Here is a 57,671-nt window from a genome sequence, read left to right on the forward strand (position 1 = left end):
GGTATTTTTGAGGTACAGCATGGGAGGAACATCCTTGGGTCACGCCGTAATCGAGGGCGGACAAAAAAGCGGTCAGAACATAGTCTCGGGTGGCGCGGAACGCGTAACTCGTTGCTTCGTATAATATTGACTATGCAAGTAAATTTCAAGATACTGTGCGCAATATCTGGATGGGCTGTTGTATTTCGGCGGCTCCATCACAACGATCTACGAGAATCGGCATTTGATCTTCCTGCTTAGGCAGCTAAACTTCGCTTGCCAGCGGTGTACCGGATACAAGATGACAGACGGCCCCTACAAAGCGGATGAAATCCGGCTCGAGTCCAGTCTCGGCTACTACCTGTCGAAGGCTCGCAACGTACTGGTGGAGCGCACCGACCGCGCGGTCAAGCCGCTGGGGCTCACGGCCCAGCAGATCGGCGTGATTCTGATGCTGGCCGCGGGCCGGGCGAACACGCCGTTCGAGTTGTCGCGCGTTATGTCGTACGACAGCGGCTCGATGACGCGTCTTCTGGATCGCCTTGAAAAGAAAGGCTTTGTGTCACGCATGCGCAGTGATGCCGACCGACGCATGATCAAGCTGGAGCTGACGCCGCAGGGTCAGGACGCGGCGCGGCAGTTGCCGGACATCGGCGCCGCCGTGCTGAACGAACAGTTGCGCGGTTTCACGGCCGCGGACCTCGCCACGCTGATCGATCTGCTTGGCCGTTTCATTGCCAACGGCATCGATCCGGATTCGAGCGCCGGTTGCGGTCTGTGCTCGCCGGGCGACCTGCCCGACGAGACGCTTCAGGATTCATCGCCGGAAGACGGCAAGCAGTAACCGGAGCGCGCCTTTTCGGGCGATGCTGTCGGCGAATCTCTGTCTGGGCAGAGTGTGATCGTGCATGTATGCAAGCGGTCCGGGATGACGCGATAAACGTGGCACAACAATCTTTTCCGCGTTGAGGAGAGAAAAACATATGGACGCTACGGCTTCCAACGCTGCCCCACCGGCCGCCCAACCCGCCACTCCACCCGCAGCCGAACCGGCGCCGCTCAAGGGCGGCGCGCTCGCGCTGCTGACGGTGGGACTCGCGCTCGGCACCTTCATGGAGGTGCTGGACACGTCGATTGCCAACGTGGCCGTGCCAACGATATCCGGCAGCCTCGGCGTGGCGACGAGCCAGGGCACGTGGGTGATCTCGTCCTATTCGGTGGCCTCGGCGATTGCCGTGCCGCTGACCGGATGGCTGGCGCGGCGCGTCGGCGAAGTGCGGCTCTTCACGCTGTCCGTTCTGCTCTTTACGATCGCCTCGGCGCTGTGCGGTTTTGCGCAGAACTTCGAGTCGCTGATCATGTTTCGCCTCGTTCAAGGACTCGTGTCCGGGCCGATGGTGCCGCTTTCGCAGACCATTCTGATGCGCTCGTATCCGCCGGACAAACGCGGGCTCGCGCTTGGCCTTTGGGCGATGACTGTGATCTGCGCGCCGATCTTCGGGCCGGTGATGGGCGGCTATATCACCGACAACTACACGTGGCCGTGGATCTTCTACATCAACGTGCCGATCGGCCTTTTCTCCGCGGGCTGCGCGTTCGTGCTGCTGCGCGGCCGCGAAACGAAAACGACCCAACAGCGTATAGACGCGGTCGGTCTCACGTTGCTCGTGATCGGCGTGGCGTGCCTGCAGATGGTGCTCGACCTCGGCAAGGATCGCGACTGGTTCAACTCGACATTTATCGTGACGCTTGCAGTGATCGCGGTGGTGTCGATTGCGTTCATGCTGGTGTGGGAGATGACCGAGAAAGAACCCGTCGTCGATCTTTCGCTGTTCAAGGACCGTAACTTCGCGCTTGGCGTGCTGATCATCTCCTTTGGCTTCATGGCGTTCTTCGGCTCGGTGGTGATTTTTCCGCTATGGCTGCAAACCGTGATGGGTTACACCGCCGGCCTCGCCGGTCTCGCCACCGCGCCGGTCGGCTTACTCGCTCTCTTTCTCTCGCCGATGATCGGCAAGAACATGCATCGGTTGAATTTGCGCGTGGTGGCGAGTTTCGCGTTTATCGTGTTTGCGTTCGTGTCGTTCTGGAACTCCACGTTCACGCTCGACGTGCCGTTTAACCACGTTATCTGGCCGCGTATCGTGCAGGGCATTGGTGTGGCCTGCTTCTTTGTGCCGATGACAACGATCACGCTATCGAGCGTGTCCGACGAGCGGCTCGCGAGCGCATCCGGTCTATCGAACTTTTTCCGGACCTTGTCGGGCGCGATCGGCACTGCGATCAGTACGACGTATTGGGAAAACGATACGATTCGCCATCACGCAATGCTGGTCGACAACGTGAACGTCTATACCCCGAATACGAATGCATACACCGATGCGCTCGCGGGCGTCGGCTTTTCCGGCGGCAGCATCACTGCGCAGCTCGAGCAGGTGGTGACTGCGCAGGCTTATATGCTCGCCACTAACGACTTCTTTCGCATATCGTGCGCGGCATTCCTCGTACTTGCCGTGCTCGTGTGGGTCACGAAACCGCGCAAAGGCGTTGGTCCTTCGATGGGACATTGAGCGGCGCGCAACGCTTCGGTCATTGACTGACCGCTTCGCCAGTTGTTGGCGTCACCGATTGCCCTTGCAACGCGTCGGGATGCATGGCGGTGGGTGCAGGCTGCGGCGGCTTCACAGCGGGTTTCTGTGCGCCCGCCGCGGTGCCTCGCACGTATTGCTTGAAGTCGGCGCCCGCTTCCCATGGGTTGGGCGTGCAACCAAGCGACCCATCGCAATGTGCGGCGAAGCCGATTGTCGCGGTGCCGTCCGGATTTGCGGTGCGGGTGATCTGATACGCAAGCGCGCGTTTGCCGCCGTCGGGGCCGGCCGTCTGAATCAGCGTGTCGGTCGCGGATTCGACTTTGTATTTCGAGTTGTTCGTGACCCACGTTTGCGCGCGCTGCCACCAGAGGTCGCACTCGGCTTTGTTCGAACATGTGAGGGGCGTGGTTGCGATCTGCATGACATCGGGATCGACTTGTCCTTGCGTTGAACATGCCATCGCGGCGACCGCCGCCGCCATAGCAATGCTTAGTGCGGCCAACAGACTTTGCTTCATCACGTTGATCCTCCCTCTCGCTAGCGTGTCGTACCAGTTTGGACCGTAACGTGCGGAGGGCGTTTCGTTTACATCAGGGAAACGCGGAAGCCGTGAAGGATTTGCCGATGCGCCCGATGCTGTGCGCGTCGATTACGTAGCCGTTACCGTACGTGCTTCGCGCAATGAGAAAAAGCGACTACTCGAGCCGCTTTCGCACATTGCTGCGCGCACGTGAGCCGGTGTGCTCAGACGCTGAAACGATTCAACGTATACGCCCGGTAAGCGGCGACGAATGCATCGAACGAGCCTACTTCCTCGCGTTCGAGCTTCGCCTGCTCCTCGAGCGATTGCTTGGCCAGTTCTGCAAATTCGTTGGCCTCGCCCGGCTCCAGCGGACGCGCGCGGAAATACGCCGCATGCGCTTCGCTGAGTTCCAGACCGAATTCGAGGAAGCTCTGCTGCTTGTCGCGCATCGTCTGCAACACCCGCGCCGATGGCGTGAGCGACGGATCGGCAAGCTTCGCCCGCTGAACGGCAACCGAGCGCGCGTGCGCGTCGCCGCCCTGCAGTGCGTCGAGCCTGGCGGCCGCCGCCTCGATCTTGACGAATAGCTCTTCGGCCCAATCGATCATCGCGAGCGGATGGCCGTCGCGGATCAGTTCGAGGCCGGGCTTGCGCCCTTCGGTCGTTACGCGCGCGAAGTTCTGGTTGGCTTCCGCGTACGGCTGCGGCGGCAATGGCGCGCTGTCGTCGAGCGCGCACACAAGCAGATAGGCGTCGAGAAAGCGTGACGTCTCCAGCGAAATACCAACCGGCTCGAATGGATCGATGTCCATGCAGCGCACTTCGACGTATTGCACGCCGCGCGCGGCCAGCGCATGCAAAGGACGCTCGCCGGGATACGTGACGCGCTTCGGACGGATCGTCGAATAAAACTCGTTTTCGATCTGCAGGACGTTCGTGTTGATCTGCACCCACTCGCCGTCGCGCTGCGTACCAATTGCCTCATATGCAGGATAGGGTTGGCTGACGGCCTTTGCGAGTGCGTCGAGATAACCGGGCAGCGTGTCGTAGTCGGCATGCAGCGCCGCTTGCGCGGTGGTATTCGAGTAGCCGAGATCGCTCATGCGCAAGCTGGTTGCATACGGACGGTACAACGTGTCGGCGTCGAATGTTTCGAGCGTATGTTGGCGCCCGCGCAAGAAGCGGCGATCGAGCGCCGGCGACGCGCCGAACAGATACATCAGCAGCCAGTTGGTGCGGCGGAAATTGCGGATCAGCGCGAGATAACGATCCGACTGGAAATCGACTGCGCTCGCGGTGGATTGCTGATCCGCATGCAACAGCCGCCACACTTCTTCGTTCAGCGAATAGTTGTAGTGGATGCCGGCAATGCACTGCATCGTGCGACCGTAACGCAGCGCAAGGCCGATGCGATACACGTACTTCAGCTTGCCGATATTAGACGTGCCGTAATTCGCGATTGGAATGCCCTCGTCGGTCTCGGGCAAGAGGCCGGGCATCGAGTTGTTCCACAGAATCTCGTCGCCGAGTTCTGCGTAGACAAAGCGATGCAGCTTGTCGAGCTTATCGAGTGTCAGCGCGACGTCCTGCTCGGCCGGCGTGATTAATTCGAGCAGCGCTTCGGAATAGTCGGTGGTCAGCGACGGATGCGTGAGCGCCGAACCGAGTGCGCGCGGATGCGGCGTCAACGCAAGCTCGCCATTGTGCGTCACGCGCAGGCTTTCCCTTTCTATGCCGCGCAGGCCGTGCAGCAGCGCGTCGCGTTGCGGGCCAGAAGTCAGCACGGACAGGCGGTGCGAGAACGCGTCGGTCGTGCGGGATTGTGTGGTGTTTGGCATTGATGCGAGTCGGGCGTCGTCGGCCGCCATGTGCCGCTTCGCTGCTCGCTGGCAGCATGGTGCGGTCGACAACGTTCGGCGGAATTTTCAGTAGCGGGCACTTTAACATCTCGCCACGGCGCCTGCTTGAGGCCGCATCGGCGGGCTGTTCCGGCTGGCCGGCCCGACTGTTTTCACGCCGGATTCGCGAATTTAGCCACGGGAAGTTGGGGGTTATTCAGGGTATTGCGGCGGTAGGGTTTTTGCCGGCGGCGGTGCGTCGGCACGCGCGGCAGATGCGGCAGATGCGGCGCTACCGGTACAACGGCACAACCGGCACAACCGGTACAACGGCACAACCGGCACAACCGGCACAACCGGCACAACCGGCACAACCGGCACAACCGGCACAACCGGCACAACCGGCACAACCGGCACAACCGGCACAACCCGCGCGTGTCGCCAACCCGCGCTAGCCAACACCCAAAGCTAGCCCCCCCGCGCGGCACCAGCGCGGTCAGCTACTTCGTTCCACAGATGCATCGCCGCGTAAGCGCGCCACGGTCTCCATGCGTCGGTGCGGGCACGTTGCTGCGTCGCCCGCACGAGCGACGGATCGCGCGCGGAGATCGACTGCATCAACACGAGGTCTAACGCAGGCCACGCGTCGGCATCGCGCCAGGCGCGCATTGCGACATACTCGACCGTCCACGGGCCGATGCCCGGCAATGCAAGTAACGCCGTGCGCAGGCTGTGCGCGTCGGCGGTCGCGCTGTCGAGCGGCACGTCGCCGCTTGCGACGGCGCGCGCGAAACCCTGCAGCGCCGCGACGCGTTTGCCCGGCATGCCGATTTGCGCCAGATCGACTGTGGCCAGCGCGTCCGGTGTCGGAAAACGCCACGCGGTGTTCTCGTGCGGATGCCCTTCGATTCGCTCGCCCGCTCGCTGTACCAATCGTCCGATGATCGTCGTCGCGGCCTTCACGCTGATCTGCTGGCCGACGATCGCGCGCACCACGAGTTCGAAACCGGACCACGCGCCCGGCACGCGCAAACCCGGCGCCGCTTCGATCAGCGGCGCGAGCCACGGGTCGGCGGCCAAGGCGGCACCGATCTTCTTCGGCTCCGCGTGCAGATCGAAGATCCTCGCGATGGGCGCCGCAAGCGCGTCGGCGTGACGGCTCACCGGTCCTTCGATGCTCGCGACGAGGCAGCGCTTGCGTGGATGCTGTCGTACGCTGAGCGTGCCGCTGTCGCCGGCCCATTCGATTGCGCGGCGATAGGCGCCGTCTTCGACTGTCTCGACGCCGGGCGTCGCGCGTCCGCCGAAAAAGCGCAGCAGGCGCGGCCAGTCGAAAGGCGATTTGTACGGCAGTTCCAGGGTTGCGACTTCGTCAAGCGTGCTCACGCGGCGTGGTCCAGTTTAGTAGCGAGGGTTTCAGTAGGAGCAGTTTGCGAAGGGTTGGTTTCGTCGGCGGAAACGTTGCGCGCATTCTGCGCCTCGTTGTCGAGCAGGGCCGCCTTGCGCGGCAAGCCCCAACGATAGCCCGCCAGCGCCCCGCCCTTTTGCACGACGCGATGACACGGAATGGCGAGCGCAACGGGGTTCGTCGCGCAGGCGCTCGCCACCGCGCGCACGGCACGCGGCGCGCCGACAGCTTCGGCGATCTCCGTGTAGCTGCGCGTCTGGCCATACGGAATGCGCCGCAGCGCGTCCCAGACACGCTGCCGGAAGGCGGTCGCAGCAATATCGAGCGGCAGGTCGAAGTCTTGACGCGTGCCGCGCAGGTACGCGTCGATTTGAGCGATGAATGGTGCCAACCGCTCGGGATCGTCAAGCAGGTCCGCGTTGGCAAATTCGCCGCGCAGTTCGTCGACGAGGAAAGCGGCATCGTCGCCGAAACCGAGTTTGCAGATCCCTTTGTCGGTCGCGGCCACCAGCACGAAGCCAAGCGACGTCGGCGCGCTCGCATAGCGGACCGTCAGTCCCGCGCCCTTGCGGCGATATTCCGACGGCGCCATGCCCAATTCCGCCGATGCGCTGTCGTACATCCGCGAAGGCGAGTTGAAGCCGGCGTCGAGCGTCGCGCGCGTGACGTCCGCGCCGCTCTTGAGCGCGTCGCGCAACGCGGCGCCGCGCTGCGCGGCCTGGTACTGACGCGGCGACACGCCAACCACACGCTTGAACAGCCGCTGAAGATGGAACGGGCTCACGTGCACAGCGTCGCTCAATTGGGCGAGCGTGAGACGTTGCTGCGGATCGACGTCGAGCGCGGCGCACGCCCGGTTCACGATTTCCAGTTCGCGCGGCAATCCGCCCGGCTGGCAGCGCTTGCAATCGCGAAAGCCCGCGGCGCGGGCGGCGCCGGGGTCTGCGAAGAAGGCGACGTTCTCACGACGCGGCTGGCGCGAAGCGCAGGACGGACGGCAGAACACACCCGTCGTCTTTACGCCGTAGAAGAAAGCCCCGTCGGCAAGCGGATCGCGGCGAGTGACAGCTTCCCAGCGCTCGTCATCGGAATTCCAGCTGGCGGTGTCGGCGGTAGGGCCAATGTTAGCGGGCTCGGCAGTGCGGTTCATGATGATCCCGGATAGGTGCTTTCGATGCTCACCAATGTAGGCCGCATGCCGACACACTACGCTCCGGTTCTTGCGGTGTCATTGCGGTTCCTCGTGGGCGGGCGGCCATTGAAACCCCGACAGGCGCCCATTTCGCCTCAAAGTGCGGCAAATTGCCACGATATCGGGTTTTCCCTTAAAAAGTTATTGCGTCGCACCAACCCCGTGTGTATATTAGTACCTGTCTCCTCCATGTCTCCTCCTGATATGGATTCAGCCCGCTCCACATAGAGCGGGCTTTTTTTTCGTCTGCACGTTCTGCGTCTGGCCCTCTGAACGCTACTCGTTCACAGCCGACGCTTTCTCATAAACTGGTGGTTCATCCGTTCCGTAAGCCGACCAGAGGAGACGTCCATATGAAAATTCATATTCGCGAGATCGACCACGTCGTGATTCGGGCGTCGAACGTCGAAGCCATGGCGCGCTTCTATTGCGAGGTGCTCGGTTGCAGCCTAGAGAAGGAGCAACGCGAGCTCGGCCTCACGCAGCTGCGCGCGGGCCGGTCCCTGATCGACCTGCTGCAGGTGGGCGCGAAGCTCGATCGCCCGGAAAACGGCGCGGCCGGCGCGGGGCGGAACATGGATCACGTGTGCTTGCGCGTGGAACCGTTCGACGTCGACGCGCTCAAGGCGCATCTGAGCGAACACGGCGCGCGACTTGGCGAGCAGGCGCTGCGCTACGGCGCAGACGGCTATGGGCCGTCGCTGTATCTGTTCGACCCGGAGGGCAACATGGTCGAACTGAAAGGGCCGCCGGAAGCGGCGCGGGTGACGTCGCTCTAAAGGCGAACCCCCGGCGTCAGCCGCGAGCCGCCGACGTCTCAGCCGTTGGCGGGCGCCTTCAACACCGTCCACTCGATTTTGACCGCGTCGGCTTCCGCGCTGCCGAGCCACGCTTCGCCGTCCTGTACGGTGCATTGAAGCCGCATCGTGCGCTCGGCAAGCGCGCCCAACTCTGCCGCGACGTTCTCGCCGAGCGACCAGACGGTCACATTGCGCATGCGCTCAACCTTGTTGCGCACGCCCTGCCACCAGATATCCGAAGTGCGGCCGCCGTACGCAATCACGATCACGTCGTTCGAGCGGCCGCTCGCCTTCGCGATGCGCCGCTCGTCAGGCTGGCCGACTTCGATCCACGTTTCGATCGCGCCGGTCAGATCCTTCTGCCACAGATCGGGCTCGTCGACATCCGACAATCCCTTGCAGAACTCGAGCCGTTCCTGCGCAAAGAGCGCGAACGCAGCGACGCGGACCATCATCCGTTCGTCGGTTTCCGACGGATGACGCGCGATGGTGAGTGAATGGTCGGCGTAATAGTGCCGGTCCATATTGGCGATCTGCAACTCCGCCTTGTAAATCGTCGATTTGAGAGCCATGCCGTTGCTAAACCAGACGCTCGCTCCAGCGGAGCGAACCGAAAATGAGTCGTCGACGGCGCGCTGCCGTCTTCCGTGCTTGTTGTACATTTTGTGTCCCTCCCGCGCCGTTCGCCGCCCACCTTATAGACGGGAAGAAGCATTTACCGAGCCATGGCCTGCTCAACGGGAGCGCCATAAACCTCGCCGGCCGCCTCGCGCAGCGAGTCGAGCACCACTGAGGCCGCGGGAGAAAGCAGGTGCGACTGGCGCGTGATGATACCGAATGCATCCATCCTGCACGGTAAATCGATCGGCAGCCGCTTCAACACTCCGTACTGTTGGTGCTGACGCGCCACTTCGTCCGGCAAAACCGCCAACATGTCGCTCTGAAGCAGCAGACTGGAAATCGCGAGGAAGTTGTTGGTGTTCACTACGTTCTGCGGCGGATTCAGGCCGATCTGCGAAAACATCAGATCAAAACGATGCCGCAGAACACTGCCCGGCGGATGCAACACCCAGCTCGCGTTGACAATGCCGCGCAGCGTCAGGCCGGCTTCGTTTTCCAGAGGGTGGCCGGGCCGCGCCACCACGCACAGCGGCTCGTCGGCGAGCGGTTCGTAGCGGACTTCGGTCTTGAACTGGTTCTGCCGCTCGAGCACGCGGCCGATCATGATGTCGAGTTCACCTTCGGCAAGCCGCGGCAGCATCACGTCTGACGTCTCGACTTCAGCCCAGATTTGCAACTGCGGATAACGCTCCTTCACGCTCGCGATGGCTCGCGGCACCATGGTTGCAGCTGCCGCCGCGATCACGCCGATACGCACCTGACCGGCGAGTCCCGCGCGCAACGCCGAGATTTCGTCGTGCGCGTGGCTGAGATTGGACAGCACCATGCGCGCGTGACGGATCATCACCTCGCCGTATAGCGTCGCATGCATGCCGTGCGGCGTGCGGTCGAAGAGGCTCACGCCCAGCATGTCTTCGAGTTCTTTCAGCAGGCGGGAAGCCGCCGGCTGCGTCATGCCGAGCACGTCGGCGGCGCGCCGCACGTTGCCCTCTTCCTCCATCGCGGCGAGCAGCAGCAACTGCCGCGTCTTGAGCCGCGCACGGACGAACCAATTCGAGTAGCTGCGCGTCATCGCCTGTCTCCAACCGTATTCTCGAATGGCCTCAATCATGCCATATCGAAATTGTTATGGGAGTAGCTCAAAAAGGGATTGGAAAGTTATTGCGCCCACTCATACCATTCGTGGACTTTCAGCTTCTCATGTGGCGCCCTTCCGTCGATGAACCGCGATCCGCTCGTCCCGCTCGTTGCCAGCCCGCTGCGCCATTACATCAATGGCGGATGGGAGACGGGCGCGACCACGGGTGTCTCGCTCAATCCATCGGATCTGGACGAGCCCGTCGGCGAATATGTTCGCGCCGACGCCCGGCAAACCGACAGCGCGATCGAAGCAGCGAGCGCCGCCTTCCGCGAATGGGCGCTCTGTTCGGCGCAGCGCCGCGCGGACGCGCTCGACGCAATCGGCAGCGAAATGCTGGCGCGCCGCGACGAACTCGGTCGGCTACTCGCGCGCGAAGTCGGCAAGACGCTGCCCGAGGCGTTGGCCGAGGCCACGCGCGCGGGTCAGACGTTCAAGCTGCTCGCCGCCGATGCACAGCGCGCGTATGCCGAGCCGCTTGCGTCGGCGCGCGCGGGCGTCGAAATCGACATGACGCGCGAACCGCTCGGCGTGGTCGGCATCATCGCGCCGTGGAGCGCGCCGTTCGCGATCGCCGCGGCGAAGATCGGCGCGGCGTTGGCGCATGGCAATTGCGTGGTCTACAAGCCGGCCGAATCGACGCCGGCTTGCGCGGCGGCGCTCGCGTCGATCGTGAGCCGCGCCGGTTTGCCCGCGGGCGTCTTCAATCTCGTGATGGGCAGCGGCCGGCAGGTCGGCGCGCGAATCGTCGCTCATCCGCTCGTCGCTGCGATCAGCTTCAGCGGTTCGGCGGAAACCGGCACGCGCGTGCTGCAAGCCGCTGCCGCCCGCCAGGCGCGCGTGCAACTGGAAATGGGCGGCAAAAATCCCTTTGTCGTGCTGGCCGACGCCGATCTCGACAACGCGGTCGATGCCGCATTGACGGGCGCGTATGGCTCGACCGGCCAGCGCAGCACGGCGGCGGCGCGGTTGATCGTCGAACGCTCGATGTTCGAGCCGTTCGTCGACGCGTTGCAGACGAAGCTCGCCAGGCTCACCGTGGACCATGCACTCAAGCACGGCGCGGACATGGGTCCGGTAGCGAACGCCGCGCAACTCGAACGCGATCTCGACTACGTGCAGATCGGCAAGCAGGAAGGCGCGCAATTGCTGCACGGCGGCCGTCAGCTGGAACGCGCGACACGTGGCTACTTTTTCGAGCCCGCGCTGTTCGTCGGCGAGGCGGAACATCGTATTGCTCGCGAGGAAATCTTCGGTCCGCTCGCGGTCGTGCTGCGCGCCGACGACTACGACCACGCGCTGCATCTCGCGAACGACACCGCTTACGGTCTATGCGCGGGCATCTGCACGCGCTCGCTCAGCCGCGCGCGGCATTTCCGCTGTCACGTGCATAGCGGTTTCGTCACGATCAATCTGCCGACCACGGCCGTGGAGCATCACGCGCCTGGCGGCGGGCGCAAGGCGTCCGCGTACGGCTCGACCGACGCAGCATTCTGGACGGCCGTGAAAACGGCGTACGTCGCGAGCTGATCGTGATGGCCTGCATTCGCGTGCCCGCCCGCCTCGATTCGATAGCCAAGTTTTTACGCCCCGGCTAACGCCGCCGCGTATCGCCTCGCTGCACATAAACGAAATCAATGCAGCTTTTCAACCTCAGGAGACAGACGTGACCAGCAAGCTTCGCCGTTTGACGCTAACCGCGATCGCCGCCGCCGCAATCGCCGCGCCCTTCGCCGTCCAACTTTCCGCGCACGCGGACCAGCAGCTTAAAGTGGGCTTCCTCGTGAAGATGCCGGAGCAGGCGTGGTTCATCAACGAACAGAAAGCCGCGACCGCGCTCGGTCAGAAGGACGGCTTTTCGGTGGTGAACATCGGCACGCCGGACGGCGAGAAAGTGCTGTCCGCAATCGACAATCTCGGCGCCCAGGGCGCGAAAGGCTTCGTGATCTGCGCACCCGACGTGCGTCTCGGACCGGCCATTCAGGCGCGCGCCAAGCGCTACAACATGAAGTTCGTCACCGTCGACGATCAACTGGTCGATTCCAGCGGCAAGCCGCTCGCCAATGTGCCGCACCTCGGCATGTCCGCGTTCAAGATCGGCAACCAGGTCGGCCAGGCAATCAGCGACGAAATGAAACGCCGTGGCTGGAAGCCCGAGGAAGTCGGCGCACTGCGCATCACGAACTACGAACTGCCGACCGCGAAGCTGCGCACCGACGGCGCGACCGAAACGCTGCTCGCCGGCGGCTTCAAGAAGGAAAACATTTTCGACGCCCCGCAAAAGACGACCGATGACGAAGGCGGCTTCAATGCGTCGTCGCCGGTGTTGGCCAAGCATCCGAACATCAAGAAGTGGGTGATCTTCGCGCTCAACGAGGAAAGCGTGCTGGGCGGCGTGCGTGCCACCGAGCAGTTGCATATTCCGGCGGCGGACGTGATCGGCGTCGGCATCAACGGTGCAGGCGAGGCATTTGCCGAGTTCCAGAAGAAGGAGCCGACGGGCTTCTACGGCACGATCGCCGTCAGCTCGACGATGCACGGCAAGGAGAGCACCGAGAACCTCGTGGAGTGGATCAAGGACGGCAAGCAGCCGCCCGCCGATACGCAAACCACCGGCAAGCTGATGGTGCGCGGCAACTGGCAGGACGTGCGTAAAGAACTCGGCATTTAAGCCGCGTTCGACTTTGCACGCGGCGGGCCGCGCCTCGCATTTGCCTGACGCGAGAGCGGCCCGCACAGCTTGTCCACCATTGAGGTTTTTTGATGACGTCCTCACACACTGCGACATCCATTGGCGGTGCCGCCGCGCCGCTACAGGCGCCCTCGCCTGCGCCCGCTTCGACCGAGCCGTATCTGCAACTCGACGGCATCACCGTGCGCTTTCCCGGCGTGCTCGCGCTCGACCAGGTGTCGCTCGAAGTGCGTCGCGGCGAAGTGCACGGCCTCATGGGCGAAAACGGCGCCGGCAAATCGACGCTGCTCAAGGTGCTGTCCGGCGTGAACCAGCCGGCGGCGGGCACGTTATCGCTCGATGGCGTCGAGCAGCAGTTCACCACGACGAAGGCGGCCATCGCGGCGGGCGTGGCGATCATCTATCAGGAATTGCATCTGGTGCCGGAACTGACGGTCGCCGAAAACCTGATGCTCGGCGCGCTGCCGAATCGCTTTGGTGTGCTGGATGAAAAGGCGCTCGTCGCGCGCGCGGTGCGCGAACTCGAACGGCTCGGCGAAAAAATCGATCCGTCGCAGCAGGTGAAGAATCTGTCGATCGGTCAGCGTCAGATGATCGAAATCGGCAAGGCGCTGATGCGCGACGCGCGCGTGATTGCGTTCGACGAACCGACCAGTTCATTGTCGTCGCGCGAGACCACGCAGCTGTTCCGGATCATTCGCGCATTGCGGGCCGAAGGCCGCGCGATTATCTACGTCACGCATCGAATGGATGAAGTCTACGAACTGTGCGATCGCGTGACCGTGTTCCGCGACGGCCGCCGCATAGACACGTTCGATGCAGGCGAAGGCCTCGACCGTGACCGTTTGATCAGCTGCATGGTGGGCCGCTCGATCGCCGACGTGTACGGCTATCGCACGCGCGATCTCGGCGACGTGCAACTCGACGTCAAGGGATTGATGGGGCCGGGGCTGCGCGAACCCGCCACATTCTCCGCACGCAAAGGCGAGATCGTCGGCTTCTTCGGACTTGTCGGCGCCGGGCGCTCCGAATTGATGAAGCTCGTCTACGGCGCGGTCAAACCCACGGCCGGCGACATCACGCTCAAAGGCAAGCAGGTGCGCTTCGCCACGCCGCGCGATGCGGTGCGCGCGGGCGTCGCGCTGTGCCCCGAAGATCGTAAGCAGGAAGGCATCGTCTCGATCGCTTCGGTTTCGGACAACCTCAACATTAGTTGCCGCCGGCACTTTAGCCGCTTCAACGTGCTCAACGGACGCAAGGAAGCGCAGACCGCGAAAGAGTTCATCGGCAACCTCGCGATCAAGACGCGCAACGGCGAGACGCCGATCGGCACGCTCTCGGGCGGCAATCAGCAGAAGGTGATCCTGTCGCGCTGGCTCGCGGAGGACATCGACGTGTTTCTGATGGATGAACCCACACGCGGCATCGACGTCGGCGCTCGCAGCGAAATCTACGGTCTGCTGTATGGGCTCGCGGACGCGGGACGCACGGTGATCGTGGTGTCCAGCGATCTTGCGGAAGTAATCGGCGTGACTGACCGCGTGATCGTGATGAAGGAAGGCCGCCTGGTTGGCGACCTGCCGAAAGCACAGGCCACGCCCGATGCGCTGATCAAGCTCGCGCTGCCCCGCTAGAACACATACCGGCCCCGGTGGCCGGACGAACGAAGGCACCTGAACCGAACGCAACTGAATTGTGCCGTTGAACTGAACCACGCGGCATTGAAACGGAACACACATCATGCACACACCTTCAACCGACCCCTCCACGCCGGCCGTCGCTTCGGCGGGCTTGAGCGCGCGCGCCGCGCGGACCTGGGATCTGATCAACAAGTCCGGCATCGTGATGGTTTTCATCATCCTGTTTGCGGCGCTGTCGTTTACCGTGCCCGACTTTTTGAGTTCACGAAACATCCAGGGCCTGCTGCTTTCCGTCACGCTGATCGGCTCGATCTCCGTGACCATGATGTTCGTGCTCGCGCTCGGCGAAGTCGATCTGTCGGTCGCGTCGATCGTGGCGTTCGCGGGCGTCGTGGCATCCACTTTGATCACCGTGACGCATAGCGTACTGCTCGGCGTTGCAGCGGGCGTGCTGGCAGGCGGCGCGGTCGGCCTCGTTAACGGCGTGCTGGTCGCGCGCTACAAGATCAATTCGCTGATCGTCACGCTCGCGATGATGGAAGTCGTGCGCGGACTCGCCTTCATCACGTCGAGCGGCGACGCGGTGATGATCTCGGAAGAAAGCTTCTTCGACCTGGGCGGCGGCTCGTTCCTCGGCATCTCGTATCCGATCTGGAGCAACATCATCGGCTTCGTGGTGTTCGGTTTTCTGCTGAAGAAAACCGTGTTCGGCAAGAACGTGCTGGCTGTCGGCGGCAACAGCGAGGCAGCGCTGCTCGCGGGTCTGCCCGTCACGCGCATCAAGATCACCGTGTTCGTGCTGCAAGGGCTCGTAACCGGCTTTGCGGGCGTGATGCTTGCGTCACGTATGAGTCTCGGCGATCCGAAGACATCGGTCGGTCTCGAACTCGGCGTGATCTCCGCGTGCGTGCTCGGCGGCGTGTCGCTGACGGGCGGCGTCGCGACGATTTCCGGCGTGCTGGTGGGCGTGCTGATCATGGGCTCCGTGCAGGACGCAATGAGCCTCATGAACGTGCCGACTTTCTATCAATACCTGATTCGCGGCGGGATTCTGCTGCTCGCGGTGCTGTTCGACCAGTTCCGCCGCAGCAAGCGCGTGCACTAGGCGTGCAATGACACGCGCCCTGCCCTACATGTTTGCCAACAGGAGATTTCATGGCTGATTCCAACCAGACTAAAAAGCCGCTGCGCAGCCAGGCGTGGTTCGGCCTCAAGGACCGCGACGGTTTTCTGCATCGCTCGTGGATGAAAAACCAGGGCATTCCGCACGACGAATTCGACGGACGCCCGGTAATCGGCATCTGCAATACGTGGTCGGAACTCACGCCCTGCAACGCGCATTTCCGCGAACTCGCGGAATACGTGAAGAAGGGCGTGCATGAAGCGGGCGGCTTGCCGCTCGAGTTTCCGGTGATGTCGCTCGGCGAAACCAATTTGCGACCGACGGCCATGCTGTTTCGCAATTTGGCGTCGATGGACGTCGAGGAATCGATTCGCGGCAACCCGATGGACGGCGTAATTCTGCTCGTCGGCTGCGACAAGACCACGCCTGCGCTCTTGATGGGCGCGGCGTCGTGCAACCTGCCCTCGCTCGCGGTGTCGGGTGGACCGATGCTCAACGGCCGGTTCCGCGGCAAGCATATCGGCTCGGGCACAGGTGTGTGGCAGATGTCCGAGGAAGTACGCGCCGGCTCGATGACGCAGGAAGAATTCACCGAAGCGGAGTCGTGCATGAACCGCTCGCGCGGCCACTGCATGACGATGGGTACGGCCTCGACGATGGCTTCGATGGTCGAATCGCTCGGCATGGGCTTGCCGCACAACGCCGCGATTCCCGCAGTCGACGCACGACGCCAGGTGCTCGCGCATCTGGCCGGCCGGCGCATCGTCGACATGGTTCGCGAGGATCTGACGATGGATAAGATTCTCACGCGCCAGGCCTTCGAAAACGCAATCCGCACAAACGCAGCGATTGGCGGCTCGACCAACGCCGTCGTGCATCTGATCGCGCTCGCGAAGCGCATTGGCGTAGAGCTTTCGCTCGAGGACTGGGAGCTCGGCTCCAACGTGCCGTGCCTCGTGAATCTGCAGCCGTCGGGCGAATACCTGATGGAAGACTTCTATTACGCGGGCGGTCTGCCGGCGGTGCTCAAGCAACTGGGTGAGCAAGGGCTGCTGCATCGCGAGGCGCTTACCGTGAACGGCAAGACCATCTGGGACAACGTGCGCAACGCGCCGAATCACGACGAGAAAGTCATCACCACGTTCGCCGAGCCGTTCAAGCCGAAGGCTGGCATTGCGGTCCTCAAGGGCAATCTGGCGCCGAATGGCGCGGTGATCAAGCCGTCGGCGGCCACTGCGAAACTGCTGAAGCACCGAGGCCGCGCCGTCGTGTTCGAAAACATCGAGGAGCTGCACGCGAAGATCGACGACGAGTCGCTCGACATCGACGAAAACTGCATCATGGTGCTCAAGGGCGCGGGGCCGAAGGGTTATCCGGGTTTTGCCGAGGTGGGCAATATGCCGTTGCCGAAGAAGGTGCTGCAAAAAGGCATTACCGACATGGTGCGCATTTCCGACGGACGCATGAGCGGCACCGCGTACGGCGCGGTGGTGCTGCACGTGTCGCCGGAAGCAGCTGCGGGCGGCCCGCTAGCTTTCGTGCAGACCGGCGACATGATCGAGCTGGATGTCGACGCGCGGCGCCTGCACCTGGACGTAAGCGACGACGAACTTACGCGCCGGCGCGCCGCGTGGCAAGCGCCCGAGTCGCCGAAGCGCGGTTACTACAAGCTCTATGTCGAGCACGTGCTGCAAGCGGATCAGGGCGCGGATCTCGACTTCCTGGTCGGCTCAAGCGGCGCGCCCGTGCCCCGCGACTCGCACTGAGGAGCGGCGCGAGTCGTTCTGAACAGTTAAACGGTTGTTCCTGCGCTTTGCGAGAAGGCGTACTGCCGATGCGGCTCGACATAACCGCATCGGCTTTTTTTCGCCCGTTACGCGAGCACGTCGCACAAAATAAAAATCGGCCGGACATTTTGAAATGTCCCACCGATTTTTTAATCACAAGCTCACCGTCTCCGGCTTTTAAAGCCAGAGAATTCACTTAAGCGCACGTCGTTCCGGCGTTCTGCCGAAACGACTGCGAACCCAGCGTTCTATAAGATCATTGCTTGATGAATCGATCGTTCGCCCAGAGGCCTTGCGTGTCGCTATTGCTGGCATTCACGAACTCGAAGTCGTGACCGACGACGCGCACGACGCGGAAGCTCGAATTCTCCGGCGTCGAAACGCATTGGTACCCGGAGAAGAACTCCTGCATTTTCTGCTGTTCACCAGCTTGCGCGTGCTCATTGACGGCGTCGAGTTTGTCTTTCGACAAGCAGCCGTACGAGTTGGCTTTGAACTGAATGGTTTGCTGCGGCTTGATCATGACGTCTTGCGCCTGAACGCTTGCGGCAGCCAGACTTGCAACGGCGAAAACAAGGGCGAGTCGAGTTTTCATATGTTCCTCCGGTGCGGGCGAATGCTCAGGTTAGCTATGTATTTAACTCCATCATCTAGCCCGCGTCTTGCACTTTAGGAGAACGCGAGAGAACCACAAGCACATCTTGTGTGCGGTCGCAACAGTGGCAGATTGTCGCACCGTGCGCGGCGTCCAGCCAACGGTCCGGTTGCGCATGAAAGAGGTGGAATTACGAGGGATAACTAGAGGACTTCGCCCGCGGACGGCTTTAACCAGTAACGCTTTGCGAGGCGCATTAGCGTTAACGCGATATTCGATTTAAGCGATTTATCAGGAACGGCGACTACCCTTGGTGCATTGCACACAAAGTCATTTCGCCGACTGAATAAACCTGCCGATATAACGGTGTAAATGCAGAAGATAAACGATGCCAGGCGCCGCTCTGCCTTATGCGTCGCAACTGGCGGGCAGATGGCCGACTTTGCGGGTACGTGCGGTGCTCTACAATAAAAACCATGGAACGTGAGAACGGAGGCCGCCGTGATCGAGAATCTCATACTGGGCGTTTTCCTCGTCCTTCCGCTGCTGATCGTCGCGTTTCTTTTCTCCGACGAATTGTGGCAAGAACACCGCCATCTCCACGACACGCGCCCCATGCACGCGGGACCGCGGCGTCTCGACTGGCGTCATCCGCTGCGCCGCTCGCGGCATCGGCTGTAGCGCGGCGCTCGTGCCGTTCCGTCAACGCACCGCACGACCGCCGCTTTCCACCGCGGATCGCGGCTCAATCCGCTCGCCAGTGGGCGCGAATGCGTTTGGCCAGCGCTTCCAGCGTGTCCGCGTCCGCGACGTCGCGCGCATGCATGCGTAACGGCTGACCTTCCCAGCGCGGAATCACGTGAAAGTGCACATGCGGCACCGTCTGCCCGGCAGCCGCGCCATTGAACTGGCCGATGAACACGCCGTCCGGACGCAACGCCGCCCGCACGGCAACGGCAAGCTTTTGCGTCATGCGCATGCATGCCACCGTCGCCGCGTCCGATAGATCGAAGATCTCCGCAGCCGCTTCCTTCGGCACGACGAGCAGATGGCCGTCGGCTTGGGGCATCAGATCCATGAAGGCGAGCGCGGCATCGGTTTCCGCGACCTTGATGCACGGTAGTTCGCCACGCAAAATCTTCGCGAAGGGATTGCTGTCGTCGTAGTTCATCGCTTTTTCTCCTGATTCGTGTTGCACGCTTGTCGCGGGTAAGGTTTGGCGGACGCTGTCGTACCTATTGTCGGCCACCACTATTACAGCAGCGCACCGCTTCGGCCGAAGCGAGGCGCGGTGACGCGTCAGCGCCAGTCGGTCGCCACGTCGTCCGGGTCGGTCAGCGTCAATCCAGACGACGGCAGTGGCAGCGCCGTCTTATATCGCACCTGTTTGAGCGCAAAGCTGGAACGGATGTTGGAAATGCCGGGAATCTTCGTCAAATGATCGACGATGAAGCGCTCCAAAGTCTGCATGTCGGGCATCACCACGCGCAGCAGGTAGTCAGCGTCGCCCGTCATCAGATAGCACTCCATCACCTCCGGGCGCTCCGAAATGGCCTGCTCGAAACGCAGCAGCGCGTCCTCCACCTGTTTTTCCAGACTTACCTGAATGAACACGTTGATGCGTAGCCCGAGCGGCTCCGGGTTCAGCAGCGTGACCTGCTGCTTGAAAAGACCGAGCTTTTCGAGCGCGCGCACGCGGTTGAAGCACGGCGTGGGCGAGAGATTTACCGAGCGCGCCAAGTCGGCGTTGGTGATGCGCGCGTTCTGCTGCAACTGGCTCAGAATGCCGATGTCGATGCGGTCGAGCCGTCTTGGCGTGGTCATAGATTAAATATTCCATGAGCAAGGCGAAATCCGGAATAAATAGCCTATCGCAGCCAGCGATGGCAAGCAAATGAGACGCTCATTTTGCAGACTCGTAAGTACCATTAACTCACTCGATCTTGAACCGAACGTGTCCATGCGGGAGTGGTGCGATGACGGATTTGTCCAGCGGTAACGAGCAGGTGCGGTCCCTCGGCGTTCAGCGCACGGAGCCGGCGGACGCCGATCCGCAGGAGACAGCCGAGTGGCTGGAGGCGCTCGACGCCGTGGTCGAACACGTGGGCCGCGAGCGCGCCCAGTTTTTGTTCGACCGGCTGGCGAGTCACGCGGTGTCGCTCGGCGTCGAGTCGGCGCGCACCAACGTCACGCCATACCGCAACACGATCGCGCCCGAAGATCAGCCGCGCTATCCGGGCAATCTCGAACTGGAGGAGCGGCTTGCCGCCGCGCTTCGCTGGAACGCGCTCGCAATGGTGGTGCGCGCCAACAAGGCGTACGGCGAGCTCGGCGGCCACATCGCGAGCTATGCGTCGGCGGCCGATCTGTTCGAAGTCGGCTTCAACCATTTCTTTCGCGCGTCGATGCCGGGGGCGGGGGAGGGCACGGGCGATCTCGTGTATTTCCAGCCGCATTCGTCGCCCGGTGTGTATGCGCGCGCGTATCTGGAAGGTTTTCTCTCCGAAGAGAGTCTGCGGCATTACCGTCGCGAGATCGGCGGGCCGGGGCTGTGTTCGTATCCGCACCCGTGGCTGATGCCGGACTTCTGGCAGTTTCCCACCGGCTCGATGGGCATTGGCCCGATCAACGCGATTTATCAAGCGCGCTTCATGCGCTACCTCGCGAATCGCGGCCTCGCGCCCACCGGAGGCCGCAAGGTGTGGGGCTTTTTCGGCGATGGCGAAATGGATGAGCCAGAGTCGACCGGCGCATTGTCGCTGGCCGCGCGCGAAGGGCTCGACAACCTGGTGTTCGTGATCAACTGCAACTTGCAGCGTCTGGATGGTCCGGTGCGCAGCAACGGCCGGATCATTGACGAACTGGAGGCGCATTTCGTCGGCGCCGGCTGGAACGTGATCAAGGTGATCTGGGGCTCGGACTGGGACGCGCTGTTCTCGCGCGACCGCAGCGGTGCCTTGCTGCGCGCGTTCGCGAATACCGTCGACGGCCAGTTCCAGACTTTCTCCGCGAACGACGGCGCGTACAACCGTGACCGTTTCTTCGGCCAAAACCCGGAACTGGCCGCGCTCGCCGCGCAATTGAGCGACGACGAGATCGACCGCTTGCGGCGCGGCGGTCACGACGTGCGCAAGCTGCATGCGGCTTACGCAAAAGCGCTCGCGCATAGCGGGCAGCCGACCGTGATCCTCGCGAAGACGATGAAGGGCTTCGGCATGGGCACGGCTGGCCAGGGCCGCATGACCACGCATCAGCAGAAGAAGCTCGACTTCGACGACCTGAAAGCGTTTCGCGACCGCTTCCGTCTGCCGCTCACGGACGCGGACGTCGAACAGTTGAAGTTTTACAAACCCGCGGAAGACAGCCCGGAAATGCAGTACCTGCATGCTCGCCGGGCCGCTCTCGGAGGCTATCTGCCCAGAAGGCGGAGAGTCGCATCGGAAGGGCTGATCGTCCCGCCGATGTCCTCCTGGAGCCAGTTCGCGCTCGATTCCAACGGCCGCGAAATGTCCACGACGATGGCGCTCGTGCGCATGTTGACCGCGCTGCTGAAGGACGCGGGTCTGGGTTCGCGCGTCGTACCGATCGTCGCTGACGAGGCGCGCACCTTCGGCATGGCGACATGTTCCGCCAGGTCGGCATCTACTCGCCGCTGGGCCAGCTTTACGAGCCGGAAGACCTTGGCTCGATGCTGTACTACCGCGAGGACACGCAAGGACAGATTCTGGAGGAGGGCATTTCGGAAGCGGGCGCAATATCGTCGTGGATCGCGGCAGCGACGTCGTACAGCGTGCACGATCTGCCGATGCTGCCGTTCTACATCTACTACTCGATGTTCGGTTTTCAGCGGGTCGGCGATCTGATCTGGGCGGCGGCTGACCAGCGCGCACGTGGTTTCCTGATCGGCGCGACGTCGGGCAAGACGACGCTCGGCGGCGAGGGCTTGCAGCATCAGGACGGCACGAGCCATCTGGCGGCATCGACCATTCCGAATTGCCGCGCGTACGATCCCGCGTTCGCTTACGAAGTCGCGGTAATCGTCGACGAAGGCATGCGCGAGATGGTCGAGCGCCAGCGCGACGTGTTCTATTACGTCACGGTGATGAACGAGAACTACGCGCAGCCTTGTGCGCCAGGCGGCGATGTGGCCGCAGTGCGCGAAGGCATTCTGAAGGGCATTTACCCGCTCGCCGCTCGTGCGGAAAAAGGCGCGAGGGCGCAGATTCAATTACTTGGCGCCGGTGCCATTCTCGGCGAGGTCATCGCCGCGCAGCGCATGCTGAAGGACGACTGGCAGATCGACGCAGCAGTGTGGAGCGTGACCAGCTTCAGCGAATTGCAGCGCGACGGCATGGCGGCGGAGCGGCTCGCGCGTTATGGCGAGGCGTCGTCGCAAGAGCCTTACGTCGCGCGAGTGCTCGGCCAGTCAGACGGGCCGATCGTCGCGGCAACGGATTACGTTCGCGCCGTGCCCGAACTGATTCGCGCATACGTGCCGCGCCGCTACGTGACGCTGGGTACGGACGGTTTCGGCCGCAGCGATACGCGCGAGGCGTTGCGCGAATTCTTCGAGGTGGATCGCAAGGCAATCGTCATGGCCGCGCTCAAAGCGTTGACGGACGAGGGCGCGCTTCAAGGGGACGTGCTGGGCAATGCGCGCCGACAGTATTACGGCGATGCGCCGGTGCAAGCAGCGTCGTGGCAGCGTTAATCCAGGACCTGCCGATGGCGGTGGTTACACAGGTAATGTGTCGTTACCACTTGCAGCATCTATTTCTACACGCGTAGCCGACAATTCGTTCCATGCCTGAACGGCGGGAGCGAAAAATGAAAAAGTTAGCGGTGGCATTGGTGATGGTGGGCAGCTTGAGCGTCGCGGGACAAGCCTCGGCTCATGGCCATGGCGGCGGTGGCGGCGGCGATGTAGTCGGCGCGCTGATCGGCGGCGCGGTGCTGGGCGCGGTGGTGACTTCAATATTGAATCCTGCGCCCGCTGTGGCCTATCAACAGCCGGTCTATGCGCAACCTGTCTATGCACAGCCGGTGTATCAGCAGGTACCGGCTTACGCGGGCCCGCCGCCGGGCTACTGCTACGACCAGTACCAGCGCGGTTATGTGGCGTGCGGAGCGCCGCAGCAGCAGTACGAATATGGGGAGTCTGCGCCCAGGTGGTAAGTGATATGCGCGCCATGACTGCGCGCTACAGACAGAAAGGCCGTCGCTCACTGCGACGGCCTTTTTTTTTGTGCGCCCAGCATGGGCGCAATCTTGTGGGTGCAAGTCCCATCGTGAGCTGACCACAGCGAACGAAGCAAAGCGCAACTGCGTGAGGGCGACCGAGCGTGGGGAGGAAGCGTGGAGCGAAACCGCGAGCCGATGAACAAGAACCGGATATGAGGCGTTGCCGATCAGGGCGAGCGTGCAAAGAAGCGCGAAGCTCTCGTGGTCAAGGATCAGGCAACGTAGATGCGGCGGTTGTGCGGCGAAGGATTGCGTTCTTACCTGGGGAGATCTCGCCTCGTGCCTGAAAGGGCAACGGCGTCGAGCCGGAGCGAGAAGTCAGCAGAGGCCGTAGTAGTCACAGGACAGGCCGATGAGGCCAAAGCTGGTGACGAAGGGCCAAACGGGAAGGAGTGTCCAGCGTCATGTCGATGCGACAGGCAATGCGTCAGATGCCCGCGCAAGCGGGGCGGGTGGGAGTCACGTGCGGTGAAGCTGCACGGCGTACGCCGACAAGCGATGAAGCCTGCTGCCCGCGACATGAATCGGGGGACACAGGGTCGGCGCTGCTGGAAGCAGCGCTGACAAAAGAGAACCTGAAGCAGGCGTTCAAACGGGTCCGGTCGAACAAGGGAGCCGCTGGCGTGGACGGTCTGGACATTGACCAGACGTCGCGTCATCTGGTGACGGCGTGGCCCGCGATCCGTGAGCAGCTGCTCAAGGGGACGTACCGGCCCAGCCCGGTACGTCGGGTGACGATTCCGAAGCCGGATGGAGGTGAGCGCGAGCTTGGCATCCCGACGGTAACGGACAGGTTGATCCAGCAGGCACTCCTGCAGGTGCTGCAACCGGTTCTAGACCCTACCTTCAGTGAGCACAGCCACGGCTTCCGGCCTGGACGGCGTGCGCACGACGCGGTGTTAGCCGCGCAGTCGTACGTGCAGTCAGGTCGGCGAATCGTGGTGGACGTTGATCTGGAGAAATTCTTTGACCGGGTCAATCACGACATCCTGATCGACCGTCTACAGAAACGAATCGATGATGCCGGCGTAATCCGGCTGATCCGGGCGTATCTGAACAGTGGCATCATGGATGGCGGAGTGGTCCAGCAACGGGATCAGGGCACGCCGCAAGGCGGACCACTATCCCCGTTGCTGGCCAACGTGCTGCTCGACGAAGTGGACAAGGAGCTGGAGCGGCGGGGTCATTGCTTCGCGCGCTACGCCGACGACGCGAATGTCTATGTTCGTAGCCGCCGTGCGGGTGAGCGGGTGATGGCATTGCTGCGACGTCTGTATGGGCGACTGCGGCTCAAGGTCAACGAGACCAAAAGCGCAGTGGCCAGTGTGTTTGGTCGCAAGTTTCTGGGCTACAGCCTGTGGGTGGCTGCGGGTGGGGCGGTCAAACGCAAGGTGGCGGCCAAACCGCTGCTGGCGTTCAGACACCGCATCCGTGAACTGACCCGTCGCTCTAACGGGCGCAGCATGAAGGAAGTGGTGGAACAGTTACGGCCTTACGTGCAAGGCTGGAAGGCGTACTTCAGGATGGCGCAAACCCCCGGTGTGTGGTTGGCACTGGATGAGTGGCTGCGTCACCGGTTGCGCACGATCCAGCTCAAACACTGGCGCCGCGGCACCACCATCTACCGGGAACTGCGTGCGCTGGGGGCACCGGCCGCTGTGGCGCGGCAAGTCGCGGCGAACAGTCGTTGCTGGTGGCGCAATGGCGACGGTGCGCTCAAGCGTGTGCTGACCATCGCCTACTTCGACCAGCTTGGCGTACCCCGACTCTCCTGACCTCAACTTCCCGAACCGCCCGGTGCGGACCCGCATGCCGGGTGGTGTGGCAGGGGTACGGCCTCATGGCCGTCCCCTATGCCGATTGACGTCGCAAGGCGCGGCCCTCAGTGCCTGTGATGCAGCCACTCGGCGTAATGCGTATCGAGCCAGCGTTCGAGCTTTTGCGGTCCCGCCTTGTGATGGTAGCGTGAGGCCGCCCAGATTGCCCCGCCGACCAGCACCATCACGGTCGGCCCAAGCAGGTAAGCGATCAACGATTCAGACATGGCAGCCTCCAAGAAAAGGTTGCATCGTTGCTCGAGTGTAGGCGATCAGTCGAAGGAGAGAAGCGCCGCGTGAAGGGATGGCCCGGCTTGGCGCTTTCGTCGTCGTGACGATGTATTAATAACCTTGTGAACGATGCACGTTTTCTTTACGGTGCTACCGCTTGGAGGGTCGCGGTGTGTCTTTGTGTACTTAAAAAATGGCGGGCTGCGACCATTCACATTTCCGCTGGTCCTCTCGCCTGAATCAGCCCGCGCCGACCGCTCTTTTCCGCGCCGCGTCGAGCTCGGCATCGACGAAATCCGCCCATTGCTGCGCGATTTGCCGCTGCTCGGCCGGATCGCCTTCGGGCTTGCCTCGCGACTCACTTTGTCGCGTTTGCGCTGATGTTTTGTCCCGTTGTGCATGCTCGATCATCTCGCGCAGATGCGCCGACGCCGTTCGACGGAAGTCGTGAAGAACGAAATGCTCGACTTCCAGGCCAAGCGCCTTCACCGCCTGGTTGAGCGTGCTCTTTGCAATCGGCCGGTCGTCGCCCCTTACGCTCGGGAAGACAAAGGTCCTGCTTGCTCGCGTGCGATGCAACTCTTGCAGCATCGCCACTGCTTGCCGAGGCAGGTAGACGATGCGATCCGTATCTCCGTGCAGACGCGCGGCGGAGATGCGCCACAGCGCACGGTCGAGATCGAACTCGTCCCACGTCGCCTCCACTAGATCCGATTTGCGTACCATGGTCAGCACCAGCAGATGCAGCGCCATCTTGAGCGGCCGGCGGATGCTCGACGTTTCTATCGAATGCAGCATCGTGCCGATCTCCTCGCCGGACAGCACGCGAGTGCGGCTCTCGAAGGTGGCGATGGAGCGCGCCGGCACGACTTCCGCCGGGTTCGCGGTCGCAAGTTGGCGGGCGATCAGATACTCGTAGAGACGCTTGATGACGTTGCGGGTGTGCAGCGCCATCTTTGGCGAGCCGCGGCTTTTGATTGCGTCGCAGATAGCGACAACGTGCTCGGCGGTCACCGCCTTGACCCGCATGCTACCGATTGCGGGCAACACGTCCTTGTCGAGTGCCCGCCGCGTGGTGCGTCGATATTCGTCCGACTTCCCGGCCATTTCGGTCGCCATATAGAGCTCGGCTGCTTCACGCAGAACCTCGGCTTTGGCTTCGGCCCCGCGGTCGCGGCGCGCAGTGGCGACGGGCGAAATGCCTTGCGCGACCAGCTCGGCATACCTCTGCGCCTTGGCTCGGGCGACGCGCAGCGAAATCATCCGGTAATCGCCGATGGTCGCAAGCGGCTGGCGCTTGCCGTTCAGCGAATAGCGGAAGCGCCAGACCTTGGTGCCCGTGGTCATCACTTCGATCACGAGGCCGTTGCCGTCGGCGACGCTGTAGCGGGCGGCGCGCGGTTCGAGTGCGCGAATCTGGGATTCGGTGAGTGGGGCGGCTAGGCGGGGCATGCTGTAGTGGCTGGTACGCGACAGAGCGAGTTTAAACTGTCTGCGTTTGTGTACCAAGCGGAGGCGACGCCGTTGGTCCACAGAGCAAATTGGTCTGTTTCGCCAACAAAGCGCAGATGCCCCTGTTCTCTGGGCTCATCGCATACCAAGGCGCCTTTGAGTGCGCGCCTCTATTTGCCGATACAAAACCTGCTGAAAATCACTCCCAACAGATCGTCGGAGCTGAACTCGCCAGTGATCGAGTTGAGTTGGTCCTGCGCGAGCCGCAGTTCCTCGGCGAAAAGATCCAGCGCCTGCGAGTTCTGATCGGCATGCGCGGCGGCCGTCATCAGATGTTCCTGCGCTGCGCGCAACGCAATCAGATGACGCTCGCGCGCCAGGTAGACGCTCTCGGCGCCCGCCTGCCAACCGGCGATGCACAGCAGTTCGTCGCGCAACAAGCTCACGCCGTCGCCTTGTTTCGCCGACAGCCGGACTTCGCTAAGGTCGGAATCGGCGTCGAGCGCGCGAGCTTCGGGCGGCAAGCCGACCAAGTCTGTCTTGTTCAGCACGCGCACGACCGGAACGCCAGCCGGAAAGCGCCCCGCGATGGTTTCGTCTTCCACCGTCATGCCCGTGCGCGCGTCGAGCAGATGCAGCACCACGTCCGCGCGCTCAATCTCGCTCCAGGTCCGGGCAATGCCGATTTTCTCGACTTCGTCTTCGGTATCGCGCAAGCCGGCGGTGTCGATCACATGCAGCGGAATACCCTCGATCTGGATGGTCTGTGCAACCTTGTCACGCGTCGTGCCCGCAATCGGCGTGACGATGGCGAGTTCAGCGCCGGCAAGTGCGTTCAGCAGCGACGATTTGCCGACGTTTGGCTGGCCAGCCAGCACCACCGACAGTCCCTCGCGCAGCAGCGCACCTTGCCGTGCTTCGGCGAGCACGTGCGCGAGGCGCTCGCGGATCCGCGCGAGCTTGCCGCGGGCGTCGGCAGCTTCGAGGAAGTCGATTTCTTCTTCGGGGAAGTCGAGCGTTGCTTCGACCAGCATGCGCAGCGTGATCACTTCTTCGACCAAAGCGTGGATGTCGCGCGAGAACGCGCCGTCGAGCGAACGGCCCGCTGAGCGCGCCGCGGCCTCGGTGCTCGCTTCGATCAGATCGGCCACCGCTTCGGCCTGCGCGAGGTCCAGCTTGTCGTTCAAAAACGCACGGCGGGTGAACTCGCCGGGCTCGGCAAGCCGCAGACCAAATCCGCGCCCCGCGTCGATGCAACGTTGCAGCAGCAGTTGCAGCACGACCGGACCGCCATGGCCTTGCAACTCGAGCACGTGCTCGCCGGTGTACGAATGCGGCGCGGGAAAGTAAAGGGCAATGCCGCGATCGAGCGCGTTGCCGCCATCATCGAAAAAAGGCACGTAGCTCGCGTGACGAGGCGCGAGCGCCTGCCCGGTCAGCGCGTGCATCAGCGGCTGCGCCGCGGCCTCGCCCGCGCGTCCAAATGAAATGCGCACGACGCCGATGCCTCCCCGGCCGGGCGCGGTGGCAATGGCGACGATCGGATCGGAATCGGTGGTCAGCATGAGTGAGGCGGCGAATCGGAAGAATGGGGCAGGGCGGCGCGGACATCTCCGGCGCGCCGGGCATTGTAACGCGGGCCCTGTGCCGGGCCGGTCTGTGCGGCGCCTGTCCATCAGAACGCGCTTCTAGATCACCGTTGAGATTGATCCTAAACAAGCTAGGATTTGTACCTTGTAGCTAGTACAGGTGCAGACTCAACGAGAACACTGCGCGGCGGGGACGCACGTCCCACATAGAAAGTCGCAAAAAATGACATTGCGCTGAATCGCCGTTGCATTGCGGCGATCAAGCTAAAATTATCTCAAATACGTTCAACATGAGCCTGGACAGTTGTCAACTGGGAGGACGCTGAATTGCACAATCTGGCCCATGCCAACCCCGAAAGAAAAAGCTGCCTTCTCGAAGAGGCTGAAGGAAACATTGGAGCCGCTGAAGATTCGCGGCGGGACCAAGCTCGCCGAACAGTTCAACCTTCGCTATCGCGGTGACCGTCCGGTTACCCCGCAAACCGCGCACAAGTGGCTCACGGGTACGACGATTCCGAAGCCCGATAAGTTGCGCACGCTGGCCGAGTGGTTGAACGTGAAGGAGCATTGGCTGCACTACGGACCTTCGCCCGGTGCGAGCGCCAGACCGATGGCCCGCGGCGAGAAATATCCGCCGTCGCAGGAAACGATCGAACTGGCTTCGAAGATCGAATCGTTGACACCGAAAGACCGCTTTCTCGTCGAAGAAATGATTGTGCGCTTCTACGGTGAGGATACCGAAGAAGAGTAGCGGATGCGCCGTCTGCCCACGCAGCTCTCATGAAAAAGCCGCCCGGTTCGTTCGAACCGGGCGGCTTCGTTTTTGCGGGCGAGTCGGCTCGCCATCAGCGCGGGCGGCGCGCGGCGTTATGATCCGCCGCGCGCCGCTTCAGGCAGGCATCAGGCCGGCTTGGCCTTCGACTGACCCATCATGCGCGTGATGTAGTACTGCTGCGCGATCGACAACACGTTGTTCACGACGTAATACAGCACCAGACCGGCTGGGAAGAAGAAGAACATGACCGAGAATGCGATCGGCATGAACATCATCATCTTCGCTTGAACGGGGTCCGGCGGCGTCGGGTTCAGCTTCGTCTGCAGGAACATGGAAACAGCCATCAGTACCGGCAGGATGAAGAACGGGTCCTGCTGCGACAGATCGTGAATCCACAGAATCCACGGCGCGCCGCGCATTTCAACCGACGACAGCAGCACCCAGTACAGCGAGATGAACACCGGAATCTGAACCACGACGGGCAGACAGCCGCCGAACGGGTTCACCTTCTCGGTCTTGTAAAGCTCCATGAGCGCGGCGTTCATCTTCTGCGGATCGCCCTTGAAGCGTTCGCGCAGCGCCTGCATGCGCGGCGTGATCGCTTTCATGCGCGCCATGGACTTGTAGCTCGCGGCCGACAGCGGGAAAAATACCGCCTTGATCAGCAGCGTGAGCAGCACGATCGCCCAGCCCCAGTTGCCGACATAGCTGTGAATCTTTTCGAGCAGCCAGAAAAGCGGCTTCGCGATGATCGTCACCCAGCCGTAGTCCTTCACCAGTTCGAGACCCGGCGCGATGCCTTCGAGCATGCGCTCCTCTTCCGGACCGGCGAACAGACGCGCGGACACGTCGACCGTCTGGCCCGGTGCGATGGCCGCAACCGGCTGCTTCACGCCGACGCGATAGAGCGTCGGATCGATCTTCTCGACGTAGATGTCGCGCTTCGCGCCCTGCTGCGGAATCCAGGCCGACGCGAAGTAATGCTGCACCATCGCGATCCAGCCGTTGTCGGCTTGCTTCGTGAACTCTTCCTTGTTTTTGTCGATGTCGCCGAACGTCATCTTCTGGAAGTGGTGCTGGTCGGTGTAGACAGCCGGGCCGATGAACGTGTGCGAGAAGCGCGGCGTTTCCACCGGCTGGTCGTCACGCACCAGTTCCATATAAACCGACGGGCTCACCGGCGCCGTGCCGACGTTCTGGATCTTCGTATCGACGCCGATCACATAGCTGCCGCGGGTGAACGTGTAGGTCTTGATGACCTTCAGCCCGCCCTTAACCGGCGACTCGAAGCTGAGGTGGAACGATTTGGCGTCGCCCGTCAGGTCGTGCGGCTGGTTGGGCAGCGGCGTGTAGATGTCGTTGTGATTCGGGAAATCGCCGCCGAGCAGACCCGTACGCGCCAGATACGTGTGATTGGCGGTGCGGTCGAACAGCGTGATAACGAGATCCGGCTGCTTGCCGTCGCCTTGCTTGACGAGCGACAGCTTCGACAGCGTGCCGCCGCGGGTGTCGATTTCGCCGTTGTAGACGTCGGTGCTGAACTTGACGAGTTGCGATTGCGTGGCCGCCGGCGTGTTGGCCGGCGCTGCTGCGTTGGTGGCCGGCAAATCGGCGGGCTGGGTTCCCGGCGTCGTGGTTCCCGGTGCGGCGCTACCGACCGTCTTGGTCGGCGTGGCGCTCGGGAAGAACATCGACGGGCGTCCGTGGTCGCGTTGCCAGTTGTCGAACAGCATGACCGCTGACATGAAGAAGATGACCCATAGGACGGTGCGTTTGATATCCATGCGTTGTCTCAGTGTCGATGGAACGGCGCGTCAGCGCTTTTCAGAAGTGGGAGGCGGGACGAGATCGATGCCGCCCGCGGAAAACGGGTGGCAACGGCAAATACGCCTGGCGGCGAGATAAGTCCCGCGCGCGGCGCCATGATACTGGATTGCTTCGCGCGCGTAATCAGAGCAGGAAGGGTAAAAACGGCACCGGTTGCCGAGCATTGGACTCACGGCAAGCTTGTAAAAACGCAGTAAAGCGATGAGTACCGTTTGCATGGCTCGTGCGGCCGGACGGCGCCGCGCAACGTGGAGTACCGGACGACACCCGCTGGCCAACGCTGCCGAAGCTACGACGGCCTGAGCGAAAAAGCGGGCGGTCACCTGAGCGTCATTCCGTCCTGGGCGCTTCCGCGGGCGGCGCCTGACGACGGGCAATTTCGCGTGCTGCCTTGTCGAGCAACGACTCGATTTCACTGCGGCACAGCGCCTTTAACGGCGGCGACGCGGCGCTCGGCAAAGCCTTCTTGTCGAAGCGCGTGTGCAGGCGCAGCAGCACATCCCAACCGCCGAATTCCGCGCGACGCACCCGAAAGGCTTCACGCGCGATTCGACGTACCAGATTACGCGTAGCCGCGCGCGGCGCATACTTCTTGCCGATCACGAGGCCGAGGCGAGCCTCGTTGCCGGTAGGCCGGCCGTACACCACGAAGTGCGCAGTGCGGCGCCACGGGCGCAAACGAAAAACGGATGAAAATTCATCCGTTTTCAGTAGCCTTGCGGCTTTGGGGAAGGCGGCTTGCGCTCGCAACGGTATCGAGCCCTGCTGCGGCGCCTCTGCCGGTCCCGCTTCGCCACCGGTCTCGCCCGGCACGGACAGAGCGCGCAATCCGCTCGCCTGCCTTAGATGGCGAGGCGCTTGCGGCCCTTCGCGCGACGTGCGTTGATGACCTTGCGGCCGCCAGCGGTCTTCATGCGAACGCGAAAGCCGTGGGTGCGTTTGCGACGGGTAACGGAAGGTTGGTAAGTACGTTTCATGTTGCTCTCACTTGATCGAAAAATAACCGCGCGATCATCGCTGAAAGCGCAATGGCCGGAGGTTCACTGAATTGGTTTTCGCGGAACCCGCTATTTAAACCGGTTTTTCGTTGACCGTCAATACTTTAGCCCGTGCGGCCCGGGCGCGCGGTGCGCTTGCGCAGTTGATCCGTCCCTGTGGATAACTCCCTTTCGGCTCTCGTTTGGCGTTAGAATCTCGCCTTACTTCCCAAAAATGATGCACGCCGCTCCGGCTCGCTTGCCCCGCAAATCCCTTGTGGCACAGGCGCCTGGGGCTGTCACGCCTGGCTGCTTCGGGCCTTGTTGCGTGCGCGCGACGGGGGCAGAGGGCGAACCTCGTGCACACCATAACGACAGCAACTCGATGAACGAATTCTGGCAACACTGTTCCGCATTGCTGGAGCGTGAACTCACGCCCCAGCAGTACGCGACGTGGATCAAACCGTTGGCCCCGGTCGCCTTCGACGCCGCTGCGAACACGCTCAGCATTGCTGCGCCGAACCGCTTCAAGCTCGACTGGGTCAAGAGCCAGTTCTCCGGCCGCATCGCGGATATGGCCCGCGATTTCTGGCAAGCCCCGGTCGACGTGCAATTCGTACTGGACCCGAAAGCCGGCATGCGCGCCCCTGCGGCAGCCGCGCCGGCTGCGGCGCGTCCGGCTTCCGCACCTGATTCCATGGGCGGTAGCGCGGGCAATGGCGCTGCGGTGGACGCCGCCGTTGGCGCCGTGCAAGCGGCCCACGCCGCGCGCGCGAACGGCGCCAACAGTGCGATGGCGAACCTCAACGCAAACGCCCGCGCGGCAGCGGAACACAACGCAAACGCACGCGCCGCAGCCGAAGATTCCGCCGACCTGGACCTGCCGAGCCTCGACGCGAACGAAGCCGCGGCGGCACGCCGCACATGGCGTCCGGGCCAGAGCGCGAGCTCCAATGGCAACGGCGACAACGACTCGATGTACGAGCGCTCCAAGCTGAACCCGGTCCTGACTTTCGACAATTTCGTGACCGGTAAGGCGAACCAGTTGGCGCGCGCCGCGGCGATTCAGGTCGCGGACAATCCCGGCATCTCGTACAACCCGCTGTTCCTGTATGGCGGCGTGGGCCTCGGCAAGACTCACCTGATTCACGCAATCGGCAACCAGCTTCTGATGGACAAAGCCGGCGCGCGGATTCGCTACATTCATGCGGAACAGTACGTGTCGGACGTCGTGAAGGCGTACCAGCGCAAGGCGTTCGACGACTTCAAGCGTTACTACCACTCGCTCGATCTGCTGCTGATCGACGATATTCAGTTCTTTTCGGGCAAGTCGCGCACGCAGGAGGAGTTTTTCTACGCGTTCGAGGCGCTGGTCGCGAACAAGGCGCAGGTGATCATCACCAGCGACACGTATCCGAAGGAAATTTCCGGTATCGACGACCGTCTGATTTCGCGCTTCGACTCCGGCTTGACGGTGGCCATCGAGCCGCCCGAGCTCGAGATGCGCGTCGCGATTCTTATGCGCAAAGCGCAATCGGAATTCGTGAGCCTGAACGAAGACGTCGCGTTTTTCGTCGCCAAGCATTTGCGCTCCAACGTTCGGGAACTCGAAGGCGCGCTGCGCAAAATTCTCGCGTACTCGAAGTTCCACGGCCGCGAAATCACGATCGAACTGACGAAAGAAGCGCTGAAAGATCTGTTGACGGTGCAGAACCGGCAGATTTCTGTGGAAAACATTCAGAAGACCGTGGCTGACTTTTACAGCATCAAGGTCGCAGACATGTATTCGAAGAAGCGGCCGGCCAACATTGCGCGGCCGCGGCAGATCGCCATGTACCTCGCGAAAGAGCTCACGCAGAAGAGCTTGCCGGAAATCGGCGAGTTGTTCGGCGGACGCGACCACACCACGGTGCTGCACGCGGTGCGAAAAATCGCCGACGAGCGCAGCAAGGACGCTCAACTGAACCACGAGCTGCACGTGCTGGAGCAGACGCTTAAAGGCTGAGCGGCGCCGACGGAAAAATCGACCTGTTTATTTCGTAACTCGCCCCCATTTTAGTGAGGCGGTTCCTTTTTCAGGCACAATACAGGTTTAACCGCCCGGCGGCCGCGGGCGGATTTCACGCCGTGACGGGCGCTGCGTGGCGCCGGCGGGGAGCTGCGGTTGCGTGCCGGAAAAATGCCTAAAAGGGCTGAAAGGCGCGCGGGCCGTTATATCAACGAAGGAACTCTATGCAACTGGTCAAGACCGAACGCGATAACCTCCTCAGGCCGCTGCAAACCGTGAGCGGCATCGTCGAACGCCGCCATACGTTGCCGATCCTCGCCAATTTGCTGATTACCAAGAACGGCCCGGACGTGTCGTTCCTGTCGACCGACCTCGAGTTGCAGATCACCACGCGCGCCGATTTCGGCGTGGGCGGCGATTCGGTGGCGACCACGGTTGCAGCACGAAAGCTCCTTGACATTCTGCGCGCCATGCCCGACGGCCAGGTCACGCTCACGCTGAATGACAAGCGTCTGACGGTGCAATCCGGCAAGAGCCGCTTTGCACTGCAAACGCTGGCTGCGGACGAGTTCCCAACGGTTGCGCAAGCTAAAGACTACGGCGCGAGCCTCGTGGTTCCGCAAAAGACGTTCCGCCAGTTGCTCGGCATGGTCCATTTTTCAATGGCCCAGCAGGACATTCGCTACTACCTGAACGGCATGCTGCTGGTAGTAGACGGCGACCAGTTGATGGCGGTCGCAACAGACGGCCACCGCCTGGCGTTTTCATCGATGAAGATCGAAGGCACGTTCGCGCGCCAGGAAGTGATCATTCCGCGCAAGACGATTCTGGAATTGCAGCGTCTGCTGGAAGACATCGACGACACGCTGAACATCGACATCGCGCAAACGCAGGTGAAGTTCACGTTCGGTCAGGTCGAACTGGTGTCGAAACTGGTGGAAGGAAAATTCCCCGACTTCCAGCGTGTGATTCCGAAGTCGCATAAGAATCAGTTCGTGATCGGCCGTGAAGAGCTGCAGCGTTCGCTGCAACGCGCGGCGATTTTGACGTCGGACAAATTCAAGGGCGTGCGCTGCATCATCGAGCCGGGCCAGTTGAAGATCATGTCGACCAACGCCGATCAGGAAGAGGCGCAAGAAGAACTGGAAATCGCGTACGACGGCGACAGCGTCGATATTGGGTTCAACGTCACGTATCTGCTCGACGTGCTTGCGAACCTGAAGGTCGACATGTTGCAAGTGAGCCTTGGCGACGCCAGCTCCAGCGCGTTGATCACGATTCCCGAGAACGACGAATTCAAATACGTCGTGATGCCGATGCGCATCTAACGCGTCCAAAAACCAGAACACACCAAGGGGCGCAGCGCCCCTTTGGCGTTTTTATGGCATTTTGAAAAGTCCCGAGCAGCAACCCAGCAGTAATGCAGAACCGGAAAAAATCCATGACTGAAACGAACAATACGCAACCCGATAACAGCTACGGCGCCTCGTCCATTCAGATCCTCGAAGGTCTGGAGGCGGTGCGCAAGCGGCCGGGGATGTACATCGGGGATACATCGGATGGCACCGGTTTGCACCACCTCGTGTTCGAAGTGCTCGACAACTCGATCGACGAGGCGTTGGCCGGTTACTGTAACGACATTCAGGTGATCATTCACGCCGACAACTCCATCTCGATCACCGACAACGGCCGCGGCGTGCCGACCGGCCTGAAGATGGACGACAAGCACGAGCCGAAGCGCAGTGCCGCCGAAATCGTGATGACCGAACTGCATGCCGGCGGCAAGTTCGACCAGAACAGCTACAAGGTGTCGGGCGGCCTGCACGGCGTGGGCGTGTCGTGCGTGAACGCACTGTCCGCGTGGCTGCGTCTTACGGTTCGCCGCGACGGCAAGAAGCACTTCATGGAATTCCACCGTGGCGTGCCGCAGAACCGCGTGATCGAAGAGATCGGCGGCATCGCGGTGTCGCCTATCCAGGTGGTGGGCGAGACCGAAAACCGCGGCACCGAAGTGCACTTCATGGCGGACGAGACGATCTTCGGCAACGTCGAATATCACTACGACATTCTGGCCAAGCGAATTCGCGAACTGTCGTTCCTGAATAACGGCGTGCGGATTCGTTTGACGGATCAGCGTTCGGGCAAGGAAGACGATTTCGCGTTTGTCGGCGGCGTGAAGGGTTTTGTCGAGTACATCAACAAGACCAAGAGCGTGCTGCACCCGACCATTTTCCACGTGAACGGCGAGAAGGACGGCGTGGGCGTGGAAGTGGCGATGCAGTGGAACGACAGCTACAACGAAAACGTGCTTTGCTTCACGAACAACATTCCGCAGCGCGACGGCGGCACGCACTTGACCGGTTTGCGCGCAGCGATGACGCGCGTGTTGAACAAGTACATTGCCGACCATGAAGTCGCGAAGAAAGCGAAGGTCGAGACGTCGGGCGACGACATGCGCGAAGGGCTTTCGTGCGTGCTGTCGGTGAAGGTGCCGGAGCCGAAGTTCAGCGCGCAGACGAAGGACAAGCTGGTGTCGTCCGAAGTGCGCGCGCCGGTGGAAGATGTGGTCGCGAAGGCGCTGGAGGAATTCCTGCTTGAGACGCCGAACGACGCGAAGATCATCTGCAGCAAGATCGTCGATGCAGCGCGTGCTCGCGATGCGGCCCGCAAGGCGCGTGAAATGACGCGTCGCAAGGGCGTGCTCGATGGCGTTGGTTTGCCGGGCAAGCTCGCGGATTGCCAGGAAAAAGATCCGGCGAAGTCGGAGATTTATATCGTCGAGGGCGATTCGGCAGGCGGGTCCGCGAAGCAGGGACGCGACCGGAAGTTTCAGGCGATCTTGCCGCTGCGCGGCAAGGTGCTCAACGTGGAGAAAGCGCGTTATGACAAGCTGCTTTCTTCGGAGCAGATCGTGACGCTGATTACCGCGTTGGGTTGCGGTATCGGCAAAGAGGATTACAACCTCGACAAGCTGCGTTATCACCGCATCATCATCATGACCGACGCTGACGTGGACGGCGCGCACATCCGGACGCTGCTGCTGACGTTCTTCTATCGGCAAATGCCGGAGATGATCGAGCGCGGGTATATCTATATCGCGCAGCCGCCGCTGTACAAAATCAAGGCGGGTAAGGACGAGCGGTATCTGAAGGATGAGAATGAGGTCAATGCTCATATCTTGAAGCTGGCGTTGCAGGGTTCGGAGTTGTTGCCTTCTGAGAACGCGACTGCGATTACCGGCGATGCGTTGGGCGAGTTGGCACGGGCTTATCTGCTTGCGCAGGCGGTGGTCAACCGGTTGAGCAGGCTGTATGACGCTGGGGCGCTCGAGGCTGTGATGGATGGCGTTGTCATCGATCTCTCTAGCGAAGATGCGGCTGAGGCTTCTGCAAAGGCGCTCGAGGCTAAGCTGCGGGATGACGCGCTGAAGCCCGAAGTTACCGTTACGACGATGTATGACCCGGTGCGCGAATTGCGTTCGCTGCGCGTCGCGAGGACGCATCACGGGAATCAGAAGGTTTCGGTGCTGGACGAGGAGTTTCAGTTGACGGCTGATTATCAGCAACTGGTCAATACCGCTAATACGTTTAAGGGGCTAATTGGTCCGGGCGCGGTGATCAAGCGTGGTGAGCGGAGTATGGCTGTTGGCGACTTCAAGTCTGCTATGAAGTGGTTGTTGGCTGATGCTGAGCGGAATGTTTCCAAGCAGCGCTATAAGGGGCTTGGTGAGATGAATCCTGGGCAGCTTTGGGAGACGACTATGGATCCGGCTGTGCGTCGTTTGCTGAGAGTGCAGATCGAGGACGCTATTGCGGCTGACGGGATCTTTACTACGCTCATGGGCGATGATGTGGAGCCGCGGCGGGCGTTTATTGAGTCTAATGCGCTTAGGGCGGGGAATATTGATGTTTGAGAGGTGCTAATAGCGCCGGCAAATGGAATTCGCGAGACTAGGAACGAGTCTGTGAGACTGAAAAAGCTGAATTAGTGAGACCGGCGGGATAGCTTCTAAAGTTTGACCGTTCCGGTGTCGCAGGGTTACCAGACCCCGAGGTCTTCAGGCCCACAGACTCCTAATCCGTAGATCGAGGGTTCGAGTCACTCACGCCTTAAAGAATTAAAGGTTACGTGCGTTCGCGCCGTAGCCTTTTTCGTTTTGGGGCTGCTGGTCTGCACAAGGTCGACGCTCTCGCCCCCTCGCGAAGGGTATCCTCGCGCCGCAGCCGTTAAGAACGACGCCAGAACGACGAACATCGTCCCGGCACCAAGTGCTGGGAACTTTGGTTGCAAACATGTTCCGTGATACTCAGAGATGTCTGCGGTACCGGGAACGGTTCGTAATTACTTAGCCGCCAATACAGCAATGTGTCCAACGCCCGCAGACATAAGAGAATCAACCGCAAAAATATCGAGTGGGACACGCTTGGTAATTATTTTCGACTCTATGATTTAACATTCGTTAAGCGGAACCGCAATATTGGCGGCGTGTCATCAAAGTTAACGTTTTCTCATTCATTATTCCGCTATCATTCTGCACGTACTGTTATGTAGAATTCTCGATGCAAAAGGCATAACGTTTGTCGCTAAAAGAAAGGCGTCGGAATGAGCGCACAAGAACTGATAAAACTTGTCACGGGCGGATTAATACAGCAGGACCGTTTGCTGAAGTTGGATGCGCCGTTAGGCCCGAATGTCCTCGTGCCCCAGCGTGTCGTCGGGCGCTCACGCGTAGGTCGCCATTTTGAATTTACAGTCGATGCTGTCTCGACCTCCGGCTCGCTCGAACTCAAAAGTCTAATTGCGCAGCCAATCACACTTTGGCTCCAACAGACGGACAAGTCCTATCTTCCTCATAACGGTTATGTGCACACTGCACGGAGGCTTGGATCAGATGGCGGTTGCCGGGTGCAAAGTATCCGTCAGCGCATCCCGTCTTGAACGCGCGTAAGCGCGGTGCGAAGGTGATGGCATCGTAACGACGGAGCAAGGCAATGGACGACGCAACGGGCGAGGCCGTACCGACGGGCGCACGGCGCCCCCGGCAAGGCGAAGCATTCTGGCGCGAGATGATCATGGCATGGACCACAAGCGGACTGGGCCTTCGACGTTTCTGTCGTGAGCAGGGGCTCGCCGTCAGTACCTTCGGCCTGTGGCGCAAGAAGCTCTCTGGCGAGGCACGAGCAGGCGCGCACCCGCTCGCGGTCACCCCGGACGCTGCATTTATCGTTTCCCATCCGGACACCGCCCCAGCCACTCCTGCGCCACCGTCGACGGCGGACGCTTTGTCATCTTCGCGTGATCGGGTGACGTTGTCGCTCGCCGGTGTTCGCATCGAGCTGACCGGTGCTCATGCCGAGCGCATCGTGCGTTTCGTGCTCGGAGAACTCGGAGGTAGCCGGTGCTGATCGCAGCCGATGTTCGTGCGTATATCTGCCGTGAGCCGGTCGACATGCGCAAATCCATCGACGGCCTGTCGTATCTGGTCGAACCACTGCTTGCCCAGAACCCTGTCTCCGGCAATCTGTTCGTGTTCGTCGGGCGCGACCGCTCGAAAGTTAAATGCCTTTACTGGGATCGTACCGGCTTCGCGCTCTGGTACAAGCGCCTTGAACGGGGCCGCTTTCCATCACCGTTAGCGCTCGCGCAACGCGGCTTCACGCTCGCCGAACTCAACGCCTGGCTCGAAGGTATTGAGATCCCGGCACGCGAGCCACATCGCGCCGTCGCGGTGACGCGCGTGTGCTGAACTCGCTGTCGCCTGCGCAGATACAACGCTCCCCCGATCTTGTAAACGTAGCGCGAGTTGGGCATCATGATAGCCATGCCGCCCACCGCCATCACTGTCGCGGAATTGCCGGTCGAGCCCGACGCGCTGCAAGCCTTCGCGCTCGAACAGAACCGGCTGGCATGCGTGCTGTGGGAGCAACTGGAAGCGCTGCAGCACCAGATTGCCCAGGCGAACCGTGCGCGCTTCGGCGTCAGTTCCGAGCGGCTGGCGGGTCAGGCGGAACTGTTCGACGCCGCCACGGAGTTGCCCATTCCTCCTGAGCCGGCGCAGGTTCCGGTCGCGGGCCACACCCGCAAGGGCCGTCCGGCGCTGCCGAAGGACCTGCCGCGCGAGCGCGTTGAATACGATCTGAAGGACGAACAGAAAGCCGCATTCGATTCGCTCGAGCGTATCGGCGAGGAGCGCAGCGAGACGCTGCACTACGAGCCATCGAGGCTCACCGTCATTGAACATATCCGCTTCAAGTACGCGGCGAAGAAGGATGGCGAGTCGACCATCGTGACCGCAAGTGCCCAGCCTTCGCCGCTGCCGAAGAGCAATGCGAGCGCGAGCCTGCTGGCTAACATCCTGGTCAACACCTACGTCGATCACCTGCCTTTGAACCGGCAGGAGATGCGCTATGCACGACGTGGTGTGCACCTGCCCCGGGCAACGCTGTGCGAATGGAAGCTGGCGGCAGCCGAACTGCTCGAAGTGCTGCTGCCACCGCTACGGGCTCACCAGTTGCAGGCACCCCGCATGCACGTCGACGACACGACGCTGCCATTACTCGAGAAGGGTCGCACGGCGACGCGCACAGCACGATTATGGGGATACCTGGGCGCGGGCCAGCGCGAGGAGAACGGCGTCTGGGTTGACCACCCGCCAGCGGTCGTGTTCGAGTTCGCCGAATCGCGCTCCGGTTCGCATCCGCTGCGGTACCTGCAGAAGTACAAAGGTTATCTGCAGGCGGACGCGTACAGTGGACATGGCGCACTCTACGAAACCGGAGACATCGTCGAGGTCGGATGTTGGGCGCATTGCCGTCGACGCTTCTTCGAAATCGCAAAGGCGCAGAGCAAACCGGGACTTGCGGCGCAGGCGCTGCAGTGGATTGCCAGCCTGTATGCGATCGAGTCGCGGATCCGGGACCAAACACCTGATCTCAAATATGCGGCGAGGCAAATCGATGCGCTGCCGGTGCTCGCACAGTTCCGGCATTGGCTGGAAGGCAACGTTATCGGTTTGCCGGCTTAGGCGCCGCTCGCGAAAGCCTTCGGCTATGCGTTACGCCATTGGCCGGCGCTCGTTCGTTACACCGAGAGCGGTATCCTGCTGCCTGATAACAATGCTCTCGAGCGCCTATGGATTCGAATCCATAGGCGCTCTTATCCACGTGACGGAATTATGCAGGGCTCCTCCCGAGTCCAAAGCGTATCGCGCGCTGTGCCTGCTCTGTTGCAGTGCACGGTGGGTTGGTCTTGCTGAACATAATAAATGGTGCTTTTCTGAGAGACTCTATTGTCTCAGAGGAGAGCTACCATGGGAGAGGATCAGCTCGGAGTTCGATCGTGGCGACTGCTCGAAGATAGTGTTCTTGCAGCGAGTCGTCAGGCGTATGTCGGCTACCTTCAAAGTCACGGCTATGCCCTTCACACCATCGGACATTACCTCGCCAGCGTCGCGCACTTTTCGCGCTGGCTCACCAGAAAGCGAATCAGGCTCGATCAGATCGATGAGAATCTGGTACGTCAATTCATCTTCGTGCACTTGCCAAACTGCGACTGTCTCGGGCGAAGGAAGTGCGCATTAAATTTCACGCGGGCAGCGCTCAAACATTTGCTTAAGGTGCTTCGCGCGGACGGTTGTATCCGACCACCGCCGCTTCGGTTGCCTGGCACTATCGTCGACGAGTTAAACCACCTTGACGTTTATCTTGACGAGATCCGTGGTCTTGCCGCGAGCACTCGCCGCAACCACCACGACTGCGCGTGCGACTTTCTAGTCGATCAATTTGGTGGTCACCGCATTGACATGGGTCGAATCAGACCGGCCGACGTGCTGCATTTCGTCGTCGAGAGGAGTAAGGACCACACCCCGGCGAGCGCCGGTACCATCGCAAGCAGCTTGCGCGTGTATCTGCGTTTCCGTCAGTTCAGTGGCGACCATATCGAAGGACTAATCGCCGCTGTGCCAAAGGTAGCAGTATGGTCAATGGCTCGCTTGCCCAAATTACTGACGCAAGCCCAACTCGCACAATTCCTGAGTGCTTTCGACACACAGACGGCGTCTGGCCGGCGAGATTACGCCATGGCGCGTTTGCTGGTAGATCTAGGGTTGCGCGTCGGAGAGGTGGCCGCACTGCAACTCGCTGACGTTGATTGGCATGAGGGAACGTTGCGCATCAGGGCAACCAAATGCAAGCGTACGGATCTTTTGCCGCTGCCCGTACAGACCGGGCGCGCGTTGTTCGATTACGTGCGTTTCGGTCGACCCCAGACCTCTAGTCGTGCGCTGTTCGTGCGACATCGAGCCCCGTTCGACCGGCCGGTCACCCCGGCTGTTCTATGCAGCGCGATCCGGCTGGCCTATGCCCGATGCGGTTGGCCGAGCTCGTCCATGGGTGCTCATTTACTGCGGCACACCGCAGCCAGTCGCATGCTGGGCAATGGTGCTTCTCTCAAGGACATCGCGGATGTGTTGCGCCATCGCAGCATCAACACCACGATGATTTACGCAAAGGTCGATTTCCGCAGACTCGCGGCGGTGGTCTCCCCTTGGCCCGGGAGCAGATCATGAATCGCTTGTGTTCGATGACTACCCGGGTAGAGGATTATCTCTATGCCAGGCGTCAACTTGGTTTCAAGTTGAAGAGCCAGGGGACGCAACTACTTGCGTTTGCCCGGTTCGCCGAGAATGGCTGCCATCAGGGCCCTATAACGTTGGAACTTGCGTTACGCTGCGCCCGGAATTCCGACTCTGCCAAGCCAATTACCGCAGCGAAGCGGATTGAAGTGCTCCGTCCGTTCATCAGATACCTTCAGCAGTTCGAACCCGCCATAGAAGTCCCGCCACACAAGCTACTGGGCTCGACCCATCGCCGACCGGCGCCTCATATCTACAGCCACGAGGAAATCGAGGCGCTCTTGGCTGCAGCTGGACACCTGCGTCCGTCAGGTGGGCTACGGCCAGCGACTTACGAAACGCTCTTTGGCCTGATTGCCGCTACCGGCATGCGAATTTCGGAAGCGCTGAGACTTGAGCGCGTGGACGTATTGCTTGAGCACGGTGTGTTGATCGTTCGTCAGAGCAAATACCGCAAATCCCGTCTCGTCCCTTTGCATGCGACGACCACCGCCGCTCTTCAGCGTTACGCTCAACTACGCGATCAGTTTCTCCCGCTCCCAACGGACAGCAACTTCTTCCTGTCTCCGTGGGGGCGCGCGCTAAAGATCTGGAATGCAGAGGATACCTTCTGCATCTTGCGCCGCCAGCTTGGCTGGATTGCCCGAGGCGATTATCCGGCACCACGTATCCACGATCTACGGCATACGTTTATCACGAATTGCCTGGTTCGCTGGTATCAGCACCAGATCAATGTCGATAACGCGATCGCATCGTTATCCACGTATGTGGGGCATGTTCGCGTCACCGACACCTATTGGTATGTCAGCACCGTCCCTGAACTGATGGCGTTGGTCTCTCAACGCTTCGAACGTTACGCCCGGGAGATTTCAAATGACTAGCTCCGATCCAGCGGTACGCTTCTCAACCTTGATTCAGCAGTTCTTTATGAACCGTCTGATCGAGCAGCGCAACGTAAGTCCTCGCACTGTGGCCAGTTACCGCGATACCTTTCGATTGCTGTTCAGCTTTGCAGAGAATGACTTGAACAAGCCACCGCATAAGCTCCGGTTAGCTGACTTCAATGCAGAGCTGATTCTCGCTTTCCTCAAATATCTGGAGACTACACGTCACAACGCGATCCGCAGCCGGAACGCCCGGCTGGCTGCGATTCGGTCTTTTGCTCACTATGCAGCGCTACAGGAGCCTTCGGCGCTGCCCGGGCTTCAGCGCGTGCTGGCCATTCCCATGAAACGCTTCGACAGACCCATGGTCGGTTTCCTTAGTCGAGACGAAATGCAGTGCATCCTTGCAGCTCCTGCTGCAAACAGTTGGTGCGGTCAGCGCGACCAAGCTATGCTGGCTATGCTCTACAACACGGGTGCACGGGTATCTGAACTTATAGCTATCCGCGTCGGGGACGTCGTATTGGACCGCGGCGCCTGTGCAAACCTGCACGGCAAGGGACGCAAGGAGCGAACCGTGCCACTGTGGGCTAGTACGGCGAAGCAAATCCGCCGCTGGCTACACCAGATTGATCCAGATCCGAATCAGTGGCTCTTTCCTAATCGTGCCGGCGGTCAGATGACGCGGTCCGGCGTAACAGATCGACTTAAGCTCGCTGCGGCTGGCGCTTCAATCCGCTGTCCGCAACTCAAGACGCGAAGCGTCACTCCACACATCGTTAGACACGCCACGGCCATGCATATGCTTCAGGCTGGTGTAGACGTCACGTTGATTGCCTTGTGGCTTGGCCATGAAAGTGCCGCCACCACCCATATGTACATCGAAGCCGATCTCGCCATGAAACAGCGGGCACTGAACGCCATTCAGGCGCCGCAGTTCAAACAGCGCCGGTTCCGTCCGCCGAAAGACATTCTCGCCTTTCTTGACGGACTATGATTTATGCTTGCTTCGTGGATCAACCTCATTGGCCGCTTAGCATGAACTTATCGCGTTTCCGAACCCCTCCGACGAGACGTTCGGCCCCCTCGGCAGTCGGACGCGCGACTGACGGCAAAGGCGCACAAAGTAGGACTTTGCATAATTCCGTCACGTGGATAAGAGCGTCAAATTCGCCCTATCGCCCTGGGGAGAGCCAATTGGACATTCGCGGGCTCGCCGCGTGGCGCCAGGGCCGCCGCCACGATGTACTCGCTACTCGGCACGGCTCGGCTGAACGCCTTCGAGCCCTATGCATGGCTCAAGGACACACTTCAGAAGTTGCCGTCGTATCCTGTCAACCGCGTGCACGAACTGTTGCCGCTCGCCCGTTAAACGCCTACACATTCATGGACATTCTCGACTCGCTTCGGCAGGCGCCCAGCGCCGAGTTGTATCGCCTCTATCTCGCCATCGGCAAAATGCTGGACGACCCGCGACGCATTCTCGAGGTACGTCAACGCTTGCATCTGGGAATGGAGGTCAGTTATATCGGGGGCGATCCGCTCGCACCACCTTCGCACGGGACGGTGGTGGAGCTGAGGCAAACCCAGGCGGTGATCCAGGACAACCAGAACCGTCAGCGTTGGTCGCTGCTCTACGCGGCGGTTATCCCTGACACTGCGAGCGGCCCAACTCACGCGCCTCCGTCGCCGCCACCGCGAGCTCAGCGAGAGGAATTCTTCATTGGCGACACCGTCGGCTTCACCGACAAACATCTGAGTGAGCGGGTCGGCATCATCGTCCGCCTCAACGCAAAAACCGCGTCCATCGCTGTTAATGATTCGGAAGGCCATTGGCGGGTCTCTTACGCTCTGTTGCGGAAGATCGTCGACATCTAACCGCGCGACACCGTCAACACGGGTTCCGCTGACGGATACGGTGCAAACGTCCTATGCTGTTGTTCATGTATGGCGCCATCCACGCGCCCGTCTGTGCACACTGACCGCGTAACGCGCCAATTTCCCCCAATCTCAACGCATCGATGCAATGTGGATCACACGACTTATCCACACCGCCCTCTGTACAACCGTTGCAAAAGCCCGTTCACACGTTGTGGGACAAACCTTAATAAACACACCTCGCAAGGAGCCGCACCAAAACTTGTCCCTAGTCCACACACACTGTCCACAGTTACCGCCCCAGGTTATCACCCCTGTAACTCCGTGATTCGGAACACAGCTTCGCACTTATCCACAAGCGACAACACTGCTTGTTGACTATTACTACGTATACACATACAAAGATTATAAAAACCATAAGGAGCGCGCAGAGGCCGCCAGCAAAACGCTCAACCCGCCACCGCCCCCTCCCAATCAGGCCCCTCGCACACCCCCAACTTTGCCGAATTTCGATAACACCTCGAATAATGGCTCACTACCATCGGCGAAAGCCTGTCCGCCCATCCACCGCAAAGCCTTGCGGCATCGAGCAAGCGGCAAACTCATGGAGCGCCCGATGAAATCAGAATCCAACGGTCAGCACGTCGGTAAAGTCACGCATCACGAGTTGAAGCAGACGCTCGGCACGTGGCAGCTATGGGGAATCGCGGTTGGACTCGTGATCTCCGGCGAATATTTTGGCTGGAGCTATGGATGGGCGAGCGCGGGTACGCTCGGCTTCGTCATCACGGCGATTTTTATTGCCGCGATGTACACGACCTTCATCTTCAGCTTCACCGAACTCACCACGTCGATTCCACACGCGGGCGGCCCGTTCGCCTACGCGCGTCACGCGTTCGGTCCGACTGGCGGCTATCTGGCCGGCGCGGCGACGCTCGTCGAATTCGTGTTCGCGCCACCGGCCATTGCGCTCGCAATCGGCGCTTATCTGCATGTGCAGTTTCCAGGCCTCGAGCCGAAACACGCGGCGATGGGCGCGTATCTCGTGTTCATGGCGTTGAATATCGTCGGCGTGCAGATCGCGGCGGCGTTCGAGTTGTGCGTGACGCTGCTCGCGATTTTCGAACTGCTTGTCTTCATGGGCGTCGTATCGCCGGGCTTCCAGTGGTCTAGCTTCACGAAAGGCGGCTGGGCCGGCGCGGATACCTTCAGCATGGGTTCGTTCAACGGCATGTTCGCGGCCATCCCGTTCGCGATCTGGTTCTTCCTCGCAATCGAAGGCGTTGCAATGGCGGCGGAAGAAGCGAAAAACCCGAAGCGCTCGATCCCGATTGCCTATGTGGCCGGCATCCTGACGCTCGTCGTGCTGGCCATCGGCGTGATGGTGTTCGCAGGCGCGGCCGGCGACTGGACCAAGCTATCGAACATCAACGATCCGTTGCCTCAAGCGATGAAGCTCATCGTCGGCGAACATAGCGGCTGGATGCATATGCTCGTGTGGCTCGGCCTGTTCGGTCTCGTCGCGTCGTTTCACGGCATCATCCTCGGCTATTCGCGGCAGATTTTCGCGCTGGCACGCGCGGGGTATCTGCCGGAGTGGCTCTCCAAAGTGCATCCGCGCTTCAAGACGCCGCATCGCGCGATTCTGGCTGGCGGCGTGATCGGCATCGCAGCGATCTACAGTGACGAGCTGATCCAGTTCGGCGGCCAGACACTCACTGCGAACATCGTGACGATGTCCGTGTTTGGCGCTATCGTGATGTATATCATCAGTATGTTGTCGCTTTTCAAGCTGCGCCGCACGGAGCCGAACATGGAGCGTCCGTTCCGCGCGCCGCTGTTTCCGCTGTTCCCCGCGTTCGCGCTGGTGGCCGCGGTGATCTGTCTGGCGACCATGGTGTACTTCAACTTTCTGGTGGCAGTGGTGTTCGCAATCTTCCTCGCGCTAGGCTACGTCTATTTTCTGTTGACGCGCCATCAACGCGAGGCCGCGCCGGCGGACGCGTTGCTCGAAGAATGACGGACGAAGCCGCTGCCCGAGCAGCGGCGCTGGAGTCGCAAAAATGAGCTATACGGAGACAATCGGCAGCCGCACCTATCGCTTTGCCGATCTGAAGACACTCATGGCGAAGGCGAGCCCGCAACGCTCGGGCGATCAACTCGCAGGCGTCGCGGCGGCGAGCGAAGAGGAGCGCGTGGCCGCGAAGATGGCCCTCGCCCAGGTGCCGCTACGCACGTTCCTCAACGAAGCGCTGATTCCGTATGAAAGCGACGAAGTCACGCGCCTCGTCATCGACGATCATTCGCCGCAATCGTTCGCCGAGATTTCGCATCTGACGGTGGGCGACTTTCGGAACTGGCTCTTGAGCACGACGACGGACGCCGATGCGCTCACGCGCATCGCCGCCGGCCTTACGCCCGAAATGGTCGCGGCTGTATCAAAGCTCATGCGCAATCAGGATCTGATCGCAGCGGCGCGCAAGCGTCCGGTGATCACGCGCTTTCGCAATACGGTCGGTTTGCCGGGGCACATGTCGGTGCGTTTGCAACCAAATCATCCAACGGATGACGTCAAGGGCATTGCGGCCTCGATGCTCGACGGCCTCATGTATGGCTGTGGTGACGCGATGATCGGCATCAATCCGGCCAGCGACAATCTTGCCGCAATCACCAGACTGCTGCTGATGGTCGATGAATTCCGGCAGCGCTATCAGGTGCCGACACAATCGTGCGTGCTGACGCACGTCACCAACACGATCGCCGCAATCGAAAAACGGGCGCCGGTGGACCTCGTGTTTCAGTCGATTGCAGGCACGGAGAAAGCGAACGCTGGTTTCGGAATCTCTCTCTCGCTGCTGCAGGAAGCATATGAAGCCGGGCTATCGCTCAAGCGCGGTACTGTCGGCAACAATCTGATGTATTTCGAAACGGGGCAGGGCAGTGCGTTGTCGGCGGACGCGCATTTCGGCGTCGATCAACAGACTTGCGAAGTGCGCGCCTATGCGGTCGCGCGTAAGTTCAATCCGTTTCTTGTGAATACCGTGGTGGGTTTTATCGGCCCTGAGTATCTGTACGACGGCAAGCAGATCACGCGAGCGGGTCTCGAAGATCACTTCTGCGGCAAGCTGCTGGGCGTGCCGATGGGTTGCGACATCTGCTACACGAATCATGCCGAAGCCGACCAGGACGACATGGACAACCTGCTCACGTTGCTCGGCGTGGCGGGCATCAACTTCATCATGGGCATCCCGGGCGCAGACGATGTAATGCTCAACTACCAGAGCACGTCTTTCCACGATGCGCTCTATGTGCGCGATGTTCTCGGCTTGCGCCGCGCACCGGAGTTTGAAGAATGGCTTGAGTCGATGCAGATCGCCGACGCGCGCGGCGCATTGCTGAGCGCGTCGACACAACAGCCGCTGCTGGAAGGCGTGCGAGACTGGATGGGTATCGAATGAGCGACTTTGTCGACAAGAACCCGTGGAACGCGCTGCGCCAGTTCACCAACGCGCGCATTGCATTGGGCCGAGCGGGCAACAGCCTGCCGACTGCGCCCTTACTCGCGTTCAATCTTTCGCATGCGCAAGCGCGCGACGCCGTGCATCATCCGCTCGATGCCGACGCATTGCACGAGCAACTGCGTGCGCAGAACTTCAGAACACTGGATGTGCACAGCGCCGCACCCGATCGCGAACACTACTTGCGGCGTCCCGACCTTGGACGGCGCTTATCCGAAGAGAATCGCGCAGCGCTCGCGCAATTACCCGACGAATCGCCCGACGTAGCCTTCGTGATCGGCGACGGCTTGTCGGCGTTTGCCGCGTCGAAGCAAGCCATTCCGTTGCTGCACGCCGTCACTCCGCTGCTCGTGGATTGGACGATCGGTCCAGTCGTCGTCGCGCGGCAGGCACGCGTTGCACTCGGCGACGAGATCGGCGAATTGCTGAATGCGAAGATCGTCGTGATGCTGATCGGCGAGCGGCCGGGTCTCAGCTCGCCTGATAGTCTCGGCATCTACATTACCTACGCGCCGAAAGTGGGCTGCAGCGACGCACAACGCAATTGCATTTCAAACGTGCGCCCTGAAGGACTCGACTATCCGTTAGCGGCGCACAAACTGCATTATCTGCTTACCCACGCACGGCGCCTCGGTCTGACCGGCGTGGGCCTGAAAGACGATAGCGACACATCGCTGCCTGCCACGCCGGCAGCGCCTGCCATCAGCGCAGAGCCAGATGCAAGCGCAACGCCGAACTCAAATCCAGGCTAACTCACGCATCGGCCCGCTGAACCGGGTGCGCTTTGAGCCACGCATTCTCGTCGTCGTCGAACAAGCGGGAACGCGTCAGAAAACGCAGACCGCTTGGCCGTTCCAGCGAAAACATGCCACCGTTGCCCGGCACCACGTCGATAATCAACTGCGTGTGCTGCCAGTACTCGAACTGCAAATCGCTCATGTAAAACGGCACGCCTGCCAGGGTGCCGAGTTTCACGTCGGACGAGCCGACCATGAATTCGCTCCGGGGAAACAGCATTGGTGCGCTGCCGTCGCAGCATCCGCCGGATTGATGAAACAGCACCTCGCCATGTTCCGCGCGCAACGTGTCGATCAACTCCGTAGCGGCAGGAGTCGCAATCACGCGCGCCACTTCTTTTACGTCGGCCATCGTGTCCTCGCTGAAACACAGCGAGCCGCACAATGCGGCTCGCTCTGCAATTAACACTACGCCGTTAACGCTTAGAAGAAACCGAGCGGTTTCTCGCTATAGCTGACGAGGAGGTTCTTGGTTTGCTGGTAGTGGTCGAGCATCATCTTGTGATTTTCCCGGCCGATGCCCGACTGCTTGTAGCCCCCAAACGCCGCGTGCGCCGGATAAGCGTGATAGCAATTGGTCCACACGCGGCCCGCCTGGATCTGCCGGCCGAAGCGATAAGCGCGCGTACCGTCGCGAGTCCATACACCGGCGCCCAAACCGTAGAGCGTATCGTTGGCAATCTCGAGCGCTTCGTCTTCGGTCTTGAACGTGGTCACTGAAACAACCGGCCCAAAGATCTCTTCCTGGAAGATGCGCATTTTGTTGTGGCCGCGAAACACGGTCGGCTTCACGTAATAGCCTTTGCTCAACTCACCGCTCAACGTGTTGCGCTCGCCGCCAATCAGACACTCGGCGCCCTCCTGCTTGCCAAGGTCGACATACGACAGGATCTTCTCCAACTGTTCCTGCGAAGCCTGCGCACCGATCATCGTCCTCGTGTCGAGCGGGTGACCTTGCGTGATGGCCGCGACGCGCTTCAATGCGCGTTCCATGAAACGGTCGTAGATCTTTTCGTCGATTAGCACACGCGACGGGCACGTACATACTTCGCCCTGATTCAGCGCAAACATCGCAAATCCTTCGAGTGCCTTGTCGAAGTAGCTGTCGTCCTGACTCATCACGTCGGCGAAAAAGATGTTGGGACTCTTGCCGCCGAGCTCGAGCGTGACAGGAATGATGTTCTGACTCGCGTATTGCATGATGAGGCGGCCGGTCGTGGTCTCGCCGGTAAACGCGATCTTCGCGATGCGCTTGCTCGATGCCAGCGGCTTGCCCGCTTCAAGCCCGAAGCCGTTCACCACATTCAGCACGCCGGCGGGCAGCAGATCCTGAATCAGCTCCACGAGTACGAGAATCGACGCCGGCGTCTGCTCCGCCGGCTTAAGCACGACACAGTTGCCGGCCGCGAGCGCGGGCGCAAGTTTCCACACAGCCATCAGGATCGGGAAATTCCACGGGATGATCTGGCCCACCACGCCGAGCGGTTCGTGGAAATGATATGCAACGGTGTCGTCGTCGATCTCGGAGATCGAGCCTTCCTGAGCGCGCACCGCGCCGGCGAAATAGCGGAAATGGTCGATGGCAAGCGGAATATCGGCGGCCATCGTTTCGCGCAGAGGCTTGCCGTTGTCGATCGTTTCAGCAACCGCGAGACGCTGCAGGTTCGCTTCCATGCGGTCGGCAATACGGTTCAAGACGTTCGCGCGATCGGTCGTCGAGGTTTTGCCCCACGCTGCTTTAGCACGGTGAGCGGCGTCGAGCGCGAGTTCGACATCCGCTTCACGCGAACGTGGGATCGAGGTGAACGGCTCGCCTGTGATCGGCGATACGTTGTCGAAGTACTCGCCCCCCGCGGGCTTCACCCATTCGCCGCCGATAAAGTTCGCATATTGCTTCTTGAAGGGGAATTCGGTCGTCAGAAACTGCATCTCCGCGTGATTCATCTGTGTGCTCCTCACATGTCTGAATGGGCAATAGCCGGCGCGATGTTGCGCTCGGTTGCAATCCGTTGAAGTCGGCCGCGTCACCGTAGAGCCAGATCTATGCCAATGCACCTGGCTGGTGAGTCATGCACGCGCGGCAGGCACCGGCGCACCGTGGCGCGTGTTTTTACCTCGAATCGACGGCGGCGTGGCGCGTCGTTTCGGATCAATGCGGCTGTTGCTGTTCACGAATTGAACAGCGGCGCGGCACGTGCGGAGGCAATCAGTGCGGTAAGCAGGCGCGTGCAATCGGCATGGGACTTGCCTTGTTTTTTCTCTTCGATACTCCATTGCGCGGATTCGCCATGACGATCGGAACCCTCAACAGCAACGCGGCGAGCGCTGCTTATACAAGCTCCACGCTCGCGCCGCAGCCACGCTTCTGCGTGCAGACCCGTGTCGCTCACGACGCAGACGAACAGGCGCGCAATCTTCACGGCTGGCACCAGACCTACGATCAGTTGACGGCGGGAAGCTTTGTCGGCGGCTTGACGGAGCTGTGCCTCGATCACATGCAGGTGTTTGTCGAAACGACGAGCCACACCTTGAGGCAAACCTGCGAAGTGCAGAAGGACGCGTACTGGTTCGGCATTCCGACGTGCCGCGCGGGCTCGGGTCGCATCGACGCGCAAGTCATCGGCGGCGACGCGCTTGCCTTTCGTCCGGGTGGCATCGAGTTCGAACTGCTGACGTCGGCGGGCTACGAGATTTTCGGCGTGGTCGTGAAAGGAGAGGTGTTGCGTCGCTACGCAGCGGAAGTGGAGCGCGCGAATCTTGTGGAGCCATTGCCGGACACCGAGGTCGTGACGGTCGGCATGGCCCGCAAGGAGCGTGTGTGCGCTTTGCTGCGTGAGCTTCTGGAGCACGGTGCGGCGAGCGCTGCGCCGTTGTCGTCGGCCGCGCGCGAGAACTTGCAGGCGTCGGTGCTGGCGACGCTGTTCGACGCTGGCGCGTTACCCCGTTCTTCTGAACCGATGGCAATGCCGGCGCGCGCGCGCCGTCAGTCGATTGTCTCTGAAGCGCGCGACTATGTGCTCGCCAATCGCGATCGCGCGGTCGGTGTGCAGGAGCTTTGCGAGCGTCTGCACGTGAGCCGGCGCACGCTGCAATACTGCTTTCAGGATGTGCTCGGCATGGCGCCGGCAACGTATGTGCGGGCGATCCGCCTGAACGGCGCGCGCCGCGATCTGTGCAATGCATCGCGCGACTCCCGCTCGGTGCAGGACGTGGCGGCCGCTTGGGGCTTCTGGCATATGAGCCAGTTTGCAACCGACTATCGCAAGCTCTTCGGCATGCGGCCCTCGGATACTTTGAAGGCCGCGACTGGCGTCAAATCCGTCGTGAGCAGCCGTTCATCGGCGCACTAGTTGCCTCACTGCGTGACGCGTTGCGCTTTCTATTTGCGCAGCAAGCGCAAGCCGTTGGCCACTACCAGCAAGCTCGCGCCAACATCGGCGAAGACAGCCATCCACATGGTGCCGAGACCCATCACGGTCAACACCAGGAACACGCTCTTGATGCCGAGCGCGAGCGCGATGTTTTGCACCAGCACGGCATGCGTCGCGTTCGAGAGGCGGATGAAGAGCGGGATCTTGCGCAAGTCGTCGTCCATCAACGCGACGTCGGCGGTTTCAATGGCAGTGCCGGTTCCCATCGCGCCCATCGCAAAGCCAATGTCGGCGCGTGCAAGCGCGGGCGCGTCGTTGATGCCGTCGCCCACCATGCCTATCTTCGCGCCCTCGGCCGACCACTGCGCGATGGCGTCCAGCTTGTCTTGCGGCAACTGATTGCCGCGCGCTTCGTCGATACCCACTTGCTGTGCGATTGCGGCAGCCGTATGCGGATTGTCGCCGGTGAGCATGGCCGTGGCGACGCCCACGCGGTGTAATTCGGCGATAGCGGTGGAACTCGTCTCCTTCACCGTATCCGCGACGGCGAACAGCGCGAGGACGCGCCGGGCGTCGCTTAACAGCACCACTGTCTTACCTTGCCGTTCGAGTGCGTCGAGCCGCGCTTCGAGTGAAGGCGAGCACCGCCCGAGTTCTTCAGCGAGCCGATGATTGCCCAGCCAGTACGTCAAGCCGTTTATCTCGCCGCGCACGCCGCGTCCCGCGAACGCTTCGAACGAATCGACAGTGACGTTGCCCACATCGTCGTTCTTTGCTGCCGCCGCAATTGCCATCGACACAGGATGATCCGAGCGCGCCGCAAGACTCGCGGCAAGCGTGCGGCAACGCGCGGCATCGGCATCGGCGAGCATCACGAATTCGGTTTGCACCGGTTTGCCGTGCGTGATCGTGCCGGTTTTATCGAACGCCAGGCGGCTCAGCTTGCGGCCTTGTTCCAGGAAAGCGCCGCCCTTGATGAGAATGCCCTTGCGCGCGGCTGCGGCTAGACCGCTGACGATAGTCACCGGCGTCGAAATCACGAGCGCGCACGGACAGGCGATCACCAGCATCACCAGCGCCTTGTAGATCCACGCTTGCCACATCCCGCCGAAGAAGAGCGGCGGCACGAGCGCCACCGCGAGCGCAACGGCGAACACGAACGGCGTGTAGACGCGCGCGAACTGATCGACGAAACGTTGTGTGGGCGCTTTGGTGCCTTGTGCTTCCTCGACGGCGTGAATGATGCGCGCAAGGGTCGTGTTGCTGGCCACCGCCGTCACGCGGTAGTCGAACGAGCCGGTCTGGTTGACGGTGCCCGCGAACACGGCATCGCCGACGGTCTTGTCGACCGGCAGACTTTCTCCCGTGATGGGCGCCTGATCCACGCTCGAACGCCCTGCGACGAGCTCTCCGTCGAGCGCGATCCGCTCGCCTGGCCTCACGCGAACCAGCGCGCCGAGCGCGATCGCGTTGAGCTCGGTGAGCCGCCACGTGCCGTCGGGTTGCTGCACGCTCGCCTGTTCGGGCGTGAGTTGCATCAGCCCCTGGATTGCATTGCGGGCGCGGTCGAGCGACTTTGCTTCGATGAGTTCGGCGATGGTGAAGAGCACCATCACCATCGCCGCTTCGGGCCATTGACGCAGGATCAACGCGCCGGTCACCGCAATACTCATCAGCGCGTTGATGTTCAGATTCCCGTGCCGAATGGCGAGCCAGCCCTTGCGGTACGTTGTCAGGCCGCAGGAAGCGATCGCGATGATGGCGAGGCCCGCTGCCATCCAGACGGGCGCGCCGAGCCAGCCTGCAGCCTCTGAAGCTGCCGCCGCGACGCCCGCGAAAGCAAGCGGCCACCAAGGCCTCGGCTGACGAGGCGCGACCGGTTGAGTGGGCGGTTTGGCGGCCTGTTGCGAGGACTGTGAATCCGGACGCGCGATTTCTGGCGTGAAGTCGAGCGAACGAAGCGCGGCGAGAATGGAGTCGAGCGCGCCGGGCGCGTGCACGACGGTCAGCACGCGCTGCATGAGATTGAACTCCATGCCGCGCACGTCCGGCATGCGGCTGAATTTCTTGCGGATCAGCGCTTCTTCGGTCGGACAATCCATTTGCATGATGCGGATCGCGGTGCGCACATCGCCGCCAAGGGCTTCGGACGGCAGCAACTGTGCTTCCAATTGCGCGGGGGCATGGGCCGAGGCGCCGCAACAGCCTCCACCCGCATGGTCATGTGCATGGTTTTGATGCTTGTGGGCGCAGGCGTCGGGCTGTTCGGCACGGTCGGCATTTGCCTCGTGAGCGTGCGGCATGGTGGCTTCCTCGTTCGATTTGTGGTCTAGTAAACACCTTGAAGCCACTACAAGGTCAAGGCCGGTATCGGGAGGGTCCATGAAAATCGGCGAATTGGCGAAGATCGCCCATTGCACGACCGAAACCATCCGTTTCTACGAGAAAGAAGGGCTGTTGCCCGAAGCGGAGCGCACCGAGGCCAATTACCGCAGCTATACCGCGAAGCACGTGGAGCGGCTGCGCTTCATTCGCAATTGCCGCGCGCTCGACATGACCCACGACGAAATCCGCGCGCTGCTGCGTCTCACCGACGCGCCGGCTAACGGCTGCGGCGGCATCAATGACCTGATCGACGCGCATATTGCGCACGTCGATACGCGCATCGACGAACTGCAGCAACTCAAGGCGCAACTGCGCACGCTGCGTGAGCAATGCCACGGCGAACAGGCCGTCGAAGACTGCGGCATCGTGCAGGGTCTCAGCGAAATGGACGTGAGCGCGCCGCGTGCGCGGCATACGCATCTCGGTTGATGCGTCCAGTCGAATCAATAATCGAATCCAGTTGGAGAAGCAACGTGTTCACATGTAGAAATCAGTCCTGCGGCGCACAGTGGGAGCAGTCAGACGTCGTCATCAAGAACGAGGGACAGGGTCTGCTATTCCGTTGCCCGATGTGCGGCGCGCGCAACTATGTCGAGCGTTTTGAAGGGGACGACGGCTCGGTGCTGTACGAGCAGATGGAAGGCCGCCCCTTTCCCGGCCCCGTGGCCGAATAGTCTCTCGCCTTCAGCCGACAACGAGTCATCATCTTATGAACAGTCACACCACCGCCGGCGCTCCGTTTAGTCAGTTGCCGCTGCCGTCCGCCGCGCTCGCGAATCTTACGCAACTCGGCTATGTCGAGATGACGCCCATCCAGGCTGCGAGCTTGCCCATCGCGCTCGCCGGCCACGATCTGATCGCGCAGGCGAAAACCGGCAGCGGCAAGACCGCGGCGTTTTCGCTGGCGCTGCTCGCGCGTCTCGACGTGCGCAACTTCGCCGTGCAGGCCATGGTGCTATGTCCGACGCGCGAACTCGCCGATCAGGTCACGCAGGAGATCCGCCGTCTCGCGCGCGCGGAAGAAAACATCAAGGTGCTGACCTTGTGCGGCGGCACGCCGATGCGTCCGCAAACCGCGAGCCTCGAACACGGCGCGCATATCGTCGTCGGCACGCCGGGCCGCATCATGGATCACCTCGAGCGCGGCAGCCTGCCTCTGCAGTCGCTGAACACGCTCGTGCTGGACGAAGCCGACCGCATGCTCGACATGGGTTTCTTCGACGACATCGCGACGGTCGTCAAGCAATGTCCGAAGGAGCGGCAGACGCTGCTTTTCTCGGCCACCTACCCTGAAGGTATCGTCAAGCTCAGTCAGCAATTCCTACGGAATCCGAAGGAAGTGAAGCTTGCCGAACGGCACGACAATACGAAGATCCGCCAACGCTTCTATGAAGTGACCGAGGACGAACGTCTGCATGCCGTCGGCCTGTTGTTGAACCACTATCGCCCGGTGAGCACGCTGGCTTTCTGCAATACCAAGCAGCAATGCCGCGATCTGCTGGACGTTTTGCGCGCCCAGGGTTTTCATGCGCTCGCGCTGCATGGCGAACTCGATCAACGCGAACGCGATCAGGTGCTGATCCAGTTTGCAAACCGCAGCTGCTCGGTGCTGGTCGCGACCGACGTCGCGGCGCGTGGCCTCGACATCGCGCAACTGGAAGCAGTGATCAACGTCGACGTAACGCCCGATCCGGAGGTGCATGTGCATCGTATTGGCCGCACGGGGCGTGCCGATCAGGAGGGCTGGGCGTTGAGCCTCGCGAGCATGAACGAGATGGGGCGCGTCGGCAGTCTGGAGCAGGCGCAAAAGCGCGAAGTCGAATGGCACAAGCTCTCCGAACTGACGGCGGCCAGCAATGAGCCGCTATTGCCGCCGATGGAAACGCTGCAGATTCTCGGCGGCCGCAAGGAGAAAATCCGTCCCGGCGACGTGCTCGGCGCGCTGACTGGCGAGGCGGGTTTCGCCGGCTCCCAGATAGGCAAGATCAACGTGACCGAGATGTCGACATATGTGGCGATCGAACGCAGCGTTGCGCGAGACGCGGTGCGCAAGCTGAGCGCGGGCAAGGTGAAGGGCAAGAAGGTCAAGGTCCGCTTGATGGACGACGCCTGATTCAGCGGCAAAGTGGCGAGGGCGGCGCGTCCGCATAGGTATGCCGACCGCTCCCGCCGCGACCATTGCTGCGGCGCATCGGCTCGGCCCTGCGTCGCGCGGCCCGCCTATTCCGCTTACGCTGCGCCCGCAGTCGCATCACCTCCGGTCATACCTCGAAGATTTTCATCTTCAGCCGTGGGTGCTTCTTTCTCCCGTTGAATTCCACCTGCGGCCGCTTCCAAGGGCGGGCGCGGTCTTGCGGGTCAT

Annotated in this window: 49 protein-coding genes and 4 pseudogenes (1 of these 53 cut by a window edge); 33 read left to right on the forward strand and 20 right to left on the reverse strand. The window is 61.5% G+C overall.

Annotated features, from left to right (window positions below; translation table 11 throughout):
- Window positions 1–21, reverse strand: partial view of a hypothetical protein gene (locus RW095_RS35055; RefSeq protein ID WP_201702814.1) — the 5' end (the start) only. It extends 348 nt beyond the left edge of the window; the window shows 21 of its 369 coding nt (coding positions 1–21); its start codon is at window positions 19–21; its stop codon lies off the left edge, out of view.
- 259 nt (window positions 22–280) lie between these two features.
- Here RW095_RS35055 and RW095_RS35060 point away from each other — a divergent pair, with 259 nt between their 5' ends.
- A complete protein-coding gene (locus RW095_RS35060) occupies window positions 281–823 on the forward strand; it encodes a MarR family winged helix-turn-helix transcriptional regulator (RefSeq protein ID WP_317020363.1) in 543 nt (180 codons plus the stop codon).
- Between the two features lie 139 nt (window positions 824–962).
- Window positions 963–2,549, forward strand: coding sequence for a DHA2 family efflux MFS transporter permease subunit (locus tag RW095_RS35065; RefSeq protein ID WP_317020364.1), 1,587 nt, complete (start codon window positions 963–965; stop codon window positions 2,547–2,549).
- 19 nt (window positions 2,550–2,568) lie between these two features.
- On the opposite strand, the gene RW095_RS35070 is transcribed toward RW095_RS35065, so the two are convergent.
- The 4 genes from RW095_RS35070 to ada all read right to left on the reverse strand — a co-directional run bounded on the left by RW095_RS35070 (window position 2,569) and on the right by ada (window position 7,489).
- Window positions 2,569–3,087 carry a hypothetical protein gene (locus RW095_RS35070; protein ID WP_317022786.1) on the reverse strand — a complete coding sequence of 173 codons (519 nt, stop codon included), beginning with the start codon at window positions 3,085–3,087 and terminating at the stop codon, window positions 2,569–2,571.
- A gap of 227 nt (window positions 3,088–3,314) precedes the next feature.
- Complete coding sequence (gene gshA / locus RW095_RS35075) at window positions 3,315–4,931, reverse strand: glutamate--cysteine ligase (protein ID WP_317020365.1); 1,617 nt, start codon at window positions 4,929–4,931, stop codon at window positions 3,315–3,317.
- 468 nt (window positions 4,932–5,399) lie between these two features.
- Window positions 5,400–6,317, reverse strand: coding sequence for a DNA-3-methyladenine glycosylase family protein (locus RW095_RS35080; RefSeq protein WP_317020366.1), 918 nt, complete (start codon window positions 6,315–6,317; stop codon window positions 5,400–5,402).
- Complete coding sequence (gene ada, locus RW095_RS35085; protein ID WP_317020367.1) at window positions 6,314–7,489, reverse strand: bifunctional DNA-binding transcriptional regulator/O6-methylguanine-DNA methyltransferase Ada; 1,176 nt, start codon at window positions 7,487–7,489, stop codon at window positions 6,314–6,316. The genes RW095_RS35080 and ada overlap by 4 nt, the downstream gene beginning before the upstream one ends.
- A 395-nt stretch (window positions 7,490–7,884) precedes the next feature.
- Between ada and RW095_RS35090 the strand changes: the two genes are divergently transcribed.
- Window positions 7,885–8,310, forward strand: coding sequence for a VOC family protein (locus RW095_RS35090; protein ID WP_317020368.1), 426 nt, complete (start codon window positions 7,885–7,887; stop codon window positions 8,308–8,310).
- A gap of 38 nt (window positions 8,311–8,348) precedes the next feature.
- Here the strand turns inward: RW095_RS35090 and RW095_RS35095 are convergent, their stop codons facing one another.
- Window positions 8,349–8,903, reverse strand: coding sequence for a YaeQ family protein (locus RW095_RS35095; protein WP_027776868.1), 555 nt, complete (start codon window positions 8,901–8,903; stop codon window positions 8,349–8,351).
- Window positions 8,904–9,046: 143 nt separating this feature from the next.
- The gene (locus RW095_RS35100; protein ID WP_317020369.1) at window positions 9,047–10,024 is read right to left on the reverse strand and encodes a LysR family transcriptional regulator; all 978 of its coding nucleotides are present in this window, start codon (window positions 10,022–10,024) and stop codon (window positions 9,047–9,049) included.
- Window positions 10,025–10,171: 147 nt separating this feature from the next.
- Between RW095_RS35100 and RW095_RS35105 the strand changes: the two genes are divergently transcribed.
- The 5 genes from RW095_RS35105 to RW095_RS35125 all read left to right on the forward strand — a co-directional run bounded on the left by RW095_RS35105 (window position 10,172) and on the right by RW095_RS35125 (window position 17,311).
- A complete protein-coding gene (locus RW095_RS35105; RefSeq protein ID WP_317020370.1) occupies window positions 10,172–11,620 on the forward strand; it encodes an aldehyde dehydrogenase family protein in 1,449 nt (482 codons plus the stop codon).
- A gap of 136 nt (window positions 11,621–11,756) precedes the next feature.
- Complete coding sequence (locus RW095_RS35110) at window positions 11,757–12,761, forward strand: arabinose ABC transporter substrate-binding protein (RefSeq protein ID WP_317020371.1); 1,005 nt, start codon at window positions 11,757–11,759, stop codon at window positions 12,759–12,761.
- 92 nt (window positions 12,762–12,853) lie between these two features.
- Window positions 12,854–14,416 (forward strand): L-arabinose ABC transporter ATP-binding protein AraG, encoded by a 1,563-nt coding sequence (gene araG / locus RW095_RS35115; protein WP_317020372.1) that lies wholly within the window; start codon window positions 12,854–12,856, stop codon window positions 14,414–14,416.
- A 106-nt stretch (window positions 14,417–14,522) separates the two neighbouring features.
- Window positions 14,523–15,527 (forward strand): L-arabinose ABC transporter permease AraH, encoded by a 1,005-nt coding sequence (araH, locus tag RW095_RS35120; protein ID WP_128588366.1) that lies wholly within the window; start codon window positions 14,523–14,525, stop codon window positions 15,525–15,527.
- 50 nt (window positions 15,528–15,577) lie between these two features.
- Window positions 15,578–17,311, forward strand: a complete 1,734-nt coding sequence (locus tag RW095_RS35125; protein ID WP_317020373.1) for an IlvD/Edd family dehydratase — start codon at window positions 15,578–15,580, stop codon at window positions 17,309–17,311.
- Between the two features lie 277 nt (window positions 17,312–17,588).
- On the opposite strand, the gene sap1 is transcribed toward RW095_RS35125, so the two are convergent.
- The gene (gene sap1 / locus RW095_RS35130) at window positions 17,589–17,927 is read right to left on the reverse strand and encodes a surface attachment protein Sap1 (RefSeq protein WP_020067361.1); all 339 of its coding nucleotides are present in this window, start codon (window positions 17,925–17,927) and stop codon (window positions 17,589–17,591) included.
- Window positions 17,928–18,428: 501 nt separating this feature from the next.
- On the opposite strand from sap1, the gene RW095_RS35135 reads away from it, so the two are divergent.
- The gene (locus RW095_RS35135) at window positions 18,429–18,608 is read left to right on the forward strand and encodes a hypothetical protein (RefSeq protein ID WP_128588362.1); all 180 of its coding nucleotides are present in this window, start codon (window positions 18,429–18,431) and stop codon (window positions 18,606–18,608) included.
- 64 nt (window positions 18,609–18,672) lie between these two features.
- On the opposite strand, the gene RW095_RS35140 is transcribed toward RW095_RS35135, so the two are convergent.
- Together RW095_RS35140 and RW095_RS35145 are read right to left on the reverse strand one after the other, a co-directional pair.
- Complete coding sequence (locus RW095_RS35140; RefSeq protein WP_128596074.1) at window positions 18,673–19,098, reverse strand: HIT family protein; 426 nt, start codon at window positions 19,096–19,098, stop codon at window positions 18,673–18,675.
- Between the two features lie 128 nt (window positions 19,099–19,226).
- Window positions 19,227–19,751 (reverse strand): Lrp/AsnC family transcriptional regulator, encoded by a 525-nt coding sequence (locus tag RW095_RS35145; protein ID WP_317020374.1) that lies wholly within the window; start codon window positions 19,749–19,751, stop codon window positions 19,227–19,229.
- A gap of 152 nt (window positions 19,752–19,903) precedes the next feature.
- On the opposite strand from RW095_RS35145, the pseudogene mdeB reads away from it, so the two are divergent.
- The 3 genes and pseudogenes from mdeB to ltrA all read left to right on the forward strand — a co-directional run bounded on the left by mdeB (window position 19,904) and on the right by ltrA (window position 24,943).
- Window positions 19,904–22,638, forward strand: a pseudogene (mdeB, locus tag RW095_RS35150) (alpha-ketoglutarate dehydrogenase).
- Between the two features lie 116 nt (window positions 22,639–22,754).
- Window positions 22,755–23,102, forward strand: a complete 348-nt coding sequence (locus RW095_RS35155) for an ecotin precursor (RefSeq protein ID WP_317020375.1) — start codon at window positions 22,755–22,757, stop codon at window positions 23,100–23,102.
- Window positions 23,103–23,572: 470 nt separating this feature from the next.
- A complete protein-coding gene (ltrA, locus tag RW095_RS35160) occupies window positions 23,573–24,943 on the forward strand; it encodes a group II intron reverse transcriptase/maturase (RefSeq protein WP_317020376.1) in 1,371 nt (456 codons plus the stop codon).
- Between the two features lie 107 nt (window positions 24,944–25,050).
- Here ltrA and RW095_RS35165 read toward each other — a convergent pair whose 3' ends face one another.
- The 3 genes from RW095_RS35165 to mnmE form a co-directional block, all read right to left on the reverse strand.
- Complete coding sequence (locus RW095_RS35165) at window positions 25,051–25,212, reverse strand: hypothetical protein (protein WP_164853631.1); 162 nt, start codon at window positions 25,210–25,212, stop codon at window positions 25,051–25,053.
- Between the two features lie 244 nt (window positions 25,213–25,456).
- Window positions 25,457–26,668 (reverse strand): tyrosine-type recombinase/integrase, encoded by a 1,212-nt coding sequence (locus RW095_RS35170; protein WP_317020377.1) that lies wholly within the window; start codon window positions 26,666–26,668, stop codon window positions 25,457–25,459.
- A gap of 170 nt (window positions 26,669–26,838) precedes the next feature.
- On the reverse strand, window positions 26,839–28,233 hold the full coding sequence (gene mnmE / locus RW095_RS35175; protein WP_317020378.1) for a tRNA uridine-5-carboxymethylaminomethyl(34) synthesis GTPase MnmE: 1,395 nt from the start codon (window positions 28,231–28,233) through the stop codon (window positions 26,839–26,841).
- 367 nt (window positions 28,234–28,600) lie between these two features.
- Between mnmE and RW095_RS35180 the strand changes: the two genes are divergently transcribed.
- Window positions 28,601–29,008, forward strand: coding sequence for a transcriptional regulator (locus RW095_RS35180; RefSeq protein WP_027776859.1), 408 nt, complete (start codon window positions 28,601–28,603; stop codon window positions 29,006–29,008).
- Between the two features lie 149 nt (window positions 29,009–29,157).
- On the opposite strand, the gene yidC is transcribed toward RW095_RS35180, so the two are convergent.
- The 4 genes from yidC to rpmH form a co-directional block, all read right to left on the reverse strand.
- The gene (yidC, locus tag RW095_RS35185; protein ID WP_317020379.1) at window positions 29,158–30,816 is read right to left on the reverse strand and encodes a membrane protein insertase YidC; all 1,659 of its coding nucleotides are present in this window, start codon (window positions 30,814–30,816) and stop codon (window positions 29,158–29,160) included.
- A gap of 30 nt (window positions 30,817–30,846) precedes the next feature.
- Window positions 30,847–31,077, reverse strand: a complete 231-nt coding sequence (gene yidD / locus RW095_RS35190) for a membrane protein insertion efficiency factor YidD (protein ID WP_006050604.1) — start codon at window positions 31,075–31,077, stop codon at window positions 30,847–30,849.
- A 112-nt stretch (window positions 31,078–31,189) separates the two neighbouring features.
- The gene (locus RW095_RS35195; RefSeq protein ID WP_317020380.1) at window positions 31,190–31,687 is read right to left on the reverse strand and encodes a ribonuclease P protein component; all 498 of its coding nucleotides are present in this window, start codon (window positions 31,685–31,687) and stop codon (window positions 31,190–31,192) included.
- Window positions 31,688–31,701: 14 nt separating this feature from the next.
- Window positions 31,702–31,836 carry a 50S ribosomal protein L34 gene (gene rpmH, locus RW095_RS35200; protein WP_004198824.1) on the reverse strand — a complete coding sequence of 45 codons (135 nt, stop codon included), beginning with the start codon at window positions 31,834–31,836 and terminating at the stop codon, window positions 31,702–31,704.
- Window positions 31,837–32,221: 385 nt separating this feature from the next.
- Here rpmH and dnaA point away from each other — a divergent pair, with 385 nt between their 5' ends.
- The 16 genes and pseudogenes from dnaA (at window position 32,222) to eutC (ending at window position 49,508) form a co-directional block, all read left to right on the forward strand.
- The gene (gene dnaA, locus RW095_RS35205; RefSeq protein ID WP_317020381.1) at window positions 32,222–33,841 is read left to right on the forward strand and encodes a chromosomal replication initiator protein DnaA; all 1,620 of its coding nucleotides are present in this window, start codon (window positions 32,222–32,224) and stop codon (window positions 33,839–33,841) included.
- A 227-nt stretch (window positions 33,842–34,068) separates the two neighbouring features.
- The gene (gene dnaN, locus RW095_RS35210) at window positions 34,069–35,172 is read left to right on the forward strand and encodes a DNA polymerase III subunit beta (RefSeq protein WP_128584616.1); all 1,104 of its coding nucleotides are present in this window, start codon (window positions 34,069–34,071) and stop codon (window positions 35,170–35,172) included.
- Between the two features lie 113 nt (window positions 35,173–35,285).
- A complete protein-coding gene (gene gyrB / locus RW095_RS35215) occupies window positions 35,286–37,757 on the forward strand; it encodes a DNA topoisomerase (ATP-hydrolyzing) subunit B (RefSeq protein WP_317020382.1) in 2,472 nt (823 codons plus the stop codon).
- 689 nt (window positions 37,758–38,446) lie between these two features.
- Window positions 38,447–38,743, forward strand: a pseudogene (locus RW095_RS35220) (contractile injection system protein, VgrG/Pvc8 family); the annotation flags it as partial.
- 92 nt (window positions 38,744–38,835) lie between these two features.
- The gene (tnpA, locus tag RW095_RS35225; RefSeq protein ID WP_317020383.1) at window positions 38,836–39,249 is read left to right on the forward strand and encodes an IS66 family insertion sequence element accessory protein TnpA; all 414 of its coding nucleotides are present in this window, start codon (window positions 38,836–38,838) and stop codon (window positions 39,247–39,249) included.
- Window positions 39,243–39,590: an IS66 family insertion sequence element accessory protein TnpB gene (gene tnpB, locus RW095_RS35230; RefSeq protein WP_317020384.1), complete on the forward strand. Its 348-nt coding sequence runs from the start codon at window positions 39,243–39,245 to the stop codon at window positions 39,588–39,590. Before tnpA ends, tnpB begins: the two co-directional genes overlap by 7 nt.
- Window positions 39,591–39,665: 75 nt before the next feature.
- A pseudogene (gene tnpC / locus RW095_RS35235) lies at window positions 39,666–41,099 on the forward strand (IS66 family transposase).
- Between the two features lie 54 nt (window positions 41,100–41,153).
- Entirely contained in the window at window positions 41,154–42,410 is a 1,257-nt protein-coding gene (locus RW095_RS35240) for a tyrosine-type recombinase/integrase (RefSeq protein ID WP_317020385.1), read from the forward strand.
- A complete protein-coding gene (locus RW095_RS35245; RefSeq protein ID WP_317020386.1) occupies window positions 42,407–43,357 on the forward strand; it encodes a tyrosine-type recombinase/integrase in 951 nt (316 codons plus the stop codon). Before RW095_RS35240 ends, RW095_RS35245 begins: the two co-directional genes overlap by 4 nt.
- Window positions 43,350–44,357, forward strand: a complete 1,008-nt coding sequence (locus tag RW095_RS35250; protein WP_317020387.1) for a tyrosine-type recombinase/integrase — start codon at window positions 43,350–43,352, stop codon at window positions 44,355–44,357. The genes RW095_RS35245 and RW095_RS35250 overlap by 8 nt, the downstream gene beginning before the upstream one ends.
- A 171-nt stretch (window positions 44,358–44,528) precedes the next feature.
- A pseudogene (locus tag RW095_RS35255) lies at window positions 44,529–44,582 on the forward strand (hypothetical protein); the annotation flags it as partial.
- 21 nt (window positions 44,583–44,603) lie between these two features.
- Window positions 44,604–44,732, forward strand: a complete 129-nt coding sequence (locus tag RW095_RS35260; protein WP_317020388.1) for a transposase domain-containing protein — start codon at window positions 44,604–44,606, stop codon at window positions 44,730–44,732.
- 14 nt (window positions 44,733–44,746) lie between these two features.
- A complete protein-coding gene (locus tag RW095_RS35265) occupies window positions 44,747–45,238 on the forward strand; it encodes a hypothetical protein (protein ID WP_317020389.1) in 492 nt (163 codons plus the stop codon).
- Between the two features lie 616 nt (window positions 45,239–45,854).
- The gene (eat, locus tag RW095_RS35270; protein ID WP_317020390.1) at window positions 45,855–47,258 is read left to right on the forward strand and encodes an ethanolamine permease; all 1,404 of its coding nucleotides are present in this window, start codon (window positions 45,855–45,857) and stop codon (window positions 47,256–47,258) included.
- 43 nt (window positions 47,259–47,301) lie between these two features.
- Window positions 47,302–48,696: an ethanolamine ammonia-lyase subunit EutB gene (locus tag RW095_RS35275; protein ID WP_317020391.1), complete on the forward strand. Its 1,395-nt coding sequence runs from the start codon at window positions 47,302–47,304 to the stop codon at window positions 48,694–48,696.
- Window positions 48,693–49,508 (forward strand): ethanolamine ammonia-lyase subunit EutC, encoded by an 816-nt coding sequence (gene eutC / locus RW095_RS35280; protein ID WP_317020392.1) that lies wholly within the window; start codon window positions 48,693–48,695, stop codon window positions 49,506–49,508. The genes RW095_RS35275 and eutC overlap by 4 nt, the downstream gene beginning before the upstream one ends.
- A gap of 1 nt (window position 49,509) precedes the next feature.
- Here eutC and RW095_RS35285 read toward each other — a convergent pair whose 3' ends face one another.
- Window positions 49,510–49,905 carry a DUF779 domain-containing protein gene (locus RW095_RS35285; RefSeq protein WP_317020393.1) on the reverse strand — a complete coding sequence of 132 codons (396 nt, stop codon included), beginning with the start codon at window positions 49,903–49,905 and terminating at the stop codon, window positions 49,510–49,512.
- 71 nt (window positions 49,906–49,976) lie between these two features.
- The gene (adh, locus tag RW095_RS35290; protein WP_317020394.1) at window positions 49,977–51,497 is read right to left on the reverse strand and encodes an aldehyde dehydrogenase; all 1,521 of its coding nucleotides are present in this window, start codon (window positions 51,495–51,497) and stop codon (window positions 49,977–49,979) included.
- A 344-nt stretch (window positions 51,498–51,841) separates the two neighbouring features.
- Here adh and RW095_RS35295 point away from each other — a divergent pair, with 344 nt between their 5' ends.
- Window positions 51,842–52,903: a helix-turn-helix domain-containing protein gene (locus tag RW095_RS35295; protein ID WP_317020395.1), complete on the forward strand. Its 1,062-nt coding sequence runs from the start codon at window positions 51,842–51,844 to the stop codon at window positions 52,901–52,903.
- A 29-nt stretch (window positions 52,904–52,932) separates the two neighbouring features.
- Here RW095_RS35295 and RW095_RS35300 read toward each other — a convergent pair whose 3' ends face one another.
- Window positions 52,933–55,308 (reverse strand): heavy metal translocating P-type ATPase, encoded by a 2,376-nt coding sequence (locus tag RW095_RS35300; RefSeq protein ID WP_394365167.1) that lies wholly within the window; start codon window positions 55,306–55,308, stop codon window positions 52,933–52,935.
- Here RW095_RS35300 and cadR point away from each other — a divergent pair.
- From cadR to dbpA, 3 genes are read left to right on the forward strand one after another with little or no spacing between them, the layout of a single operon-like run.
- Window positions 55,307–55,738 (forward strand): Cd(II)/Pb(II)-responsive transcriptional regulator, encoded by a 432-nt coding sequence (cadR, locus tag RW095_RS35305; RefSeq protein WP_317020397.1) that lies wholly within the window; start codon window positions 55,307–55,309, stop codon window positions 55,736–55,738. The genes RW095_RS35300 and cadR overlap by 2 nt on opposite strands.
- Before the next feature lie 44 nt (window positions 55,739–55,782).
- On the forward strand, window positions 55,783–55,983 hold the full coding sequence (locus RW095_RS35310; RefSeq protein WP_128584204.1) for a hypothetical protein: 201 nt from the start codon (window positions 55,783–55,785) through the stop codon (window positions 55,981–55,983).
- A 35-nt stretch (window positions 55,984–56,018) separates the two neighbouring features.
- Window positions 56,019–57,422, forward strand: a complete 1,404-nt coding sequence (dbpA, locus tag RW095_RS35315) for an ATP-dependent RNA helicase DbpA (RefSeq protein WP_317020398.1) — start codon at window positions 56,019–56,021, stop codon at window positions 57,420–57,422.
- Window positions 57,423–57,671: the final 249 nt, after the last annotated feature.

This window comes from Paraburkholderia kirstenboschensis, from assembly GCF_032806925.1.
Classification (GTDB): domain Bacteria; phylum Pseudomonadota; class Gammaproteobacteria; order Burkholderiales; family Burkholderiaceae; genus Paraburkholderia; species Paraburkholderia kirstenboschensis.

Excerpts from the sequence above, each read along its gene's own strand:
- RW095_RS35060 (WP_317020363.1), top strand. The coding sequence starts at position 281 with ATGACAGACGGCCCCTACAAAGCGGATGAAATCCGGCTCGAGTCCAGT.
- RW095_RS35065 (WP_317020364.1), top strand. The coding sequence starts at position 963 with ATGGACGCTACGGCTTCCAACGCTGCCCCACCGGCCGCCCAACCCGCC.
- RW095_RS35070 (WP_317022786.1), bottom strand. The coding sequence starts at position 3,087 with ATGAAGCAAAGTCTGTTGGCCGCACTAAGCATTGCTATGGCGGCGGCG.
- gshA (WP_317020365.1), bottom strand. The coding sequence starts at position 4,931 with ATGCCAAACACCACACAATCCCGCACGACCGACGCGTTCTCGCACCGC.
- ada (WP_317020367.1), bottom strand. The coding sequence starts at position 7,489 with ATGAACCGCACTGCCGAGCCCGCTAACATTGGCCCTACCGCCGACACC.
- RW095_RS35090 (WP_317020368.1), top strand. The coding sequence starts at position 7,885 with ATGAAAATTCATATTCGCGAGATCGACCACGTCGTGATTCGGGCGTCG.
- RW095_RS35095 (WP_027776868.1), bottom strand. The coding sequence starts at position 8,903 with ATGGCTCTCAAATCGACGATTTACAAGGCGGAGTTGCAGATCGCCAAT.
- RW095_RS35100 (WP_317020369.1), bottom strand. The coding sequence starts at position 10,024 with ATGACGCGCAGCTACTCGAATTGGTTCGTCCGTGCGCGGCTCAAGACG.
- RW095_RS35105 (WP_317020370.1), top strand. The coding sequence starts at position 10,172 with ATGAACCGCGATCCGCTCGTCCCGCTCGTTGCCAGCCCGCTGCGCCAT.
- araG (WP_317020372.1), top strand. The coding sequence starts at position 12,854 with ATGACGTCCTCACACACTGCGACATCCATTGGCGGTGCCGCCGCGCCG.
- araH (WP_128588366.1), top strand. The coding sequence starts at position 14,523 with ATGCACACACCTTCAACCGACCCCTCCACGCCGGCCGTCGCTTCGGCG.
- RW095_RS35125 (WP_317020373.1), top strand. The coding sequence starts at position 15,578 with ATGGCTGATTCCAACCAGACTAAAAAGCCGCTGCGCAGCCAGGCGTGG.
- sap1 (WP_020067361.1), bottom strand. The coding sequence starts at position 17,927 with ATGAAAACTCGACTCGCCCTTGTTTTCGCCGTTGCAAGTCTGGCTGCC.
- RW095_RS35140 (WP_128596074.1), bottom strand. The coding sequence starts at position 19,098 with ATGAACTACGACGACAGCAATCCCTTCGCGAAGATTTTGCGTGGCGAA.
- RW095_RS35145 (WP_317020374.1), bottom strand. The coding sequence starts at position 19,751 with ATGACCACGCCAAGACGGCTCGACCGCATCGACATCGGCATTCTGAGC.
- RW095_RS35155 (WP_317020375.1), top strand. The coding sequence starts at position 22,755 with ATGAAAAAGTTAGCGGTGGCATTGGTGATGGTGGGCAGCTTGAGCGTC.
- ltrA (WP_317020376.1), top strand. The coding sequence starts at position 23,573 with ATGTCGATGCGACAGGCAATGCGTCAGATGCCCGCGCAAGCGGGGCGG.
- RW095_RS35165 (WP_164853631.1), bottom strand. The coding sequence starts at position 25,212 with ATGTCTGAATCGTTGATCGCTTACCTGCTTGGGCCGACCGTGATGGTG.
- RW095_RS35170 (WP_317020377.1), bottom strand. The coding sequence starts at position 26,668 with ATGCCCCGCCTAGCCGCCCCACTCACCGAATCCCAGATTCGCGCACTC.
- mnmE (WP_317020378.1), bottom strand. The coding sequence starts at position 28,233 with ATGCTGACCACCGATTCCGATCCGATCGTCGCCATTGCCACCGCGCCC.
- RW095_RS35180 (WP_027776859.1), top strand. The coding sequence starts at position 28,601 with ATGCCAACCCCGAAAGAAAAAGCTGCCTTCTCGAAGAGGCTGAAGGAA.
- yidC (WP_317020379.1), bottom strand. The coding sequence starts at position 30,816 with ATGGATATCAAACGCACCGTCCTATGGGTCATCTTCTTCATGTCAGCG.
- yidD (WP_006050604.1), bottom strand. The coding sequence starts at position 31,077 with ATGCAAACGGTACTCATCGCTTTACTGCGTTTTTACAAGCTTGCCGTG.
- rpmH (WP_004198824.1), bottom strand. The coding sequence starts at position 31,836 with ATGAAACGTACTTACCAACCTTCCGTTACCCGTCGCAAACGCACCCAC.
- dnaA (WP_317020381.1), top strand. The coding sequence starts at position 32,222 with ATGAACGAATTCTGGCAACACTGTTCCGCATTGCTGGAGCGTGAACTC.
- dnaN (WP_128584616.1), top strand. The coding sequence starts at position 34,069 with ATGCAACTGGTCAAGACCGAACGCGATAACCTCCTCAGGCCGCTGCAA.
- gyrB (WP_317020382.1), top strand. The coding sequence starts at position 35,286 with ATGACTGAAACGAACAATACGCAACCCGATAACAGCTACGGCGCCTCG.
- tnpA (WP_317020383.1), top strand. The coding sequence starts at position 38,836 with ATGGACGACGCAACGGGCGAGGCCGTACCGACGGGCGCACGGCGCCCC.
- RW095_RS35240 (WP_317020385.1), top strand. The coding sequence starts at position 41,154 with ATGGGAGAGGATCAGCTCGGAGTTCGATCGTGGCGACTGCTCGAAGAT.
- RW095_RS35245 (WP_317020386.1), top strand. The coding sequence starts at position 42,407 with ATGAATCGCTTGTGTTCGATGACTACCCGGGTAGAGGATTATCTCTAT.
- RW095_RS35250 (WP_317020387.1), top strand. The coding sequence starts at position 43,350 with ATGACTAGCTCCGATCCAGCGGTACGCTTCTCAACCTTGATTCAGCAG.
- RW095_RS35260 (WP_317020388.1), top strand. The coding sequence starts at position 44,604 with ATGTACTCGCTACTCGGCACGGCTCGGCTGAACGCCTTCGAGCCCTAT.
- RW095_RS35265 (WP_317020389.1), top strand. The coding sequence starts at position 44,747 with ATGGACATTCTCGACTCGCTTCGGCAGGCGCCCAGCGCCGAGTTGTAT.
- eat (WP_317020390.1), top strand. The coding sequence starts at position 45,855 with ATGAAATCAGAATCCAACGGTCAGCACGTCGGTAAAGTCACGCATCAC.
- RW095_RS35275 (WP_317020391.1), top strand. The coding sequence starts at position 47,302 with ATGAGCTATACGGAGACAATCGGCAGCCGCACCTATCGCTTTGCCGAT.
- eutC (WP_317020392.1), top strand. The coding sequence starts at position 48,693 with ATGAGCGACTTTGTCGACAAGAACCCGTGGAACGCGCTGCGCCAGTTC.
- RW095_RS35285 (WP_317020393.1), bottom strand. The coding sequence starts at position 49,905 with ATGGCCGACGTAAAAGAAGTGGCGCGCGTGATTGCGACTCCTGCCGCT.
- adh (WP_317020394.1), bottom strand. The coding sequence starts at position 51,497 with ATGAATCACGCGGAGATGCAGTTTCTGACGACCGAATTCCCCTTCAAG.
- RW095_RS35295 (WP_317020395.1), top strand. The coding sequence starts at position 51,842 with ATGACGATCGGAACCCTCAACAGCAACGCGGCGAGCGCTGCTTATACA.
- cadR (WP_317020397.1), top strand. The coding sequence starts at position 55,307 with ATGAAAATCGGCGAATTGGCGAAGATCGCCCATTGCACGACCGAAACC.
- RW095_RS35300 (WP_394365167.1), bottom strand. The coding sequence starts at position 55,308 with ATGGACCCTCCCGATACCGGCCTTGACCTTGTAGTGGCTTCAAGGTGT.
- dbpA (WP_317020398.1), top strand. The coding sequence starts at position 56,019 with ATGAACAGTCACACCACCGCCGGCGCTCCGTTTAGTCAGTTGCCGCTG.